Raw genomic sequence first — 56,469 nt, 5'->3', positions numbered from 1 at the left:
TCAAGTTCTCCATCGACCGCGTCCGCGCGATCAACGCCGAGAACGGCCCCGCCTCGCTGCTCTCCACCCTCGACACCGTCGAGGCCAAGGGCGCCGACACCGTCGTCTTCCACCTGAAGACCCCGGACGCGACCTTCCCGCACAAGCTCTCCACCCCGGCCGCCGGCATCGTCAGCGAGAAGTCCTACGACGCCGGGAAGCTCCGCGAGGGCTTCACCGTCGAGGGCTCCGGCCCCTACACGATGAAGGCCGAAGTCAAGGGCAACCGCCTCGTCCGCGCCGTCTTCAGCAAGAACCCGCACTACAAGGGCGACCTGAAGCTGCAGAACGACAAGGTCGAGCTGCGCACCTTCGACGACACCGCAGCCATGGGCAAGGCGCTCACCGACGGGCGGATCCACATGGTCTCCCGCACCCTGTCGCCCACCCAGATCAACGAGTTCTCGGCGAACCCGCCCAAGGGCATCCGCCTCGTCCCGATGCCCGGCCTGGAGATCCGCTACATCGGCTTCAACACCGAGGCCCCGGTCGTCAAGGAGAAGGCCGTCCGCCAGGCCCTCGCCGCCGCCGTCGACCGCAACGCGATCGTCTCCAAGGTGTACGGCAAGTCCGCGCAGCCGCTGTACTCGCTGGTCCCGACCTCGGTCACCGGCCACGTCAACTCCTTCCGCAACAAGTACGGCGAGGCCAACACGGCCAAGGCCGCACAGCTGCTGAAGGACGCCGGCATCAAGACGCCGGTCAGGCTGACGCTCACCTACACCAAGGACCACTACGGCGACGGCACGGCCGCCGAGTTCGAGATCCTGAAGAACCAGCTGAACTCCACCCGGCTGTTCGACATCACCGTCCAGGGCGCCGACTGGACCGAGTTCCGCCCGGCGCAGAAGAAGGGCGACTACGCCGCCTACGGGCTCGGCTGGTTCCCCGACTACCCGGACGCCGACAACTTCCTCGCTCCCTTCCTGGAGCAGGACAACTTCCTGGGCACGCCGTACGCCAACAGCACGGTGCGCACCAAGCTCATCCCCGAGTCGCGCAAGGCCGCCGACCGCAACGTCGCCGCCCCCGCGATCACGGAGATGCAGGACATCGTCGCCGAGGACGTGCCCGTCCTGCCCCTGTGGCAGGGCAAGCAGTACGTCGCCGCGCGCGACGGGATCACCGGAGTGGAGTGGTCGGTCAACGCCATCTCCGACCTCCAGCTGTGGGAACTCGGCCGCGGAGTCAGCGGCTGAGACCGGCAGGACCGGCGGCGGGTGTCCGCGGGCCGGCGCATCGATTCAGCAAGACTGTGAAGGACGTTCGCGTGATGAGACGTAACCAGTGGTTGGCAGCCCCGCTCGGCGCAGCCACCGCCGCAGCGCTGCTCAGCGGTTGCGGTTCGACCGACGGCTCGCCCGCCGAGGGCGGCAAGGGCGTGGTCATGGGCATATCCGACAAGGTGAAGTCCACCGACCCCGCCGCGGGCTACGACCCGGGCTCCTGGCTGCTCTTCAACAACGTCTTCCAGTCGCTGCTGAGCTTCCCCAAGGGCGCCACCACCCCCGAGCCCGACGCCGCGCAGTCCTGCGCCTTCGAGGGCGGCGACAGCAAGGTGTACAAGTGCACCCTGAAGCCGGACCTGAAGTTCAGCAACGGCCACCCCCTCACGTCCGAGGACGTGAAGTTCTCCTTCGAGCGCACGCTCAAGATCAACGACCCGAACGGCCCGGCCGTCCTGCTGTCGTCGATCGCGGGCATCGACACCCCCGACGACAAGACCGTCGTCTTCCGCCTCAAGACGCCCGACGCGACCTTCCCCAGCAAGATCGCCTCGGGTGCCGGCTCCATCGTCGACCACGCCGAGTACCCGGCCGACCGGCTCCGCACCGACGGCAAGGCCGTCGGCTCCGGCGTCTACAAGCTCGACTCGTTCAACGACAAGAGCGCCAACTTCTCGGTCAACGGGGCCTACACCGGCAAGGCCAAGCCGAAGAACACCGGCGTCACGCTGAAGTTCTTCAACCAGGACCAGGCCGCCCTGAAGAAGGTCCTCGAAAGCGGCGACGTCGACTTCGCCTTCCGTGGCCTGGCCGCCAAGGACATCGCCAGCCTCGCCTCGACCAAGACCGGCAACAACAGCATCGAGGTCGTCCAAGGCACCGGCGCCGAGGTCCAGCACCTCGTCTTCAACATGAAGGACGAGGTCGCCGGCAAGCTCCCCGTCCGCAAGGCCATCGCCTACCTCGTGGACCGCGAGGCGCTCGTCAAGGACGTCTACGAGGGCACCGCGACCTCCCTCTACTCGGTCGTCCCTGCCGGCATCGGCTCCCACAACACCGCCTTCTTCGACCGCTACGGCGGCAGCCCGCAGCCGAAGAAGGCCGAGGCCGTCCTCCGCGCGGCCGGCATCAAGGACAAGGTGAAGATCACCCTGTACACGACGCCGAGCCGCTTCGGTCCCGCCACGGACCAGGAGATGGCGCTCATCGCCAAGCAGCTGAACGACAGCGGCCTGTTCGATGCCGACGTCAAGTCCGTCGAGTACGAGCAGTACGAGAAGGACATCGCCGCCGGCAAGTACGGCGTCTACATCCAGGGATGGGTTCCCGACTACCCGGACGCCGACAACTTCACGCAGCCGTTCTTCGGGCCGAACAACGTCCTGAACAACAACTACGACAACAAGGAGATCTCCCAGACGATCATCCCGGCGACCTCCGCCAAGGCCGACCGCTCCGCGGCCACGCCGGACTACACCCGCCTCCAGGACATCGTCGCCGACGAGATCCCCCTCCTGCCCCTGTGGCAGAGCAAGCAGTACGCGGTGACCCGCCAGAACGTCACCGGCCTGCAGTGGTCGCTCGACGCCTCCACCGTCTTCCGCTTCTGGGAGATCAGCAAGGGCTGAGCAGCCCCGCAACGCCGACCGGCCCGTGCCGCCTCCCTTCCGGAGGCGGCACGGGCCGGTCGCATTCCCGGGGAGGGGGACAGACCCTAATGGGCGGCGCCCGGCCGGACCAGGCCGCTCTCGTACGCGTACACCGCCGCCTGCACCCGGTCCCGCAGGCCCAGCTTCGTCAGGACGTGGCCCACGTGCGTCTTGACCGTCGTCTCGCTGACGAACAGGTCCGCCGCGATCTCCGCGTTCGACAGGCCCTTGGCCACCAGCTTCAGCACCTCGACCTCCCGCTCGGTCAGCGTCCCGAGCGAGTGCGGGACGCGCTCCTCGCCCGACGGCAGGTGCACCGCGTACTTGTCCAGCAGCCGCCGCGTGATGCTCGGCGCCAGCATCGCCTCGCCGCCCGCCACCACCCGGATCGCCTGCACCAGCTCGACCGCCGGCGCGTCCTTCAGCAGAAACCCGCTCGCCCCCGCCCGCAGCGCCTCCACCACGTACTCGTCCAGGTCGAACGTCGTCAGCACCAGCACCTTCGCCGGGCCGTCCCGGCCCGGGCCCGTGATCTGCCGGGTCGCCTCGACCCCGTCCATCCGCGGCATCCGGATGTCCATCAGCACCACGTCCGGCTGGAGCGCCCGCACCTGGTCCAGAGCCTGGAGGCCGTCCCCGGCCTCGCCGACCACCGCCAGGTCCGGTTCGGCCTCCAGGATCATCCGGAAACCGGTGCGCAGCAGCGGCTGGTCGTCGACCAGGAGGACGCGGATCGCCACAGGGGACACCTCGGGTTTCGGTTCGGCGGCTTCGGTGGACGCCCCTCATTGTGCCCTGATCGGATGATCAGGAGTCCGCCGGACGCTCCGGGCTCCCCGCCGGGCGCGGAACCGCCGCCCGCGGCACCACCGGCAGCGGGTAGACCGGGGGAGTGCCCCCGAACTCCGGGCACACCGCCCGGTGGTCGCACCAGCCGCACAGCTTCGTCGGCCGCGGCCGCCAGTCGCCCGTCTCCGTCGCCTCCCGGATCGCCTCCCACAGCGCGTGCAGCTTGCGCTCCACCCGCTCCAGGTCGGCCGGCACCGGGTCGTACGTCAGCACGTCCCCGCTGCCCAGGTACACCAGCTGCAGCCGCCGCGGCACCACCTGCCTGAGCCGCCACACCACCAGCGCGTAGAACTTCATCTGGAACAGCGCGCCCTCGGCGTACTCCGGGCGGGGCGCCTTGCCCGTCTTGTAGTCGACGATCCGGACCTCGCCCGTCGCCGCCACGTCCACCCGGTCGATGATCCCGCGCAGCCGGAGCCCCGACTCCAGCTCCGCCTCCACGAAGAACTCCCGCTCCACCGGCTCCAGCCGCGTCGGGTCCTCCAGCGTGAACCACCGCTCGACCAGCGCCTCGGCCTCCGCCAGCCAGCGCGCGAGCGCCTCGCCGCCGTCCCCCTCGGGGAACAGCTCCGCCAGCTCCGGCTTCGCCTCCAGCAGCCGCTCCCACTGCCCGGGAACCAGCGCCTTCGCCCGCGGGGCCGTCCGCTCCGCAGCCGGGTGGTCGAACAGCCGCTCCAGCACCGCGTGCACCAGCGTGCCCCGCGTCGCCGCCGCACTCGGCTTCTCCGGCAGCCGGTCGATCACCCGGAACCGGTACAGCAGCGGGCACTGCATGAAATCGCCCGCCCGCGAGGGCGACAGCGAAACGGGGGCCGCGGCGCCCGGCGCCGCACCGGCACCCGCAGCGCCGGACAGGGGACCGGGGCTCGTCATCATGCACAGAACCCTACGGCCCGCCGCGGACAGCCACACGCATACCATCGACGCCGGGCCCCCTCGCACTGCATGATCGGTGCATCACACCGCGCTACCGCGCGGCCCCGGCCGCACCCACCCGGCCCGTGGACCACACTGGAAAGCACCCCCCGGGGGGCACCCCCGCCCCGGACAGCACCGACCGAAGGACAGCCGTGGCAGACACCGACCACACCGGCGAGCGCCCGGACAAGCGCCCCGGACCGGGCGGCGGCATCCTCATGGGCCGCCCCTTCGGCGTGCCCGTCTACGTCTCCCCCAGCTGGTTCCTCGTCGCCGCCCTCATCACCTGGGTCTTCGGCGACCAGCTCGACCGCGTCCTGCCCGACCTCGGCCCCGCCCGCTACCTCGTCTCCCTCTTCTTCGCGGTCGCCTTCTACGGCTCCGTCCTCGTCCACGAGCTCGCCCACACCGTCGCCGCCCTGCGCTACCGGCTCCCCGTGCGCCGCATCCAGCTCCAGTTCTTCGGCGGCGTCTCCGAGATCGAGAAGGAGTCCGAGACCCCCGGCCGCGAGTTCGTCCTCGCCTTCGTCGGCCCCCTGCTCTCCCTCCTCCTCGCCGGCGCCTTCTACCTCGGCATGACCGCCGTCGAAGCGGGCACCGTCCCCGGCGTCCTCCTCGCCGGCCTGATGGTCTCCAACCTGCTCGTCGCCGCGTTCAACCTCCTGCCCGGCCTCCCCCTCGACGGCGGCCGCATGCTCCGCGCCGTCATCTGGGGCATCACCGGCAAGCCCATGGCCGGCACCGTCGCCGCCGCCTGGGTCGGCCGCGGCCTCGCCGTCGCCGTCCTCCTCGGCCTCCCGATGATCACCCACACGGGCCTCCTCGGCACCCGCGGCGAAGAGGCCGGCGGCATGAGCACCGTCATGGACGCCCTCCTCGCCGCGATCCTCGCCGCGATCATCTGGACCGGCGCCGGAAACAGCCTCCGCATGGCCCGCCTGCGCGAGCACCTGCCCGAGCTCCGCGCCCGCGCCCTCACCCGCCGCGCCGTGCCCGTGGAGCACGCCACCCCGCTCTCCGAGGCACTGCGCCGCGCCAACGCCCACGGCGCCCGCGCCATCGTCGTCGTCGACGGCCAGGGCGAGCCCAACGCCATCGTCCGCGAGAGCGCCATCGCATCCGTCCCCGAGCACCGCCGCCCCTGGGTCGCCGTCAGCTCCCTCGCCCAGGACCTCACCGACGGCATGAAGGTTTCCGCAGAGCTCGCCGGCGAGGAACTCCTCGACCGCCTGCGCGCCACCCCCGCCACCGAGTACCTGGTCGTCGAAGCCGGCGGCGAGGTCTACGGCGTCCTGTCCACCCTCGACGTCGAGAAGGCCTTCGTGAAGGCCATGGCACGGCCCCGCCCCTGAAGCCAATACACTGGTCACATGTCCGAACCGACCGGTGCCGCCCGCCGTCGCGGGCCCTTCAAGGTCGGGGACCAGGTCCAGCTCACCGACCCCAAGGGACGCCACTACACGTTCACGCTCGAAGCCGGGAAGAACTTCCACACCCACAAGGGTTCCTTCCCGCACGACGAGCTGATCGGCGCTCCCGAGGGCAGTGTTGTCCGTACCACGGGGAACGTCGCGTACCTCGCGCTGCGACCCCTGCTCCCCGACTACGTCCTGTCCATGCCCCGCGGCGCCGCCGTGGTCTACCCCAAGGACGCGGGCCAGATCCTGGCCTTCGCCGACATCTTCCCCGGCGCCCGCGTCGTGGAGGCGGGGGTCGGCTCCGGCTCGCTGAGCAGCTTCCTGCTCCGCGCCGTCGGCGACCAGGGCATGCTCCACAGCTACGAGCGCCGGGCGGACTTCGCCCAGATCGCGCAGGAGAACGTCGAGCGCTACTTCGGCGGCCCGCACCCCGCGTGGCAGCTGACCGTCGGCGACCTCCAGGACAACCTGTCCGACACGGACGTCGACCGCGTCATCCTCGACATGCTCGCCCCCTGGGAGTGCCTGGAGGCCGTCTCCAAGGCCCTGGTGCCCGGCGGCATCCTCTGCTGCTACGTGGCCACCACCACCCAGCTCTCCAAGACCGTCGAGTCCATCCGCGAGATCGGCTGCTTCGCCGAACCCCAGCCGTGGGAGTCGATGATCCGCAACTGGCACGTCGAGGGCCTGGCCGTGCGCCCCGACCACCGGATGATCGGACACACCGGCTTCCTGGTCACCGCCCGCCGCCTCGCGGACGGCGTCGAGCCCCCGATGCGCCGCCGCCGCCCCGCCAAGGGCGCCTACGGCGAGGACTACGAGGGACCGGGCAGCGGCTCGGGCGGCTCCGGCGACCGCGGCTGACCGCCGCACGGACCCGCACGCGCACAACGCAAAGGCGCTGCGGCGCAGTTCCCCGGACCGACCGGGAACTGCGCCGCAGCGCCTTTCCGTTGCCCCTACGGGACCGCCCCGCGCACCGCCCGCCGCCTCCGGGAGGCCGCCGTACCGCCTGCACCGGCCGGGCCGGACCCGCCCGTTCCGTCCCGGTGTGAGGTATGGCACGATGCTGGCTCCCCGTCATCCCCCGCTCAGGAGACACCCCGCGTGCCGCACCGCACCGCCGCGCCGGAACCCGCGCACAGCAGCAGGCCCGTCCACTGGCTCGCCACGGCCTGCGCCCTGGCCGCCGTCATCGCCGCGGCGGGGCTCCTCCGGCCCGCCACCGCCGCCGGCCCCGCGGTCGGCGCGGAAACCCGTACCGCCACCGGCGGCGCACAGGCCCCGCAGGCCGCCGCCCCGGACGCCGCGGCCGTCGCGTACCCCCTCGACTGCAAGGGCGCCCCCGTGGCCGTCACCGCCACCGCCCAGGGCGACCTCGACGGCGACGGCCGGCCCGAGACCGTCGCCGCGGTCCGCTGCGACGCCGGCTCCGGCACCCCGCCGCACGCCCTCTACGTCCTGACCGCCGACAAGGCGCCCGGCGCCGCGCCCCGCCTCGTCGCGACCCTGTTGGAGGCCGCCGCCCGCAAGAGCGCCGACGACCTCACCGTCCGGGACGGCACCGTCACCGCCCGGCTCCTCGGCTACTCCTCGCCCGAGGTCCCCCGCTCCAGCCCCGACGTCCGCCAGCTCGCCAAGTGGCGCTGGACCGGCGGGAAATTCCGCCAGGAGCTGACGAACATCTCCACGGGGAGTGTTTGAACCGTCACTCGGCGTCGGGGCCGTACACCTCGACGCCGTCCGAGACGCGCCGCACGTGGATGCAGTCGCCCGGACACTCCTTCGCCGAGTCCACCACGTCCTGGAGCAGCGGCAGCGGAACCGGAGTGGTCGCCCCCGGGTCCACCAGGAGCTCGTCCTCCGAACTCTTCACGTAGGCCAGACCGTCGATGTCCAGCTCGAACACCTCCGGCGCGTACTGCACGCAGATGCCGTCACCGGTGCACAGGTCCTGGTCGATCCAGACCTCGAGCGGCTCGCCCGCCTGCCCGGCGCCGCCTGCGCCACCGGCGGATGCTTCCTGCTGCACGGTCATATCCCCTGCCGTTCCCTGCCCTGAGTGACCCGTTCCCGCCACATGCCGCCGGCAAGTCGCGCCAGCTCTGACGGGTGTTGAACGCTTCGACCTTACAACCGGCCGCTTTCCGATGTTGAAGGGTGGGTATTTCCCTGGCGTGAGGGAGTACGCAAGGGTGAAGATCGGACACACCCCTACCGTCTTTGTGATCTAGGGGTTTCAATCACCACCAGCCCAGGTAGGGTCAGGAAGCGTCCAGCTCCCCTTGGAGGAGGTGAGGACCGTGGCAGCCCACGACGACGACATCAACCGCGGCATCCGGCCGGGGCGGGGGTCCGATGACCCCGCCGGCCAGGTTGCCTATCTCGAGCAGGAAATCGCCGTCCTGCGACGTAAGCTCGCCGACTCTCCGCGGCACACGAGGATTCTCGAAGAGCGGATCGTCGAGCTCCAGACAAACCTGGCCGGCGTCTCCGCACAAAACGAGCGACTGGCAAATACGCTCCGTGAAGCGCGCGACCAGATCGTGGCGCTCAAGGAGGAAGTGGACCGGCTCGCGCAGCCGCCGGCCGGATTCGGTGTCTTCCTCCAGGCGAACGAGGACGGCACCGTCGACATCTTCACGGGGGGCCGCAAGCTCCGCGTGAACGTCAGCCCCAGCGTCGACCCGGAAGAGCTCCGGCGCGGCCAGGAGGTCATGCTCAACGAGGCCCTCAACGTGGTCGAGGCCATGGAGTTCGAGCGGGCCGGGGACATCGTCACCCTCAAGGAGATCCTGGAGGACGGCGAGCGCGCCCTGGTGATCGGGCACACCGACGAGGAGCGGGTGGTCAGGCTCGCCGAGCCGCTGCTGGAGGCCACCATCCGCCCCGGCGACGCCCTCCTGCTCGAACCCCGCTCCGGCTACGTCTACGAGGTCGTCCCGAAGAGCGAGGTCGAGGAACTCGTCCTCGAAGAGGTCCCGGACATCGACTACGACAAGATCGGCGGCCTGGGCGACCAGATCGAGCTGATCCGCGACGCGGTCGAGCTGCCCTACCTCCACCCGGACCTGTTCAAGGAGCACGAACTGCGGCCGCCGAAGGGCATCCTGCTCTACGGCCCGCCCGGATGCGGCAAGACGCTCATCGCCAAGGCCGTCGCCAACTCCCTTGCCAAGAAGGTCGCCGAGGTGACCGGCCAGCCCGCCGGGAAGTCCTACTTCCTGAACATCAAGGGCCCCGAGCTCCTCAACAAGTACGTCGGCGAGACGGAGCGGCACATCCGCCTCGTCTTCCAGCGGGCCCGCGAGAAGGCCAGCGAGGGCACCCCCGTCATCGTCTTCTTCGACGAGATGGAGTCCCTCTTCCGCACCCGCGGCTCCGGCGTCAGCTCGGACGTGGAGAACACCATCGTCCCGCAGCTGCTCGCCGAGATCGACGGCGTGGAGGGCCTGGAGAACGTCATCGTCATCGGCGCCTCCAACCGCGAGGACATGATCGACCCGGCGATCCTGCGGCCCGGCCGCCTCGACGTGAAGATCAAGATCGAGCGCCCGGACGCCGAGGCCGCGAAGGACATCTTCGCGAAGTACCTCAAGGCCTCGCTGCCGCTGCACTCCGACGACCTCGCCGAGAACTCCGGCTCGCCCGAGGTGGCCGTCCACAGCATGATCCAGACGGTCGTCGAGCAGATGTACGCGGAGTCCGAGGAGAACCGCTTCCTCGAGGTCACGTACGCCAACGGCGACAAGGAAGTCCTCTACTTCAAGGACTTCAACTCCGGAGCCATGATCCAGAACATCGTGGACCGGGCCAAGAAGATGGCGATCAAGGCCTTCCTGGAGCACCGCCAGAAGGGCCTGCGGGTCGCCCACCTCCTCCAGGCCTGTGTGGACGAGTTCAAGGAGAACGAGGACCTGCCCAACACGACCAACCCGGACGACTGGGCCCGGATCTCCGGCAAGAAGGGCGAGCGGATCGTGTTCATCCGCACCCTCGTCACCGGAAAGCAGGGCGCCGACACCGGACGCTCCATCGACACGGTGGCGAACACCGGTCAGTACCTCTGACCGGAGGGCGGCTGCGGGTGCCCCCACCGGGCACCCGCAGCCGACTGCGTTACCGGCCGCTTTTCAGCCGTGACAGGGCGGAGCCGATGACGGAAATGATCTCCCGAGCGGCGTGGAGTGGTTCTAGGCTCGTCCGTACCGCCGCATCCGCAACAGCAGTGCGGTGACGGGCACCGCACACGCACCGGACCACCAGCGGTACTTGAGCGCCGCTCCCGAGCGGGAGCGCCGCCGGGCAAGGAGGGCCGCATGACCGTACGGCGAGTAATGGGGATCGAGACGGAGTACGGGATCTCCGTCCCCGGTCACCCGAACGCCAATGCCATGCTCACCTCGTCCCAGATCGTCAACGCCTACGCGGCGGCGATGCACCGGGCGCGACGCGCCCGCTGGGACTTCGAGGAGGAGAACCCGCTGCGGGACGCCCGCGGCTTCGACCTCGCCCGCGAGGCCGCCGACAGCAGCCAGCTGACCGACGAGGACATCGGCCTGGCCAACGTCATCCTGACCAACGGCGCGCGGCTCTACGTCGACCACGCGCACCCCGAGTACAGCTCGCCCGAGATCACCAACCCGCTCGACGCGGTGCTCTGGGACAAGGCCGGCGAGCGGATCATGGCCGAGGCGGCCGTCCGGGCGGCCCAGCTGCCCGGCGCCCAGCCGATCCACCTCTACAAGAACAACACCGACAACAAGGGCGCCTCCTACGGCACGCACGAGAACTACCTGATGAAGCGGGAGACACCCTTCTCGGAGATCGTGCGCCACCTGACACCCTTCTTCGTCTGCCGACAGGTGGTCACCGGCGCCGGCCGCGTCGGCATCGGCCAGGACGGCCGCGAGCACGGCTTCCAGATCAGCCAGCGGGCGGACTACTTCGAGGTCGAGGTCGGCCTGGAGACGACGCTGAAGCGGCCCATCATCAACACGCGCGACGAGCCGCACTCCGACGCGGAGAAGTACCGCCGGCTCCACGTGATCATCGGCGACGCGAACCTCTCCGAGATCTCCACCTACCTCAAGCTGGGCACGACGGCCCTGGTCCTGTCCATGATCGAGGACCAGTTCATCACCGTCGACCTGGCCGTGGACCAGCCGGTGCGCACCCTGCACCAGGTCTCCCACGACCCGGACCTGCGCCACCTGATCACGCTGCGCAGCGGCCGCACGCTGACCGCGGTACAGCTGCAGATGGAGTACTTCGAGCTGGCCCGGAAGTACGTCGAGGAGCGTTTCGGGGCCGACGCGGACGAGCAGACCAAGGACGTGCTGGCCCGCTGGGAGGATGTGCTCGGGCGCCTGGAGCGGGACCCGATGAGCCTTTCGGGGGAGCTGGACTGGATCGCCAAGCGGGAGATCCTGGAGGGCTACCGCAGGCGCGACGGGCTGGACTGGGACGCCGCCCGGCTGCACCTGGTCGACCTCCAGTACGCGGACGTGCGCCCCGAGAAGGGCCTGTACAACCGTCTGGCGGCCCGCGGGAAGATGAAGCGGCTGGTGTCCGAGGAGCAGGTGGAGCGGGCCGTCGGCAAGCCGCCGGAGGACACCCGGGCCTATTTCCGCGGGCGGTGCCTCGAGCAGTACGCGGACGACGTGGCCGCGGCCTCGTGGGACTCGGTGATCTTCGATCTGCCGGGGCGCGACTCCCTCCAGCGCGTCCCGACGCTGGAGCCGCTGCGGGGCACCCGCCAGCACGTCAAGGAGCTCCTGGACCGCTGCCACACGGCGGAGGACCTGGTGCGGGTGCTGAGCGGGAGCTGAACGGCCGGCCCCGGTGATCCCGGGGCCCGGAGGGGGCTGAAACAGCCCGCTCCAGGGAATCATGGAGAGACCCGGACGTTGTGAAAGTACGGGGACGAACGCCGGGCCCGCCTTGTAGGGTCCGACGTAGGGTCTGATCTTGAGGGATCCCGATCCCGGGGTCCCTCGTCACGAGCGCGCGAACCGAGCGGGGTGAGGTAGACATGGCGACCAAGGACACCGGCGGCGGACAGCAGAAGGCCACTCGCTCGACCGAGGAGGTCGAGGAGCAGGCCGCGGAAGCGCAGTCCGACCTCAAGGAGCGGCAGGAGAAGCTCTCCGACGACGTCGACTCCGTACTTGACGAAATCGATGACGTCTTGGAGGAGAACGCCGAGGATTTCGTGAGGTCATTCGTCCAAAAGGGTGGTCAGTGAGGGCCGCTTAGGCTTATTGGCCTTCGAATCGAAGGTGCGGGGGGCTGTGGCCGAGAACGTGCCGGAAGGCATGAAGCGCTGCTCTCGGTGCAAGCGCGTACAACTTCACGAGGCATTTGCGAGCAACCGCTCGATGAGGGACGGCCTCCAGGCGTATTGCCGAGAGTGCCAGGCAGAGCACTACAAGGCGCGCCAGGAGGCCGCGGGACGGACGGTGCGGGTGAAGATTCCCGTGCCGTCCGGCCACAAGCGGTGCCCTGACTGCGGGGAGACCAAGCCGCACTCCGAGTGGGAGCCGAACCGGACGAGCTCCGACGGCTGGTCCAGCTATTGCAAGGAGTGCCGGGCCCAGCGGAATCGGGCGAGCTACTTCAAGCGCAAGTACGGCATCACGGAAGCCGAACGCGACGAGATGATCGCTGCTCAGGGCGGTGTCTGCGTGATCTGCCAGATAGGTCCGGCGGAGCATGTGGATCACGATCATGAGACGGGTAAAGTCCGAGGCGCACTGTGTTTCAGCTGCAACGCAGCCTTGGGGCAGTTCAAGGATCGGCCGGACGTCATGAGGCGTGCAGCCGCTTACGTGGAAGGAAACCTGTGGAACCCAACACTCGTGGCACAGGGCGTCTGCCGGCAGCCTTCCTGACGCCGGGGTCGTCGTCCTTCATGGACTTCCTGGGCGCGCACGCGCCCGAGATGCTGCCGGGCAACCGGCAGCTCCCGGAGGGGATCGTCGAGGCGCCGCACGGCACGACCATCGTCGCCGCCACCTTCCCCGGCGGGGTCGTCCTCGCCGGCGACCGGCGCGCGACCATGGGCAACATGATCGCGCAGCGGGACATCGAGAAGGTGTTCCCGGCGGACGAGTACAGCGCGGTCGGGATCGCCGGCACCGCCGGCCTGGCCGTGGAGATGGTCAAGCTGTTCCAGCTGGAGCTGGAGCACTTCGAGAAGGTGGAGGGGACGACCCTCTCGCTGGAGGGCAAGGCCAACCGGCTCTCCACCATGATCCGCAGCAACCTCGGCATGGCCATGCAGGGCCTGGCCGTGGTCCCGCTCTTCGCCGGCTACGACGAGGGCAAGGAGAAGGGCCGCATCTTCTCGTACGACGTGACCGGCGGCCGCTCCGAGGAGCACGGGTACGCCGCGACCGGCTCCGGTTCGATCTTCGCGCGGGGCTCCATGAAGAAGCTCTACCGCCCCGACCTGACGGAGGAGCAGGCCACCACGCTGGTCGTCCAGGCGCTGTACGACGCCGCGGACGACGACTCGGCCACCGGCGGCCCCGACCTCTACCGCAACATCTACCCGATCGTCACCGTCATCACCGACGAGGGCTTCCGGCGGCTGAGCGAGGACGAGTCCCAGGACGTCGCCCGCCGGGTCACCGACCGCCGCCTCCAGGAGCCGGACGGCCCGCGCGCCGCCCTGCTCTGATCCGCCACAGTCCTCCAGGAGCCCAGAAGAAAGGGACGGTCAGCCGGTGTCGACTCCGTTCTACGTCTCTCCCCAGCAGGCGATGGCCGACCGGGCGGAATACGCCCGCAAGGGCATCGCCCGCGGTCGCAGCCTCGTCGTGCTGCAGTACGCCGACGGCATCGTGTTCGTCGGCGAGAACCCGTCCCGCGCGCTGCACAAGTTCAGCGAGATCTACGACCGGATCGGCTTCGCGGCCGCCGGCAAGTACAACGAGTACGAGAACCTGCGGATCGGCGGCGTCCGCTACGCCGACCTGCGCGGGTACACCTACGACCGCGACGATGTGACGGCCCGTGGGCTCGCGAACGTCTACGCGCAGACGCTGGGCACCATCTTCTCCAGCGCCGGCGAGAAGCCGTACGAGGTGGAGCTGGTCGTCGCCGAGGTCGGAGCGACGGCCGCGGGCGACCAGATCTACCGGCTGCCGCACGACGGCTCGATCGTGGACGAGCACGGCTCGGTCGCGGTCGGCGGCAACGCGGAGCAGATCAGCGGCTTCCTCGACCAGCGGCACCGGGACGGGATGACCCTGTCCGAGGCGCTGAAGCTGGCCGTGCAGGCGCTGTCGAGCCAGGCGAACGGCGCGGAGAAGACCATTCCGGCCGAGCGGCTGGAGGTCGCGGTGCTGGACCGCACCCGCTCGCAGCAGCGCAAGTTCAAGCGGATCCGCGGCCGGCAGCTGGCGCGGCTGCTGGAGGCGGACGTTCCGGCGGCCGCCCAGGCCGATGCCGTCTCCAACGACGAGGCTCCCGAGGACGCCGAGGAGTAGGAGCGGCGGCGCGGCCCCCGGGCCGCGCCGGACGACGGGAGTACGGGCGCGGGCCGTCCGGGTCCGCCTCGCAGGAGGGGCGGGCCCGGGCGGCCCGCTTCCGTTCAGGGGCGGGCGGCGGCCGGCGGCGGGGCCGTGGAGTCCCGTACGACCAGGCGGACGGGGATGTCGGGGGCGGTCCAGCCGCTCCCGTCCAGGACGGCGAGGAGGGCGGACATGCCCTGCTCGCCGACCTGCTCGGCGGGGAGGGCGACGGTGGTCAGCTCCGGTTCCACGGCGGTGGCGAGGGCGAGGTCGTCGAAGCCGGTGACGGAGAGGTCCTCGGGGACGCGCAGGCCGAGGCGGCGGGCGGCCTTGCAGGCGCCGGCGGCCAGGAGGTCGTCGTCGCACACCACGGCGGTGGGCCGCTCCCCGGGGGAGGCCAGGGCGGCCTCCATGGCCGTGCGGGCGGCGGGCACGGAGAGCGGGGCCCGCACCGTGCGCAGCTCGGCGCGGGGGTGCAGGAGGGCGGCGAGGGCCTCGGCGCGGACGTCGAAGGTCCAGCTCTCGACGTCGGCGGCGAAGTGCAGGAAGCGGCGGTGGCCGAGGCCGAGGAGGTGTTCGGCGACCTGGCGCATGCCGTCGGCCAGGGCGAGGTTGACGCGGGCGGCGGCCCGGCCGCCTCCGGGGCCGCTGTCGAGCATGACCAGGGGCAGCTCGGCGCCGCCGATGGCGTCGAGGGCGCCGGCGGCCATGGAGGAGGCGATGACGCCGTCGAGGGCGGCGCTGGCGGAGGGGAAGGGGTCGCGGGCGGGGCCGATGCCCTCGGGGGAGGGGTAGAGGACGACGCCGAAGCCGTGCGCGGAGGCGACGCGGGCCGCGCCGGTGTACACGCGGGCGAAGTACTCGCTCGTCAGGGCGGGGACGACGAGCAGGGCGGTGCGGGTGCTGCCGAGGCGCAGGTTGCGGGCGGCCAGGTTGGGTCGGTAGCCGAGTTCGGCGGCGGCCTCGCGGACGAGTCCCGCGGTGCGCTCGGAGACGCGGCCGCGCCACTTCCCGCCGAGGACGAGGGAGACGGTGGCCTGGGAGACCCCGGCCGCGCTCGCGACGTCCCGGCTGGTGGGTCTCGTCACACGGGGCTCCTGGAGTACGAGGTCGGCGGGGTGCGGCCCGTCGTCCGGGTGGACCCGCGGGCTGCCGCCATGGTACGTATGACCCGTCTAGTTATACGTATTACCCCGGCGGGATCCGGGCAGAAGGGGGCAGAAGATGGCCGCGGGATACGCGGAGCTGCTCAGGACCCGGCACGCCGCGCGGCTGCTGGCGGGCACGCTCGTCGGCCGCCTGCCGAACGCCACCGCCGCGATCGCGATCGTGCTCTTCGTCCGCGCCGAGGGCGGCAGCTACAGCCTCGCGGGCGCCCTCGCCGCCGTCTACGGCGTCGCGAACGCGGTGGGCCAGCCCCTGCTCGGCCGGGCCGTCGACCTCTTCGGACAGCCCCGCGTGCAGTTCCCCGCGGCCGTGGTCTCCGCGCTGGGCACGGCCTGGCTGGCGCTCGCCGGCACCGGCTCGGCCGCGGCCGCCTACACCGCCGTGGTGGTCGCCGGCTTCTTCACCCCGCCGCTGGAGGGCGGCCTGCGCGCCCTGTGGCCCTCCGTGCTCGGCGACCGCGAGGACCGGGTGCACGCCGCGTACGCCCTCGACGCGGTGGCCCAGGAGGTCATGTACACGGTCGGCCCGCTGCTGGTGACCCTGTCCGTGGCCCTGTGGAGCCCGGCCGGGGCGCTGCTGGCGATCAATGCTCTCGGCGTCCTCGGTGCCCTGTCCGTGGTGCTCAGCGAGCCCTCCCGCGCCTGGCGCTCCGAGCCCCGCGAGGCCCACTGGCTGGGCGCCCTGCGCTCCCGGGGCCTGCTGGCGCTGCTCGGCGCCTTCTTCTTCGTCGGCACGGCCCTCGGGTCCATCACGGTGGCCGCCATGGCGTACGCCGACGGCCACGGCGGCCAGGGCGTCTACGGCTGGATGATGGCCGCCCTGGGCCTGGGCGCCCTGGTCGGCGGCGTGGCGTACGGGGCGCGGCAGTGGAGCGGTCCGGCCGAGCGGCGGCTGCTGTGGCTGGTGGCCCTTCTCGCGCTGGGCTACCTGCCGCTGTTGCTGACCCCGGGCGCGGTGGCCATGACGGCGCTCACGGCGCTGGCCGGCGTCTTCCTGGCGCCCGCCATCGCCTGCGCGTTCATCGTCGTCGACCGGCACGCCCCGGCGGGCACGGTGACGGAGGCGTTCTCCTGGCTGGTGACCTTCTTCGGCGTGGGTGCGGCCGCGGGCACGGCGGCGGCCGGCCCGGCCGTGGAACTGGGCGGAGTGACGTCCGGGTTCGCAGTCGCCTGCGCGGCCGGGGCGGCGGCCCTGGCCGTGCTGACGGCCACTCAGCGGATCATGTCCGCCCCCCGCCGGTCCCGGACGGTGACGGGCTCCGCGGGACTGGTCCCGGAGGGTGACGGGACCCTGCTCGTCGACAATTGATCGAAACGGCGTTCCCGAACCCGGTTTCAGGAGAGGCCCAAAGGCGTAATGTTCAGTCATGGACCGCCGCATTTTCGGGCTGGAGAACGAGTACGGCGTCACGTGCACGTTCAGGGGACAGCGCCGACTGTCTCCTGACGAAGTGGCGCGCTACCTCTTCCGCCGTGTCGTGTCATGGGGCCGCAGCAGCAATGTCTTCCTGCGGAACGGCGCCCGCCTGTACCTCGACGTGGGATCGCATCCGGAATATGCAACTCCCGAATGCGACAACGTGACCGAACTGGTCACCCACGACAAGGCCGGCGAGCGCATTCTCGAGGGCCTCCTCGTCGACGCCGAGCGCCGTCTGCACGAGGAGGGAATCGCGGGCGACGTCTACCTCTTCAAGAACAACACGGACTCGGCGGGCAACTCGTACGGCTGCCACGAAAACTATCTGGTGGCGCGGCACGGGGAATTCTCCCGCCTCGCGGACATCCTCATTCCGTTCCTGGTCACGCGGCAGCTGATCTGCGGGGCGGGCAAGGTGCTCCAGACGCCGCGGGGCGCCGTCTACTGCGTGAGCCAGCGCGCCGAGCACATCTGGGAGGGCGTCAGCTCCGCCACGACGCGCTCGCGCCCCATCATCAACACGCGCGACGAGCCGCACGCGGACGCCGAGCGCTACCGCCGCCTGCACGTGATCGTGGGCGACTCGAACATGTCCGAGACGACCATGCTGCTCAAGGTCGGCTCCACCGACCTCGTGCTGCGCATGATCGAGGCGGGCACGGTGATGCGGGACCTGACCCTGGAGAACCCGATCCGGGCGATCCGCGAGGTCAGCCACGACACCACCGGCCAGCGCAAGGTGCGGCTGGCGAGCGGCCGCGAGGCCTCCGCCCTGGAGATCCAGCGCGAGTACTACGACAAGGCGGTGGACTTCGCCGAGCGCCGAGGGATCCGCACCGGCACGGTGGACCGGGTGCTGGAGCTGTGGGGCCGCACGCTGGACGCGATCGAGGAGCAGGACCTCGGCCGGATCGCGACGGAGATCGACTGGGTCATGAAGCACCAGCTGATCGAGCGCTACCGCGCCAAGCACGGCATGACCATGTCGAACCCGCGGGTGGCGCAGATAGACCTCGCCTACCACGACATCCACCGCCGGCGCGGCCTGTACTACCTGCTGGAGCGCAAGGGGCAGGCGGCGCGGATCTGCAACGACCTCAAGATCTTCGAGGGGAAGTCGGTCCCCCCGCAGACCACGAGGGCGCGGCTGCGCGGCGACTTCATCCGCCGGGCGCAGGAGCAGCGGCGCGATTTCACGGTGGACTGGGTGCACCTGAAGCTGAACGACCAGGCGCAGCGGACCGTGCTGTGCAAGGACCCGTTCCGGGCGGTCGACGACCGCGTGGAGAAGCTGATCGCCGGGATGTGACGTACCACCGATCCGCCCCGGGGCCCCGTACGGATCTCGTACGGGGCCCCGCGCACGCCTTAGAGTGGCGACGACCGTTGCCGTCTGAGATCTGAGGAACACGTGCGCCGACTTGCCGGCCTGCTGGTCGTACCCCTTCTGCTGCTGTCGACAGCAGCCTGTGGCGACAGCGGCTCCGACTCCGCCGACACCAAGGCCGAGATGAAGAACGGGGTGCCCGCGATCACCAAGGGCGCCAAGTTCGGGGAGACCCCGACCCTCTCCAAGGGCGAGGGCCAACCGCCCAAGGAACTGAAGGTGGAGACCATCAGCGAGGGCACCGGCCCCGTGCTGAAGAAGGGCGACGTCGCCCAGGTCAACTACCTCGGCCAGGTCTGGGACGGCACCGAGCCGTTCGACCAGAGCTTCGGCAAGGGCAAGCCCTTCGAGGTGACGATCGGTGCGGGCGCCGTCATCAAGGGCTGGGACCAGGGCCTGGAGGGCCGCAAGGTCGGCAGCCGCCTCGAACTGGTCATCCCGCCGGACCTCGGCTACGGCGAGAAGGGCTCCCCGCCCAAGATCAAGGGCGGCGCCACGCTCGTCTTCGTCGTGGACATCGTCAAGGGCACCAGCATCCCGGCCTCCGCCACCGGCAAGGAGGTCCCCCAGGGCGACAAGGCCCTCCCGCAGATCGGCACCAACACGGACGGCAAGGAAGTCTCCGTGGCCGTCCCCAAGGACGCCGAGCCGCCGGCCAAGCTGGTCTCGAACTACGTGCTGGAGGGTGACGGCCCGGCCGTCAAGGACTCCGACAGCGTCGTCGTGAAGTTCCACGGCAAGACGTGGAAGGACGACAAGACCTTCGAGAGCACGTACGCCCTCGACCAGACCGTGACGTGGCCCATCGGCGACATCTCCGTCAAGGGTCTGAAGGAGGGCCTGGTCGGCAAGAAGGTCGGCAGCCGCATCCTCCTCGTCATCCCGCCGGACCAGGGCTTCGGCGACAAGCAGCAGGGCACGATCCCGGCGAACTCGACGCTCGTCTTCAGCCTCGACATCCTCACAGTGATGTAAGACTGTCCCGGTTGTCCCTCCAGCCACCGCTGGAGGGGCCCGTTCACCGTTTTGAGGAGCAGTTCCGTGAGCGACAAGCTCGAGAAGCCCGAGATCGACTTCCCCGAGGGCCCGGCCCCGGCCGACCTCGTGATCGAGGACATCTGGGAGGGCGACGGCGCCGTGGCCACGGCCGGTTCCAAGGTCTCCGTGCACTACGTGGGTGTCGCCTTCTCCACCGGCGAGGAGTTCGACGCCTCCTGGAACCGCGGCGCCCCGCTCCAGTTCATCCTGGGCATCGGCCAGGTCATCAAGGGCTGGGACAAGGGTGTCGAGGGCATGAAGGTCGGCGGCCGCCGCAAGCTGACGATCCCCGCCCACCTCGCCTACGGCGACCACAGCCCGACCCCGGCCATCAAGCCGGGCGAGACGCTGATCTTCGTCTGCGACCTGATGGGCGTCTGACCCGCCACCGGCAGCACCGCAGGGGCCCCCGCCGTGAGGCGGGGGCCCTCGCTTTTGCCCTTGAGCGCCGGGGCGGTACGGTCAACGGTCACGGAACCCGCACCGCGCGGGAGCAGGAGAAGGGCGGAAGGGCGTCGATGGCGATTGCCAAGGCCGAGCGGCTGATGAACCTGGCGCTGTGCCTGTTGGGGACCCGTCGGCCGCTGAGCAAGCGCGAGCTCCGCGGTTCCATCGAGGCGTACATGGAAGCGGGCAACGACGAGTCCTTCAACCGCATGTTCGAGCGGGACAAGGACGACCTGCGCGAACTCGGCCTGGTCATCGAGACGGTGGAGAACCTCGACGGCGAGACCGGCTACCTGGCGCGCCGCGACAGCAACCGCCTTCCGCCGGTGTCCCTGGACGCGGAGGAGGCCGCCGCCCTCGGCCTGGCGGCGAAGGTGTGGCAGCAGGCCCGCCTCGCCGGCGCCGCCAGCGGCGCGCTGCAGAAGCTGCGCGCGGGCGGCATGCCCGAGGCGGACAACCCCTTCGAGGGGCAGCACAGCGCCATCGAGCCGCGCATCCCGGTCCACGAGGCGGCGTTCGAGCCGCTCATGCTGGCCTGCCGCGACCGCCGGCCCGTCGTCTTCGACTACCGCAAGTCGACCGCCGCCCGGCCCGAGACCCGGCAGGTGGAGCCCTGGGCGCTGGAATGCTGGCGCGGCCACTGGTACCTCGCCGGCCACGACCGCGACCGCGGTGCGGAACGCGTCTTCCGGCTCTCCCGCATCACCGGCAAGGTCCGCTCCCGGGCCGGCAAGTACACCGCCGAGGTGCCCGACGTGGTCACCGTGCGCGAGACCGTCGCCGCCTGGGCGGGGGAGAGCGCGGAGCGGTCCGCCCTCATCCGGCTCCGGGCCGGCGCCGGCTACCCGCTGCGCGCCAAGGCCACCGCCGTCCGCGAGGGCGCCGACGGCTGGGACGAGCTGGAGATCCCGTACGGGCACGGGCTCGATGCCTGGCTCGTCGAGTTCGGGCCGGACGTCGTGGTGGTGGAGCCGGCCGACCTGCGGGCCGACGTCGTGGACCGGCTCCGCGCCGTCGCCGCAGGCTGACAACCCGCCCGCCCGGCCGAACCGGACGGCCGCGGCCCGGACCGCCCGCCGGGCCGCCGCACCCACCGCCACCCGCGCCCGCACCGTACGCACACCGCGCCCCGCCTCCTGCGGGGCGCCCTGAGGGGGAGACCTACCAGCATGGCCGCCAACGCCATCGACCAGACCCGCCGGATGCTGTCCCTGGTGACCTACCTGCGCGAGCGCCCCGGAGCGCACGTCGCCGACGTCGCCCGAGCCTTCGGCATCACCGAGGACGAGCTGATCTCGGACCTCGACGTGCTGCCCATGTGCGGGACCAGCTTCCGCGGCGGCGACCTCCTCGACATCGACACCGACGGCGAGCGGATCTGGTGGCACAACGCCGACGCCTCCGGCGAGTCCACCGCCGAGCCGCTGCGCCTCGCCGCCGACGAGGCGACCGCCCTGCTCGTCGCCGCCCGCGCCGTCGCCACCCTGCCCGGCCTGCGCGAGAGCGACCGCGACGCCCTGCTGCGCGCCACCGCCAAGCTGGAGGCCGCGGCCGGCGAGGCCGCCGGGGCCAGCTCCCGGCTCTCGGTGACCTTCGAGGCCGAGGGCGGCGTCTTCGCCGACGTCGACCGGGCGATCTCCGAGCGCCGCAGGCTCTGGCTGCGCTACTACTCGCCCGCCCGCGACGAGCTCACCGAGCGCACCGTCGACCCGATCCGGCTCTTCGCGGTGGGGCACACGTACATGGAGGGCTGGTGCCACCTCTCCGAGGCGCGCCGCACCTTCCGCCTCGACCGGGTGGCCGAGATCCGGCTCCTCGACGAGCGCTCCGAGCCGCCCGCCATCGAGCCGCGGGACCTGTCCGTCGGGCTGGTGCAGCCGGCCGCCGAGGACCCCGAGGTCGTCGTCGAGGTCGGCCCGGCCGGGCGCTGGGTCGCCGAGTACTACCCCCACGACAGCGCCGAGGAGCTGCCCGACGGCGGTCTGCGCATCACCCTGCGCAGCCCCGACCCGGCCTCCCTGCGCCGCCTCGCGCTGCGCCTCGGCCGCGACGGCCGGATCGTCTCGCCCGAGGCCCTCGCCGGCAGCGCGCGTCAGGCGGCCCGCGAGGCGCTCGCCGGCTACGGCGAACAGGCCTGAGCCGCCGCGCCGCCCGCACGGGGCGGCGCGGGCGGCGGGTCGGCAGTGCAGTGAGGACGTACGGGTGAGGGGAGCGCCGAGGATGTCGCCAATGTCTGGGCCGCGGGGCGGGCACGCCGGTGCCGGGTCGCCGGGCCGGTCCGCCGCGGCCGCCGGGCCGGTCGCCTTCAAGGCGGCCTGCACCGAGTGCCGGGCCCGCTTCGAGCTGGACGCGGCCGCCCTGCGGCTGGTCATCGGCGGCAGCAGGCGGACCACGTTCTACTCCTTCACCTGCCCCCGGTGCGGGTCGGCCGTCCGCAAGCCGGCCGGAGAGCGGATCGTCGAGCTGCTGACCGGCGGCGGCGTGAGCACCCTGCGCAGCGTCTGACGCCGCCGGTGGCCTAGGCTCAGACCCATGCTGTGGCCGATGCTCGCAATCGCCCTGGGGTTCCTCGGGCTCACCGTCCTCGCCGTCCTGGCCCTGCGGGTCTTCGCCGAGGTGCGCAGGCTCGCCGGCCAGGTCGACCTGGCCGGCCGCCGCATCGCCGAAGCCTCCGGGGAACTGGAGCAGGCGGCCTCCGACCTGGCCCGGGCGGGCCGGACGGCGGGCCGCTGACCCGGCCGGGCGGCCGCAGGGCCGGGGGCGGCGGGCCCCTGGCATGCACCGATCAGGCCCGTACCGTCCGGGTGAGCGGTGCGCAAGACGGGATACGCCGGGGGATTGCCGGACGTTAACCCCAGGGGGTTACGATCCTTGCAGCGGCCGTGTCGGATCACCCTGCGCGTCCGCCCGACCACACCCAGCCGTCCGGCGAGAAGGAAGACACACATGATCGGCAATCTGAAGCCCCTCGAGATCCTTCTGATCATCGCTGTCATCGTCCTGCTGTTCGGCGCGAAGAAGCTTCCCGAGATGGCCCGCTCCCTCGGCAAGTCGGCCCGCATCCTCAAGAGCGAGGCCAAGGCCATGAAGAACGAGAACGCCGCGGAGGACGCCGCCGCGCGCACCGCCGACCCGGCGCCGCAGCAGGCCGCCCCGCGCACCATCAAGGCCGCGCCCGGCGACGTGACCAGCTCCCGCCCCGTCGGCGAGCCGAACCACACCGCCCAGGGCTGATCCCCCGGAACCGGCCGCGGTCACGACCGGGCCGCGACAGATCAGGGGACAACGGTCATCGATGCGAGACGAGGGACGTGGGTTGCTCAAGTCTGCCCGCAAGCAGGAGAAGCAAGGCAAGCAGCACAAGGACGCCGAAGGGCGCATGCCGCTGGTCGAGCACCTGCGTGAGCTGAGAAACCGCCTGCTGAAGTCGGTCCTGGCGATCCTCGTGATCACCATCGTGGCGGCCTTCTTCTACAAGGGCATCATCGACTTCCTGCTGAAGCCGATGCTGGACTCCGTCGGCTGCACCAACGGCGTGGTCTCGCAGCGCAACGGCCGGCCCTGCGCCGACATGACCGTCAACGGCCTCATCGCCCCCATCTCGATCGCCCTCAAGGTCTCCCTCATGGCCGGCGTGGTCCTCTCCGCCCCGGTCTGGCTCTACCAGCTCTGGGCGTTCGTCGCACCCGGCCTGCACAGCCACGAGAAGAAGTACGCGACGGGCTTCGTCGCCCTCGGCGCGCCGCTCTTCGGCGCCGGCGCCGTCCTCGCCTACCGCCTGCTCCCGCAGACCGCGACGATCCTCCTCGACTTCACGCCCGAGCACGCCCGCAACCTGCTCCCGGTCGACGACTACCTCGACCTCGTCACCCGCATGGTCATCGTCTTCGGCCTCGCCTTCGAGCTGCCGCTGCTGCTGATCCTGCTGAACTTCACCGGCGTCGTCACCGCCAAGCGCCTCGCCGGCTGGTGGCGCGGCATGATCCTCGGCATCACCGTCTTCGCCGCGTTCGCCACCCCCACCGGCGACCCGCTCACCATGCTCTCCCTCGCCGCGCCGATCGTCGCCCTGTACTTCCTCGCGCTCGGCGTCTGCCTGGTCAACGACCGCAGGCGGCGCCGCAACGACCCGGACGCCGGGCTCTCCGACGACGAGGCCGCCGACCTGGACCTGACCCCCGCCCCGATCGGCGCCGTCGAGGCCGTCCCGGCACCGGCCGCCCTGCCCGAGCAGGCCGACGGCGGCACCCGCCGGGCCAACGGCTACGACGACGCGACCTGACAGGTACATTCACCGGGGTGAGCGCCGAGATCACCCTCTTCGTCAACCCGGCCGCGGGCCGCGGCCGGGGCGCGCACGCCGCGCAGCCGGCCGCCGCCGCGCTCCGGGCCGCCGGGTTCCACGTCCGCACGGTCGTGGGCACCGGCGCCGAGGACGCCCTGGCCCGGCTGCGCACCGCCGTCCGCGGGGACACCGGCGCGGTCGTCGCCGTCGGCGGCGACGGCGTGGTCTCCCTCGCGCTCCAGGCCCTCGCCGGGACGCTCGTCCCGCTCGGCGTCGTCGCGGTCGGGACCGGCAACGACTTCGCCCGCTCCCTGGGGCTCCCCGTCCGCGAGCCCGCCCGCGCGGGGCTGCTGGCCGCCGAGGCGCTCAAGGAGAGCCGCTTCCGCGAGATCGACCTGGGCCGGGCCGACGGCACGTGGTTCGCCACCGTGCTGTGCTCCGGCTTCGACTCGCGGGTCAACGACCGCGGCAACCGGATGCGGCTGCCCGCCGGCCGCTTCAGGTACGACCTCGCCATGCTGGCCGAGCTGGCCGCCTTCCGGCCGTTCCCGTACCGGATCACCCTCGACGACGGGCCCGCCCTGGAGACCGAGGCCACCCTGGTCGCCGTCGGCAACGGCCCCTCCTACGGCGGCGGCATGCGGATCTGCGCGGACGCCGCCCCCGACGACGGGCTCTTCGACGTCGTGGTCGTCGGCGACTGCAGCCGCACCACCCTCCTCACCGTCTTCCCGAAGGTCTACCGGGGCACGCACCTCGGCCACCCCGCCGTCACCGTGCACCGCGCGGCCAGGGTCACCCTGGAGTCCCCGGGCTTGACCGCCTGGGCCGACGGCGAGCCCGTCGCCCCGCTCCCCGTGACCGCCGTGTGCGTCCCCGGAGCCGTCCGCGTCCTCACGTGACCGGGCCCGCCGCCGAGGGTGCGGGAGGCCCGGAGCGGGCATAAAGATCGCGACTGTTGTCGGAGGCGACGGGTAGGCTCGACTACAAGATGACCGAGGAACTCTCACCCGCCGAGCGGTACGCCGCCGCCCGGATCCGCGCCGCCGAAGAGGCCACCGCGCTGGCCCCCTTCCGCGAGCTGTACGACTTCGACCTGGACGGCTACCAGGTCGACGCCTGCAAGGCGCTGGAAGCCGGCAAGGGCGTGCTGGTCGCCGCCCCGACCGGGTCCGGCAAGACCATCGTCGGCGAGTTCGCCGTCCACCTGGCCCTCGGGCAGGGCCGCAAGTGCTTCTACACGACGCCGATCAAGGCCCTGTCGAACCAGAAGTACACCGACCTCGTCAAGCGCTACGGCGCCGACAAGGTCGGCCTGCTGACCGGCGACAACAGCGTCAACTCGGAAGCCCCCGTGGTCGTCATGACCACCGAGGTGCTCCGCAACATGCTGTACGCGGGCTCCCAGTCGCTGCTCGGCCTCGGCTACGTCGTCATGGACGAGGTCCACTACCTCTCCGACCGGTTCCGCGGCGCCGTCTGGGAGGAGGTCATCATCCACCTCCCCGAGTCGGTGACCCTCGTCTCCCTCTCCGCCACCGTCTCCAACGCGGAGGAGTTCGGCGACTGGCTCGACACCGTCCGCGGCGACACCGAGGTGATCGTCTCCGAGGAGCGGCCCGTCCCGCTGTGGCAGCACGTCATGGCCGGCCGCCGCATCTACGACCTCTTCGAGGAGGAGACCGACCACGGCGGCCGCGGCTCCGCCCGCCGCGAGGTCAACCCCGACCTGCTCCGCATGGCGCGCGAGGAGAACAGCCGCACCTACAACCCGCGCGAGCGGCGCCGCGGCAAGATGGTCCGCGAGGCCGACCGCGAACGCGAACGCCGCTCCCGCAGCCGCATCTGGACCCCCGGCCGTCCCGAGGTCATCGCCCGCCTCGACGGCGACGGCCTGCTGCCCGCCATCAACTTCATCTTCAGCCGGGCCGGCTGCGAAGCCGCCGTCCAGCAGTGCCTCTTCGCCGGACTGCGCCTGAACGACGAGGCGGCCCGCCTGAAGGTGCGCACCCTCGTCGAGGAGCGGACCGCGTCCATCCCGGCCGAGGACCTCCACGTCCTGGGCTACTACGAGTGGCTCGAAGGGCTGGAGCGCGGCATCGCCGCCCACCACGCCGGCATGCTCCCGACCTTCAAGGAGGTCGTGGAGGAGCTCTTCACGCGCGGCCTGGTCAAGGTCGTCTTCGCCACCGAGACGCTCGCGCTCGGCATCAACATGCCCGCCCGCACGGTCATCCTGGAAAAACTCGTCAAGTGGAACGGCGAGCAGCACGCCGACATCACCCCCGGCGAGTACACCCAGCTGACCGGCCGCGCCGGACGCCGGGGCATCGACGTCGAGGGCCACGCCGTCGTCCTCTGGCAGCGCGGCATGGACCCCGTCCAGCTCGCCGGCCTCGCAGGCACCCGCACGTACCCGCTGCGCTCCAGCTTCAAGCCGTCCTACAACATGGCCGTCAACCTGGTGCAGCAGTTCGGCCGGCACCGCTCGCGGGAGCTCCTGGAGACCTCCTTCGCGCAGTTCCAGGCCGACCGCTCCGTCGTCGGGATCTCCCGCCAGGTCCAGCGCAACGAGGAGGGCCTCGCCGGCTACCGCGAGGGCATGACCTGCCACCTCGGCGACTTCGCGGAGTACGCGCAGCTGCGCCGCGACCTGAAGGACCGCGAGACGGAACTCGCCAAGCAGGGCGCGGCCCAGCGCCGCGCGCAGGCGGCCTCCTCGCTGGAGCGGCTCAAGCCGGGCGACGTCATCCACGTCCCGACCGGCAAGTTCGCCGGGCTCGCCCTCGTCCTCGACCCGGGCGTCCCCGCCGGGCGGGTCCACGGCCACCGCGGCCACGAGTACGCCGAGGGCCCGCGCCCGCTGGTCCTGACCGCCGAGCGGCAGGTCAAGCGGCTCGCCTCGATCGACTTCCCCGTCCCCGTCGAGCCCATCGACCGGATGCGGATCCCGCGGACCTTCAACCCCCGCTCCCCGCAGTCCCGCAGGGATTTGGCGTCCGCGCTGCGGGCCAAGGCCGGGCACGTCACCGTCGAGCGCAGCCGCCGCGGCCGCTCCGCCGCCGCGGACGACCGCGAGATCACACGGCTGCGCGCCGCGCTGCGGGCGCACCCCTGCCACGGATGCGACGAGCGCGAGGACCACGCCCGCTGGGCCGAGCGCTACCTGCGGCTCAAGCGCGACACCATGGCCCTGGAGCGGCGCATCGAGGGACGGACGAACACCATCGCCCGCACCTTCGACCGCATCCACGCCCTCCTGACCGAGCTCGACTACCTGCGCGAGGACGAGGTGACCGAGCACGGCAGGCGCCTGGCCCGGCTCTACGGGGAACTCGACCTGCTCGCCTCCGAGTGCCTGCGCGCCGGCGTGTGGGAGGGCCTGAACCCGGCGGAGCTGGCCGCGTGCGTCTCGGCGCTGGTATTCGAGGCCCGCCAGTCCGACGACGCGGTCGCCCCCAAGGTCCCCGGAGGGGCCGCCAAGGCGGCGCTCGGCGAGATGGTCCGCATCTGGGGCCGCCTCGACGCGCTGGAGGAGGAACACCGCATCAACCAGGCCGAGGGCGTCGGCCAGCGCGAACCCGACCTGGGCTTCGCGTGGGCCGCTTACCAGTGGGCCTCCGACCGGAGCCTGGACGAGGTGCTGCGCGAGGCCGACATGCCGGCCGGCGACTTCGTGCGCTGGTGCAAGCAGGTGATCGACGTCCTCGGTCAGATCGCCGCGGCGGCGCCGTCCGCGGGGCAGGGCGGCAGCACGGTCGCCCGCAACGCCCGCAAGGCCGTCGACGCACTGCTGCGGGGTGTAGTGGCCTACAGCTCGGTCGGCTAGCTCCTCTTGGGGCTTCCTCCGAAGACGCGATGACGGGATCTCACCTCCTGCCGTGATCGTTTCCGGGCGGCCCCGTGCGACGATCGAGCCATGACCAGGGCGATCGGCGAGGGGCCGAGACGGGTGGGCCGGCCGCGCGCCGACCGGCGAAGACCGCAGACGGGACGGCCGCCGCGCGAGGAACTCCTCTGTGCGGCGGCCGAGTTGTTCACCGTCCGCGGGTACGCGGCCACCACCACCCGGACGGTGGCCGAGCGGGCCGGGCTGCGCCAGGCCACGCTCTACCACTACTTCGGCGGCAAGGAGGAACTCCTCGCCGAACTGCTGGAGTCGACGGTCGCCCCCTCGCTGCGGCTGGCCCGGCGGCTCCTCGCGGACCGCGTCCGGCCCGCCGCGCAGCGGCTGTGGGAGCTGTGCCGCTCGGACGTGCTGCTGCTGTGCGGGGGACCGTACCACCTCGGCGCCCTCTACCTGCTGCCCGAGGTGGCCGGATCGCGGTTCGCGCGGTTCCGGCGGATGCGCACCGAACTGCGCGAGGCCTACGGGGCGCTGCTCGCGGCGACCCCGGCCGGGGCCGGACTCGCCGCGGACCGGGCGGCCCTGGCGCTGCGGGGGGACCTCGTCTTCGGCCTGGTCGAGGGTGCCATGCTGATCCGCCGGTCGGATCCGGACCGGCCGGTGGCGGCCTTCGCGGAGGCCGTGGCGGACGCCGCGCTGCGGATCGCCGGGACGGAGCGCGAGGGGGACTGCACGGACGCCGCGGTTTAGGGGGCCTCGTCCGGGGCGGTTCCGGCGGGTCCGGCCTCCCAGGCGGCGCGGTCGTCCCAGGCGGTGAGGCGCAGGCCGCTCTCGAAGCGGTGCGCGGCGCCGGTGACGGGGTCGGTGAACGCCAGGGTGCGGGCGAGGAGTTGCAGCGGGCGGCGGAAGTCGTCCGGCGCCGGGTCGGTGATCCTCGGGTAGACGGGGTCGCCGAGGATCGGCAGCCCCAGGGCGTTCATGTGGACGCGCAGCTGGTGGGTGCGGCCGGTGTGCGGGGTGAGCCGGTAGCGGCCGAGCCCGCCGCGGGTGGCCGTGAGCTCGACGGTGCTCTCGGCGTTGGGCTCGCCGGGGACCTCGCTCGCGCCGATGACCCCGCGGACCTTCTCGATGCGGGAGCGGACCGTGCGGGGCAGGTCCACGGCCGGGTCGTGCACGGCGAGGGCCTCGTACTCCTTGTGCACCCGCCGCTCGGCGAACAGCTGCTGGTAGGCGCCCCGGTCCTGCGGGCGGATGCTGAACATCACCAGTCCCGCGGTGAGCCGGTCCAGCCGGTGCGCCGGGCTCAGCTCGGGCAGGTCCAGCTCGGTGCGGAGCCGGGCCAGGGCGGTCTGCACGATGTGGCTGCCCCGCGGGGTGGTCGCGAGGAAGTGAGGCTTGTCGACGACCAGCAGGTGCGCGTCGCGGTGGACGACGCCGATCGGGAACGGCACCACCGGCTCGGGGTCCATGTCGCGGTGGAACCACAGGTAGGCGTGCGGCTCGTACGGGTCGCCGGCGCGCAGGACGCGCCCGCCCGCGCCGAGTATCCGGCCGGCGGCCAGCAGCCGGGCCACGGATCCGGCGCCGCGGGTGCCGGCGTACCGCTCGGCGAGGTAGCTGCCCAGGTCGGGCCAGCGGCCCTCGCGGTCGGCGGGCAGCCGCAGCCGCACGGGGTCGATGCCGTCGACCTGGGGGAGCGGGGAGGGCGGTATGCGGGTTCTGCTTCTCATCGCGTCCAGGCTAAGGCCGGGCGGCTACCGCCGGGTGAAGGTGCCCATGCCGCCCTCGTCGAGGTACTCGATGCGGACGGTGCCGTCGCCGAAGACGACCCCGGTGCGGCCGACCGCGTTCTCCCCGGCGGTCTCGTAGCTGAAGGTGTCGCCGTCGTAGTGGGCCAGAGGGAACCGCAGCGGCTTCGGGCCGAGGGAGAGGACCAGGCCGCCGCCGGGGGCCTCGGTGACGGTGAGCCGGCCGTAGTACGGGTTGTCGTACGTGCCGGTGTACGCGCCGGAGGCCTTGGCGGGCTTCGCGTCCGCCGGGGGGCGGGTGTAGTCGGTCCGGGGCCGGTCGGCGCCGTCGGCCTGCGCGTACAGCTCCGCGAAGAGCGGCAGCCAGTCGGTGGTGGGCCGCCCGTGCTCGGCAGTGTCGAAGAAGTCGAGGGCGATGGCGTCGGCGACGCCGACGGGGGCGCCGTTGGTGAGGACGACGATGCCGAGCCGCTCCAGCGGCAGCATCGTGACGTTGGTGTTGGCGCCGAGGTCGAAGGCGCCGCTGTGGCTCAGGCGGAGCCTGCCGCGGTCGTCGTAGGAGACGTTCCAGCCGAGGCCGTAGAAGGATGTCCCGCCGGCGGCGTTCTCGGCCTGCGAGACGATGTGCGGCAGGTGGGTGCGGCGCAGCGGGGCGGCGGGGACGATCCGCTTGCCGTCGAGGACGCCGTCGCCGAGCTGGAGGCGCATCCAGCGGGCCATGTCGCTCGCGGTGGAGCTGACCCCGCCGGCCGGCGCCTGGGCGTCGGGGTCGCGGACGTAGCGCGCGGACCAGGTGCCGTCGGGGTTCTTCACGTGGGTGGCGGCCCGGTCGGGCTCGGCGGCGAAGGCGGCGAAGGCGGTGTTCGTGCGGGTCATGCCCGCCGGCTTGAAGAGGACGTCCTCGCTGAGCTTCTGCCAGGTGGTGCCGCGGGCACGGGCGACGGCCTCGGCGGCCGCGGTCAGCCCGAAGTTGGTGTACGCGTAGCTCGCCCGGAAGGCGGTCAGCGGCTCCAGCCGCATGCGGTCCAGGATGTACCGCTGGTCGTAGCCGAGGTCCTCCAGGAGGTCGCCCGCGTGGTCGGGCAGCCCGCTGCGGTGGGAGAACAGGTCGGCGGTGGTGACGTGCCCGGTGACCCAGGGGTCCTTCAGCGCGAAGCCGGGCAGCTCGGTGCGGCGGTCCCACTCGCCGGGATCCTTCAGGGTGCCGGCCACGACGGTCGAGGAGACGGGCTTGGAGACGGAGGCGATCTGGAAGACGGTGTCGGGGCCGACGGCGCCGCTCTCGCCGACCCGGCGCACCCCGAAGCCCTTCGCGTAGAGGACCTTGTCGTCGTGGACGACGGCCACCGACACCCCGGGGACGCCGGTGGTGCGCATCGCGTCCTCGACGAACCGGGGGAGCCGGGCCACGGCCCGTTCGACGGCCCGGTCGCTCAGTTGCGGCTCGGGCGGGGGAGGGGGGCTGGGCGCCGCCGCCACCGGTCCGGCCGCGGCGAGCGCGAGCACCGTCACCGCCGTGCCGAGCGCGAGGCGCGTGCGCATGAGCCCATTGTGGGCCCGGGCGGGCCGGCCCGCCCGTTCGGCGGCCGGCCCCGGCGGTCAGGCCGCCGCCTCCTGCTCGGCGATGATGCGGGCGTTCCACTCGCGCTTGATCGCGCGCCAGCCCTCGTCGGTCTCGCCGAGCCGCCAGTAGCCGGAGATCGACAGCCGCTCCTTGGGGATGCCGCGCTCCAGGCGCAGGTGGCGCCGCAGCTCCTTGACGAAGCCGGCCTCGCCGTGGACGAAGGCGTGCACGTCGCGGGAGGGGAAGTCCATCGAGGTCACCGCCTCGACCAGGGCCTCGCCGACCGGGCGTGCGCCGCGGTGCAGCCACACCGGGACGACGCCGTCGGGGGTGGCGAACTTCTGCTCGTCGTCGGGGCCCTCGACCTCCACCAGCGCGTGGACGCGGGCGCCCGCCGGCATCCGCTCCATCGCCGCGGCGATCGCGGGCAGGGCGCTGTCGTCGCCGACCAGCAGGTGCCAGTCGGCGGCCGGGTCGGGGGCGTACGCGCCGCCGGGGCCGAGGAAGCGGACCAGCTCGCCCGGCCGGGCCTGCGCGGCCCACGGGCCGGCGAGCCCCTGGTCGCCGTGGACGACGAAGTCGATCGTCAGTTCCAGGTGGGCCGGGTCCCATCTGCGGACCGTGTACGCGCGCTGCCGCGGCCACGCGGCCGGCGGGAACTGCGCACGGATCCGCTCCAGGTCCCACGGCGCCGGGTAGATGACCCCTTCCGGCGCGAACAGCAGCTTGATGTAGTGGTCCGTGAACTCGCCCGCGCTGAATCGGGCCAGTCCGGCGCCACCCAGAACCACCCGCACCATGTGCGGCGTGAGCCGCTCGGTACGCACGACGACTGCAGTGCCTACCTCGCGGGCGCGTCCTTCTGCCACGGCGTCTCCCCTGACTCACCTGAAACTTAGGATTACCTAAGTTAGCATCTCAGGCAAGCAGGGACGTGCGCAGGCGCGCCACCGCGCCGCCCAGACCCCACCTCCGCGCCAGCGCGTCCAGCAGCTCCGGCTCCGCAGGCTCGGCCGGCAGCGCCGGGTCGAAGTCGGGCAGCGGCACGTCGGTGGCGACCCGCACGACCTTGGGAGCCACCGCCAGGTACGGGCGGGCCTCCTCCAGCCGCCTGCGCTGGGTCGGCGTCAGCTTCGACTTCGGGTCGGCTGCCGCCGTGAGGATCCCCGCCAGGTCCCCGTATGCCTCGAGCAGCTTCGCCGCCGTCTTCTCCCCGATCCCCGGCACCCCGGGCAGCCCGTCGCTCGGGTCGCCGCGCAGCAGCGCCAGGTCCGCGTATCCGGGGCCGTCCACCCCGTACTTCGCCCGCAGCCACTCCCCGTCGGCCACCTGGAGGGTGCCGACGCCCTTCAGCGGGTACAGCACCCGGCGCTGCCGGCCGTCGTCCACCAGCTGGTACAGGTCCCGGTCGCCGGTGACGATGTCCACCGGCCCGGTGGCGCGCGCCGTGAGCGTGCCGATCACGTCGTCCGCCTCGTACCCGGGAACGCCGACCCGGGCGATCCCGAAGGCGTCCAGGGCCGCCTCGATGATCGGGACCTGCGGCGCCAGCGTGTCCGGGGTCTCCTCCACATCCGGTCCGGCCGCCGTCTCCTCCGCCACCCGGTGCGCCTTGTACGAGGGGATCAGCTCCACCCGCCAGTGCGGCCGCCAGTCGGCGTCCATGCAGGCCACCAGGTCGTCGGGCCGGTGGTCCTGCACCAGGCGCCCGATGAAGTCCAGCAGTCCGCGCACCGCGTTCACCGGGGTGCCGTCCGGGGCCTTCACCGATTCCGGTACGCCGAAGTACGCGCGGAAGTAGAGGGAGGCGGTGTCCAGCAGCATCAGCCGTCGTGTGCTCGTCATGACGGCGATCATGCCGCACCCCGCCGGCGGGGCGCGGTTGCGGCGGGAAAGACCGGAAAGCGACGCACGCATGACCGGGAGGGGAACACGGGTTTCACGCGAGGCGTAGCCCGGTCCGCTCCTGCACGCGAAACCGGGGGCGGTTGCTGCGTAAGGTGCTTACAGCACACTCCCGTGCGACGGACGCCGACGTACGCCGACAGACCTGACAAAGGGGAGGGCAGCCCCGCCATGGACGACAGGGACGGCTCGGAGGACAAGGAACGGGACAAGGACGCCAAGGAACCGCTCCGGGTGGGCGTGGCCGTGCGCAAGCGGCGCCGGGCCCTCCACCTCACCCTCGCCGCCGTATCGGCGCGCAGCGGCCTGTCCGTGCCCTTCCTCAGCCAGATAGAGAACGAACGCGCCCGGCCCAGCATGCGCTCCCTCGAACGGGTCGCGGACGCGCTGGAGACCACGGCCGTCGAACTGCTGGCGGCCTCCGACACGGCGCGCACGGTCGACCTCGTACGGGCCGGAGACGAGTCCGGGCTGAGCCCGGTCCCCGGAGTGCGCCCGCTCGTGCGCGGGCACCACCAGCTGCACGCGATGGAGTTCACCGGCGACCAGGACGCCGGCCGCGAATACCAGCACCGCAACGACGAGCTGATGTACGTCGTCTCCGGCGCCTGCCAGGTGGAGGCCGAGGGCCGCGCCTACCGCCTGGAGAGCGGCGACGCCCTCTTCCTGTCCGGCGGGGTCCGCCACCGCTGGAGGGCCGTCACCGAGGACACCCGGATACTCGTCGTCGCCGTCGGGGAGCACATCCACGCCGCCTCCGAGCCGCCCTCGCCGGAGCACTGACCGGCCGTGCGCGTCGTCTCGCTCGTCCCCTCACTGACCGAGGCCGTCGCGGCCACCGCGCCCGGCCTGCTCGTCGGCGTCACCGACTGGTGCACCCACCCCGCCGGCCTCGACCGGCGGGGTGCGGTCCGCATCGGCGGCACCAAGAACCCCGACGTACCCGCGATCACCGCGCTCCGCCCCGACCTGGTGATCGCCAACGAGGAGGAGAACCGGGCCCCCGACCTCCAGGCCCTGCGCGCGGCGGGCCTCGACGTCCTGGTCACCGAGGTCCGCACCCTGCCGCAGGCACTGGACGAGCTGGACCGCGTCCTCACGGGCGCGCTCGGGCTGCCCCGGCCGCGCTGGCTCGGCGAGGCGGCCCGGGCGTGGGCGGACCCGCCCCGTCCGGCCGCGCCGCTGCGCGCCGTCGTACCGGTGTGGCGGCGGCCCTGGATGGTGCTCGGCCGGGACACCTTCGCGGGGGACCTGCTGGCCCGGCTCGGAGTGGAGAACGTCTACGCGGGGCACACCGAACGCTACCCGCGCGTGGACCCGGCGGATCCCGCCGGCGCCTCGTGCGACCTGGTGGTGCTCCCGGACGAGCCGTACGCCTTCACCCGCCAGGACGGCCCCGAGGCGTTCCCCGGCCGCCCCGCCGCGCTGGTCAGCGGCCGCCACCTCACCTGGTACGGGCCCTCGCTCGCCGAGGCGCCCCGGGTCCTCGCGGCGGAGCTGGCCGCGGCCCGCTGAGCCGCGGGCGCGCGCCCGTCACCGGGGGAGGAGCCGGCCCGCCGCCAGGCCGCGCACCGTGCGGACGGCCGCCGCAAGCCACGCGGCCGCCAGGCAGACGTACAGCGCCCAGGCCAGCCACCCGTACGCGGCGAGCCCGGTGTGCCGGGCCAGCCCGGCAGCGCCGGTGACGCAGGTGCCGACGGGGAAGGTCAGCGCCCACCACGTCATCGCGAACCCCATCCCGCCGCGGGCCGCGCGCACCAGCAGCGCCCCTGCCAGCGCCAGCCACAGCAGCGCGAAACCGAGCACGGGGACCCCGTACAGCACGGCGAAACCGCCCAGCGCCCCGGCGTACGGGGCGCCGATCGCCCGCGGGGCCGCGTCGGCGAGCTGCCCGGCCGCGGTGGTGGACTGCCCGAGCGGCCCCAGCACCAGGAACAGGGTCGGCGCCAGCACCGCCGGCAGCGGCCCGCCGACCAGCAGCCGCCCGAACAGCAGCGGCAGCACCAGCAGCGTCGCCAGCAGGCTCACCCCGAACAGGGCCAGGCAGGCCAGCAGCAGCGCCTCCCGGGCCTGCCCCGCGGGCAGGTGCGGCACCAGCAGCGGGCCGACCGCCGCGGACACCATGGGGGAGACCAGCGGCAGCAGCCACACGGGCGAGGCCTGCGAGGCCCGCACCTCGTGCCGCACCACCATCAGGTACGGCACCGCCACGGCCGTGACCAGGCCAAGCACCGTCCCCGCGGTGAACAGCACCGCGTCCGCGGCGAGCGCAGCCCGCTCCCCGAGCACGTCCCGGCCGACGGTGAGCGTGCCGGCGCCGACGGCGAGCAGTGCCATCGGCAGGCAGCCGTGGAAGGGTGCGACGGCCGGGTCGAGGAGGTGGGCGCGCGCCTGGTCGCGGTGGTGCAGCCAGTGGCCCGCCCGGCCGGCCAGGACCAGCGCCAGCACCGCGACGGACAGCGCCCACAGGGCGACGCAGGCCGTACGCTGCCCCGGCAGCTGGTGCGGGAGCGCCGCGCCGGCGGTGGCGGTGATCGCCGTGCCCATCACGCAGGCGTACCAGTTGGGGCCGAAGTGCCGCAGGGCGGGGAGGGGCCGGCGCGCGGCGGGGGCCTGGTGGGCCGCGGGGGCGGCGGGCGCGGTCCGGGTGGCGGACGCGCGGGGAGGGGCGGTGGTGCTTGCCATGGGCCCAGCCTGGTCCGGCGGCACCACGGGCGGCAGGGGCCGCACACCTATGAGGCCATAAACTGACTTTATGGGTAACGAGGAGTGGGTTCCGCTGGTGCACCGGGTGCCGGACCTGGGCGCGCTGGAGCTGCTGCTCGCCGTCGCGCGCGTGGGCAGCCTGAGCGGAGCCGCCAAGCACATGGGCATCACGCAGCCCGCGGCCAGCAGCCGGATCCGCGCGATGGAGGCCCGCCTGGGCGTCGCCCTCGTCGACCGCTCGCCCCGCGGCTCCACCCTGACCGCGGAGGGCGCGCTCGTCACCGACTGGGCGCGCCGCGTGGTGGAGGCCGCCGAGGCCTTCGACGCCGGCGCGCAGGCCCTGCGCGGGCGCCGCGACTCGCGGCTGCGCGTCGCCGCCAGCATGACCATTGCCGAGTACCTGCTGCCCGGCTGGCTGATCGCCCTGCGCGGGCAGTGGCCCGGCACCGCAGTCTCCCTCCAGGCCGGGAACTCGGCGCTGGTCGCACGGCGGGTCCTCGCGCACGACGCGGACCTCGGCTTCGTCGAGGGGCTGACCGTCCCCGACGGCTTGGACTCGGCCGTGATCGCCCAGGACCGGCTCGTGGTCGCCGTGGCGCCGCAGCACCCGTGGGCGCGCCGCACCGGGGGAGTGGCCGCGGCCGAACTGGCCGACACCCCGCTGATCCTGCGCGAGCGGGGCTCGGGCACCCGGCAGGTGCTCGACGGGGCACTGGCCGGCTGCGGCGGACTCGCCGAGCCGCTGCTGGAACTCGCCTCCACCACCGCCGTCAAGGCCGCGGCCGTCAGCGGCGCCGGACCGTGCGTCCTGTCCGAACTCGCCCTCGGCGACGAACTCGCCGCCCGCCGCCTGGTCCAGGTCCCCGTCACGGGCGCGGCGCTCGGGCGGGCCCTGCGCGCGGTGTGGCCCGCCGGCTCCCGCCCCGCGGGCCCGGCCCGGGACCTGCTGTCGCTCACCCGCAGCCGGTCCTGACCGGCCCGCCGGGCCCATACCGGATCGGAGGGCGGCGTCAGCGGCCGCGCCGGGTCGGGTCGTCCGCGTCCTGCGGCCACCCGTAGCCGGTGCGCGGCGGCTCCGGTACGGCGCCCATCGCCGCCAGGTCCCGGTCGGCGGCCCGCATCAGCTGCCCCGCCAGGTCCCGCATGGCCCGGCTCGCGGCGAGCTCGTCGCCGATCGCCGGGACCTCGACGTCCTCCGGGTTGCAGCGCGCCGAGCCGCGGCCGACCAGCCGCGCCGTCCCCGTGTCCAGTACGGCGCGGGCGCGGGTCGTCCCGCCCTCCTCGGTGAGCGAGACCCCGACCGTCCATTCCGCGGTGTGTGTCATGGCGCGCCCCGTCACTCTGCGATCTCGGTCCGTTCCCACCACTCGAACACGGGCAGGCTGCCCTCCGGGCCGTCCTGCCGGCGTGCCGTGGCCCGGAAGTGCTCGTACCCGCCGCGGTGCGGGACCTTCACGTCGTCGCCGGGGGCGGGGGCGTCGACGACCCGCTCGGACAGGTCCGCCGGCCCGCCTTCCAGCACAGCCTTGTTCGTCATGCCTCCAGTCTTCCGACCCGCGGGGCGGCCCGCACGTCGGCGCGGGCGGGCGGGACCGGCGGCCCGCTCAGCGCACGGCGACGGGTGCGCGGGCGGCCGCCGCCCCGACGAGCGCGCCCACCACGCGGGTGTCCTTGTCGCGCTCCGGGTGCCACTGCACGCCGAGCACCCACCGGTCGGCGTCGGGCAGTTCGACCGCCTCGACGGTGCCGTCGACCGCGTGTGCCGAGGCGACCAGGCCCCGGCCCAGCCGGTCGACGGCCTGGTGGTGGTAGGTGGGCACCTCCGCCTCCTCCGGGACGAGCGCCGCGTAGCGCGTACCGGGGACCGGGCGGACGGGGTGCCAGTCCATGACGCCCGGCCGGTGCAGGTGCCCGTCGATGTGCTGGACCAGGGTGCCGCCGAGGGCGACGTTCAGCGCCTGCATGCCGCGGCAGATGCCGAGCAGCGGCAGACCCGCGTCGAGGGCCGCCCCGATCAGGGCCAGCTCCCACTCGTCCCGCACGGTCTCGGCCGGACCCGTGCGCGGGTCGCGCACCGCCCCGTACCGGGCCGGGTCCAGGTCCGGGCCGCCCGCCACGACCAGGCCGTCCAGCCGGTCCAGCACCTCCGCCGCGGCCCCGGGCGCGCCGTCCGGGGGGAGCAGCACCGCAGCGCCGCCCGCCGCCTGGACGAGCTCGTAGTACCCGGCGGGCACGAGGGACGCGGCGACGTCCCAGACGCGGTAGCGGGCGGATACCTCGACGTAGGTCGTGATGCCGATGAGCGGCCTGGGCACGGGGGCAACCTCCGGGGGCGGGTCGGTCGACGGGGCGGGCGGGCGGGGGCGGCGGGACCGGCGGTCAGTCGCGGGTGAGTTCGGCCTCGGCGCGCGCCAGGGCGGCGAACTCCTCCTCCGGCGCGGAGGCCACCAGGTGGTGCCGACTGTAGAACGCGAAGTAGCCGAGGGCGACCGCGTACACACCCAGGGCGATGAAGGCGGCGTCCCTGTCCACGAGGAAGGTGGCCGTGAGGGCGGCCAGCGCGAGGACGAACGCCGTGGCCGAGGTGGCGGTGCCGCCGGGCGTCCGGTACGGGCGCTCCAGGTGCGGCTCGCGCCGGCGCAGCACGATGTGCGACAGGGCCATCAGCGCGTAGGAGATCGTCGCGCCGAACACCGCGATGTTCAGCATCCGCGGCCCGTCGCCCGTCGCCGCGGCCAGCGCGAAGCCGATCGCGCCGGGGATGAGCAGCCCCAGGTAGGGGGCCTTGCGCCGGGAGGTCAGCGACAGGAAGCGCGGCAGGTAGCCCGCCCGGGAGAGCGCGAACAGCTGGCGCGAGCCGGCGTAGATGAGGGAGAAGAACGAGGCGACCAGGCCGGCGAGGCCCGCGTAGTTGACGAACGTCTTCAGCCACGACAGGCCCGGATCGCCCTCCAGGGCCACCACCAGCGGGTTCCCGGCGTCCTTGATCGCGTCGGCGCCGCGCGCCCCGGTCGAGGCGAGGAAGGTGAGCAGAGCCAGCAGCACCAGCACGCCCATGGAGATCGACAGCGCCCTCGGCATCGAGCGGACCGGGTCCTTGGCCTCCTCGGCCGCCAGCGGCACCCCCTCGACGCCGAGGAAGAACCACATGCCGAACGGGAACGCCGCCCAGATCCCCAACAGCCCCAGCGGCAGCCACGAGTTGGCGCCGAACGCGGTGGTGTCCACGGCGATGTCGTCCAGCCGCGCGGCGTCGAACTCGGTGAACGCGCCGGCGGCGAACACCACCAGCGCGACCACGGCCACCCCGGTGACCACGAGGGAGAAGCGCAGCGCCTCGCCGACGCCCCACAGGTGGATGCCGATGAACACCGCGAAGCAGGCCAGGTACACGGGCCAGCCTGAGGTCAGGCCGAAGAGGTGCAGGGATTCGACGTAGTCGCCGATGAAGATGGAGATCGCGGCGGGCGCGAGCACGTACTCGATGAGGATCGCGGTGCCGGTCAGGAAGCCGCCCCACGGGCCGAGGGCGCGCCGGGCGAAGCCGTAGCCGCCGCCCGCCGTCGGGAGGATGGCCGACAGCTCGGCCAGGGAGAAGACCAGGCAGGCGTACATGGCGCCCATGAGGACCATGGCGGCGGCCAGGCCGCCGAAGCCGCCCTGGGCGAGGCCGACGTTCCAGCCGGAGAAGTCGCCGGAGACGACGTACGCGACGCCGAGGCCGGTCAGGAGCAGCCAGCCGGCGCTGCCGCGGCGCAGGGTGCGGCGCTCCAGGTAGGCGTCACCGCCTCCGGCGGCGGATGGGGCGGTCTGCGGCACGGCGGTGTCCAGCCGTGCCCCGGTGTCTTCGGCCATATGCGCTCCCGCTGCTGCCCAGGACAATGGTTGTGCCGCGTACCTTTGCCGTAGGAGTGCGGGATGCGCAAGACCCCTGCGCAAAACGAGCGGGCCGGGCCGGGCCGGCGGGGCCGGGCCGGGTGCGCTCAGGCGAGGAAGCCGCGCAGCAGCGCGGCCGTGCCGCAGCAGTGCTCCCGCATCACCTCGCGGGCCGCGTCCGCGTCCCGCTCCAGGACCGCCTCCACCAGCGCGGCGTGCTGCTGCTGAGAGTGCTCCAGGTTCCGCACCAGCAGGGGTATGCAGTCCAGCAGGTCGTTGACGGCGGCCCGGACGGCCGCGTACTGCGCCGTCAGCGTCGGCGAGCCCGCCAGCTCGCACAGCGCCAGGTGGAAGAGCGTGTCCCGGCGGCGGTAGTCCGCCAGCGGCGCGTCCTGCGTGGCCGCCAGCGCCGCCAGCAGCCGCTCCGCCTCCTCCTCCGACAGCCCCTGCGCGGCGCAGAGCCCGGCCGCCCCCACCTCCAGGACCTCGCGGAACCGCAGCACGTCCTCCAGGTCCACCCCCGCCACGCGCCGGCGCAGCTCGTCCTCGCTCCCGCCCGCCGGGGCGTCCGGGCGCGGCAGCACGAACGTTCCGCCGTAGCGGCCCCGCCGCGCCTCCAGCAGCCCCTGCTCCTGGAGCACCTTGAGCACCTCGCGCAGCGTGACCCGGCTGATGCCCATCCGCTCCGCCAGCTCCCGCTCCGGCGGCAGCCGCTCCCCGGCCGGCACCAGGCCCAGCCGGACCACCTGCAGGATCTGCTCCAGCGCCTCCTCGAAACCGCTGCCCGCGCGCACCTGCCTCAGGACCGGGTTCAGCCGCGCCATCGCGCCGCCCCCGCCCGCCGTGTCGGCCATCTCGGCTCCTCCCCTTCCCAATCAATGGTTCTGTTCAATACCTTAGGCCCCCTCGGCTCACCGAAGGAGAGATCCCCGTGGTAGACCGCACGCCGCCGCTCGCCCCCGAGGAGCTCCGCGCCCTCGTCGCGAGCGGTGAGATCGACACCGTCGTCCTCGCCTTCCCCGACATGCAGGGACGCCTCCAGGGCAAGCGGTTCGCCGCACAGTTCTTCCTCGACGAGGTCCTCGAACACGGCACCGAGGGCTGCAACTACCTCCTAGCCGTCGACACCGACATGAACACCGTCGACGGCTACGAGATGTCCTCCTGGGAGCGCGGCTACGGCGACTTCGCCATGCGCCCCGACCCCGCCACCCTGCGCCGCATCCCCTGGCACCCCGGCAGCGCCCTCCTCCTCGCCGACCTCGCCTGGAACGACGGCACCCCGGTCGCCGCCGCCCCCCGCCAGATCCTCCGCCGCCAACTCGACCGCCTCGCCGCACACGGCCACACCGCCATGGTCGGCACCGAGCTGGAGTTCATGGTCTTCAAGGACACCTACGAACAGGCCTGGAACGCCGACTACCGCTCGCTGACCCCCGCCAACCAGTACAACATCGACTACTCGGTCCTCGGCACAGGCCGCATCGAGCCCCTGCTCCGCCGCATCCGCAACGACATGCAGGGAGCCGGACTCACCGTCGAATCCGCGAAGGGCGAGTGCAACCTCGGCCAGCACGAGATCGCCTTCCGCTACGACGAGGCGCTCACCACCTGCGACCAGCACGCCGTCTACAAGACCGGCGCCAAGGAGATCGCCGCCCAGGAAGGCGTCTCGCTGACCTTCATGGCCAAGTACGACGAGCGCGAAGGCAACTCCTGCCACATCCACCTCTCCCTCACCGACGCCGACGGACGCAACGCCATGGCCGGCGACGGCCCCGACGGCATGTCCCCCCTCATGCGCCACTTCCTCGCCGGCCAGCTCGCCGCACTCCGCGACTTCTCCCTCCTCTACGCCCCCAACATCAACTCCTACAAGCGCTTCCGCCCCGGCTCCTTCGCCCCCACCGCCGTCGCCTGGGGCCACGACAACCGCACCTGCGCCCTCCGCGTCGTCGGCCACGGCCGCTCCACCCGCTTCGAGAACCGCCTCCCCGGCGGCGACGTCAACCCCTACCTCGCCGTCGCCGGACTCGTCGCCGCCGGCATCCACGGCATCGAGAACGGCCTCGAACTCCCCGACGCCTGCCACGGCAACGCCTACACCGGCGACTACGCGCACGTCCCCACGACCCTGCGCGAGGCCGCCGAACTCTGGGACAACAGCGAGATCGCCAAGGCCGCCTTCGGCCCCGAAGTCGTCGCCCACTACCGCAACATGGCCCGCGTCGAACTCGACGCCTACGACTCCGCCGTCACCGACTGGGAGCGCCGCCGCTCCTTCGAACGCCTCTGACCGCCCCGGCCACCCATCCCGGCAACCCCTCCGAAAGGCACCACGTGTCCGACGCGCTGGAAGTCCTGAACCCGGCCACCGGGGAAACCGTCGCCACCGTCCCGGCCGCCACACGGGACGACGTCGACGCCGCCGTCACCCGGGCCGCCGCAGCCCAGCGCACCTGGGCCGCCGCCGCCCCCGCCGACCGGGCCCGCCTGCTGCGCCGCTTCGCCGCCGCCGTCGACGCCCACAGCGAGGAACTCGCCCGACTCGAAGTCCTCGAAGCCGGCCACACCATCGGCAACGCCCGCTGGGAAGCCGGAAACGTCCGCGACCTCCTCGACTACGCCGCCGGCGGCGTCGAACGGCTCACCGGCCGCCAGATCCCCGTCCCCGGCGGCATCGACGTCACCTTCCTCGAACCGCTCGGCGTCATCGGCGTCATCGCCCCCTGGAACTTCCCCCTGCCGATCGCCGCCTGGGGACTCGCACCCGCCCTCGCCGCCGGCAACGCCGTCATCGTCAAGCCCGCCGAGACCACCCCCCTCACCGCACTGCGCCTCGCCGAACTCGCCCTCGAAGCCGGGCTCCCCGAACACCTCCTCCAGGTGCTCCCCGGCCGCGGCGACACCGCCGGCGACGCCCTCGTCGAACACCCCGGCGTCGCGAAGATCGTCTTCACCGGCTCCACCCGCACCGGCAAGCAGATCATGGCCAAATGCGCCGACCGGGTAAAGCGCGTCACCCTCGAACTCGGCGGCAAGAGCCCCAACATCGTCTTCGCCGACGCCGACCTCGAAGCCGCCGCCGCGGCCGCCCCCATGTCCTTCCTCGACAACACCGGCCAGGACTGCTGCGCCCGCACCCGCATCCTCGTCCAGCGCACCGTCCACGACCACTTCCTCGACCTCCTCGCCCCCCTCGTCGAAGGCGTCGTCGTCGGCGACCCCGCCGACGAGAAGACCCAGATGGGCCCCCTCATCTCCCAGGCCCAGCTCGACCGCGTGCGGTCCTACGTCCCCGACGGCCTCACCGCCGTCCGAGGCACCGCACCCGACGGGCCCGGATTCTGGTACCCGCCCACCCTCGTCACCGGCGCCGACCCCACCGCGCCCGTCGCCGTCGACGAGGTCTTCGGGCCCGTCGCCGTCGTGCTCCCCTTCGACGACGAGGACGACGCCGTCCGCCTCGCCAACGCCACCGAGTACGGCCTCTCCGGCTCCCTGTGGACCCGCGACGTCGGCCGCGCCCTGCGCGTCTCCCGCGCCGTCGCCGCCGGGAACCTCTCCGTCAACTCCCACAGCAGCGTCCGCTACTGGACCCCCTTCGGCGGCTACAAGCAGTCCGGCCTCGGCCGGGAGCTCGGCCCCGACGCCCTCACCGCATTCACCGAGACCAAGAACGTCTTCATCAGCACGGAGGCCTGAACCCCATGTCCAACGAAGAGATCGTCTGCCGCCGCCTCGTCGGCCGCACCGCCGTCATCACCGGAGCCGGCAGCGGCATCGGCCTCGCCACCGCCCGCCGCCTCGCCTCCGAAGGCGCCAACGTCGTCTGCGGCGACATCGACGAAACCGCCGGAAAGGCCGCCGCCGAGGAAGTCGGCGGCACCTTCGCGAAGGTCGACGTCACCAGCCCCGAAGACGTCGAAGCCCTCTTCAGGACCGCCTACGACACCTACGGGTCCGTCGACATCGCCTTCAACAACGCCGGCATCTCGCCTCCCGACGACGACTCCATCCTCACCACCGGCCTCGACGCCTGGAAGCGCGTCCAGGACGTCAACCTCACCTCCGTCTACCTGTGCTGCAAGGCCGCCCTGCCCTACATGCAGCGCCAGGGCCGCGGCTCCATCATCAACACCGCCTCCTTCGTCGCCGTCATGGGCGCCGCCACCTCCCAGATCTCCTACACCGCCTCCAAGGGCGGCGTCCTCGCCATGTCCCGCGAACTCGGCGTCCAGTTCGCCCGCGAAGGCATCCGCGTCAACGCCCTCTGCCCGGGCCCCGTCAACACCCCGCTGCTGCAGGAGCTGTTCGCCAAGGACCCCGAGCGCGCCGCCCGCCGCCTCGTCCACATCCCGCTCGGCCGGTTCGCCGAAGCCGAGGAGATCGCCGCCGCCGTCGCCTTCCTCGCCAGCGACGACTCCTCCTTCGTCAACGCCACCGACTTCCTCGTCGACGGCGGCATCTCCGGGGCGTACGTCACGCCGCTGTAGGGGATGCGCACGGGGCGGGGGCCGGCCGCTACAGGAAGGTCCGGCCCTCGCCCCGGTACGTGGGCACCGCCGCCACGGCCCGGTCCCCCTCCACCAGGTGCAGCACGTCGAACCGCTCGCACAGCTCACCCGCCTTCGCATGCCGGAACCACACCCGGTCCCCGATCAGCAGGTCGTCCGCCGCCGCGCCCAGCAGCGGCGTCTGCACCTCGCCCGCACCCTCCAGCGGGTCGTACCGCAGCCCCCGCGGCAGATACGGCTCGGGCAGCCGGTCCGCGCCCGCCGCCCCCGACGCCGGATACCCGCCGCCCAGCACCGTCACCACCCCCACCCCGGGCCGCCGCACCACCGGCTGCGCGAACAGCGCCGCCGGACGGCCGCGGAACGACGTGTAGTTGTCGAACAGCCGCGGCACGTACAGCCCCGACCCCGCGGCGACCTCGGTCACCGCATCCTCCGCCGCCGTCTGCTGCACACTCCCCGTCCCACCGCCGTTGACGAACTCCAGGCCCGGCACGACCGCACGCACGGCGCGCACCGCCTCCGCCCGCCGCACGGCCAGCTCCCGGCGCGCCGCCGCCTGCATGAACCGGATCGCCCGCGACCGCAGCGGCCGCCCCGCCACGGCGTCACCGACCCCGGCGACATGCCCCTCGTACCCCATCACCCCCACGACCCGGAACCCGGGGCGCGCGGCCACCGCCCGCGCCAGCTCCGCCAGCTCCGCCGGCTCCCGCAGCGGCGACCGCCGCGCCCCGACCCGCACCCGCCCGCCCAGCAGCCGCAGCCCCGTGTCCAGCTCCAGACAGACCCGCACCTCCTGCGAGCCACCCGCACGGGCGGCGTCGATCAGCTCCAGCTGCGCCACGTCGTCCACCATGACCGTCACCGCCGCAGCCAGCTTCGGATCGCCCGCCAGCTCGGCGAAGCCGGCCCGGTCCGCCGACGGGTAGGCCAGCAGCACGTCCTCGAACCCTGACCGGGCCAGCCACAGCGACTCCGCCAGCGCGTACGACATCACCCCGGCGAAACCGGGCCGCGCCAGCACCCGCTCCAACAGCGCCCGGCACCGCACCGACTTGCTCGCCACCCGCACCGGTTTGCCACCGGCCCGGCGCACGAGATCGTCGGCGTTGGCGTCGAACGCGTCGAGATCGACGATGGCCAAGGGCGCTTCGAGATGCGCGGTGGCCCGGTCGTACCGAGCCCGGTCCAGACCGGCGGAAGGTGTCATGGGCGGCAGCTTGCCACGGGGGGATACCGGGGGGTAGGGGGCGGCGGGGCGGCACCGGGACGCGGGGGCGGGAGGCGCGGGGACCTCGTCGACCGGGACTCCCCCGCGATCCGCGACAACGCGGCCGTGGTGCGGGAGGCCGCCACCAAGCTCGCCGAGAAGTACGGCTGCGAGGCGTGGGGCCGGCGTCAGGGGGGAAGCCGTCTCCATCGCCCCGCTTGCGGATCAGGCAGCGGACGGTGCCCTCGTCCGCCGGGATCAGGCAGGCTGCGACCGGCACCGTGCTGCCGCGGGCCGAGGCCCGGCAGCATCGTCGCCCGCCGGCAGAGCACCGAGCCCTCCTGCCTTGCCGGACGATGCGCCGGATCTTCTCCCGTTCCTGCTCCCCACACCGGCCGGAGAGGTATCACGCCTGCGATGCGGCCAAGGCGGGATCCGACTGGCGGGTGGGCGATGACCTGAGGCCGCGTAAAGTGGTGGCGGCAGCCGTAGGGAACGGGGGGCGGAGTCGTCGGATGAGTGCGTCGACGCCGTATGGGGCGGTTTTGGCCGAGCCTGGTTCGCTTTCGCCCCGGGGCGCCGGGCGTCCGCGGCCGCGCCAGAGGCTTGGCGCCGTGCTGTGTGCCGTCGTCGGGACCGGGCTGCTTGCCGGGACCGCCCTGACGGGGTGGGCCGAGCAGAGTGCCGCCGGCCGGGTGCAGTCCGCCGATGCCGCCTACCGCCGGGCGGGGTCGCTGTGGCGGGACGCTCCCGTCGACGCCCTCTTTCCGCCCGTGCTGGCCGGACCCGGGACGGGGCCCGGTGGGGCGGACCGGACCTGGACGCGGGTGGCCGTCGCGCCCGACGCCGACTGTGCGGCCGCGCTGGCCGCCGAGTGGCGGGCGGCGCTGGCCGGTACCGGGTGTACCCGGGTGCTGCGGGCCTCGTACACCGATGCCACCCGCAGCTCCCTCGTCGCCGTCGGCATGGTGTTCACCCCCGCCGAGGCGTCCGCGATGGCCGGCGTGCAGGGGCGGCTCGGCGCGCCGCCCGGGTTCGGGTTCGGCGACGAGCGGCGCGCCGCCTGGACCGCGTCCGTCCTGCCGGAGGGGCCCGTCGTCGTCTACACGGTCGCCGCGTTCGCCGACGGCCGGGTCCTCGACGCGCCCGTCCCCGCCGAGGAGGCCGTGCGCGCCGATGCCGCCGGAGCCGTCGCGCAGGCCGGGCTCGGCCACGAGGCCAAGGCCGTGGGGGAGTTGCTGCGGGCGGGGCTCCGCTCGCTCGCCGTCCCCGCCGGGTCCGCGCGGTGAGCCGCGCCAAGGCCGGTGCTGCCCTGGTCCTCGGCGCCGTCCTCGCCGTCGGGGTGCCCGTGGCGCCGGCCGCCGCGGACACCGATGCCGTACGGGACCGGCAGTGGGGGCTGACGGCGCTGCGCGCCGAGGAGGCGTGGGGGATCACGCAGGGCGGCGGGGTCACCGTCGCCGTCCTCGACACGGGGGTCGACGCCGGCCACCCGGACCTCGCCGGCCAGGTCCTCGAAGGCGCCGACCTCGTCGGCATGGGCGCGGGCCCCGGGGACCGGGCGTGGGCCCGGCACGGCACCGCGATGGCGGGGATCATCGCCGGGCACGGCCACGGCCGGCACCGCCGGGCCGGTGTCCTCGGGGTGGCCCCGCAGGCGCGGATCCTGCCGGTGCGGGTGATCCTCGAAGAGGGCGACCCGGGCCGGGCCGAGGCGCGCGAGAGCAAGGGCGGCGCGCTCGCCGAGGGGATCCGGTGGGCGGCCGACCACGGGGCGGACGTGATCAACCTGTCGCTCGGCGACGACAGCGACTCCGCGCACCACGAGGCCGCCGAGGACGAGGCGGTGCAGTACGCGCTGGCGAAGGGCGTCGTCGTGGTCGCCTCCGCGGGCAACGGCGGACGCGAGGGCGACCACGCCTCCTACCCGGCCGCCTACCCGGGGGTGATCGCCGTCGCCGCGGTCGACCGGCGCGGCCGGAAGGCGCCGTTCTCGACGCGCAGCTGGTACGCCAGCGTCTGCGCGCCCGGAGTCGACATCGTCATCGCCGACCCCGACCGGGCGTACTACGAGGGCTGGGGGACGAGCGCGGCCGCCGCGTTCGTCTCCGGGGCGGTGGCGCTCGTCCGGGCCGCGCACCCCGAGCTGTCCCCGGCGCAGATCAAGAAGCTGCTGCAGGACACCGCCGCGGACGCCCCCGCGGGGGGCCGGGACGACGCGCGCGGGTACGGCCTGGTCGACCCAGTCGCCGCCCTCCAGGCCGCGGAGGCGCTGCGGCCCGAGCCGGCCGTGCCCCGGCCGGCCGCGGCGGGCACCGCGTACTTCGGGCCCGGACCGGAGCCGGCCCCGGCGCCCGCCGCCGGGCCCGTGCTGCCCGCGGCGGCCGGCGCGGGCCTGGTGCTGCTGGTGCTCGCGGCCGTGCTGGCCCGGCGCCCCGACCGGGCCGGCCGGCCGCCGCGCGGGAGCGCAGGCGCGGGGGATAGGGTCGGGTAACTGTGGCGAACAAGAACATCCCCGACCCCGGCTACTCCGACGACGACGGCTCCGCCGACCCCAGGCTGAGCGCGGCCCTGGCCGCCTGGTCCGAGGACCGGTCGAAGGAGCCGGAGCTGCTGGCCGCGCTCAAGGGCGCCCGGCTCCTGGTCCCGGTGGTCGCGGTCCTCGGCGAGGTCGAGACCGACCCGGAGACCGGGCTCAAGCGGGAGAAGACCAGCGACATGGCCGTCCCGACCCTCCAGGCGGGGAACCGGCGGGCGCTGCCCGCCTTCACCTCCACCGCCTCGCTCGCGCTGTGGGACCCGGCGGCCCGCCCGGTCGCGGTCCCGCTCCACCAGGCGCTCGCGGCAGCCGCGCACGAGAAGGCCGACACGGTGGTCCTCGACATGGCCGGCCCGGTCGCGTACGAGCTCACCGGCCGGGCGCTGCTCGCGCTCGCCGAGGGCCGCACCGACACCGATCCGCTGACCGACCCGGCCGTGCACGAGGCCGTACGGGCCGCGGTGGCAGCAGAGCCCGCCGTACTGCGCGCGCACCTCGTGCCCGGCGGGCCCGACGCGGACGGCACCCTGGCGATCGTGCTGGCCTCCGGCGCCCAGCCCGCGGCCGCGGCCAGGACCGTGGCCGGGGCGCTCGCCGCGGACGAGACGCTGCGGGCCCGCCTGGTGCGGGGGCTGGACCTGGCGCTGCTGCCGGAGTCGGCGCCCGCCCCGCCGGGCGAGCCGCTCTTCACCCGCTGACCCGGCGGGCGCCCGTACGCGCGTACGCGGAAGGGCCGGGGCGCTGCCGCCCCGGCCCTTCGCCGTCGGTCCCGTACGCCCGGCCGGTCAGCCGAAGACGGGGCCCGTGAACTTCTCGCCCGGACCCTGGCCCGGCTCGTCCGGGACGACGGACGCCTCGCGGAAGGCGAGCTGCAGGGACTTCAGGCCGTCGCGCAGCGGGGCGGCGTGGAAGGAGCTGATCTCGGTGGCGCTGGCGGTGACCAGGCCGGCGAGGGCGGTGATCAGCTTGCGGGCCTCGTCGAGGTCCTTGTGCTCGGAGTCCGGCTTGTCGAGGCCCAGGTTGACCGCCGCGGCGCTCAGCAGGTGCACGGCCACCGTGGTGATCACCTCGACGGCGGGCACGTCCGCGATGTCGCGCGTCATGGCGTCGTAGTCGGGGGCCGGGTCGGCCGCGGTGGCGGGGGTGGGGGTCGCGTCAGTCATGCCCCCACGATAAGCCGGGGCCGGGAGGCGCCCGCCCCGGCTCCTGGCGAGCGGGTCCGGCGGGGACTGCTATATTGGTGTGACGACCGGCCGGAGACGTATGTCCCCGGCCCGCAAGTGGAGGCTCCGTTCTCCCACCCGACCGCCCTCCGGGGCGGCGGGTCACCGGTCAGGCGGCATCCATCGTTCCGTACGGACGATGGAAAGCCGCCCGATGCTGCGCCCCGCGGTTCTCGCGGCGGTGCTCCGGTTGTTTTGGAGCCCCCGCCTGTGAACGGTGGGGCATTTTTCGTGCCCGGCCGCGGTTGGTCCCCATGACACAAGACGTCAGCGGCTGTCTGAACCTGACAGCCGTGTGGTGCTACCGAGGAGGATCCATCAGCACCGAGCCCCGCATCAACGATCGGATTCGTGTCCCTGAGGTGCGACTCGTCGGTCCCAGCGGCGAGCAGGTGGGCATCGTCCCGCTTGCGAAGGCGCTTGAACTCGCGCAGGAGTACGACCTCGACCTGGTCGAGGTCGCGGCGTCTGCACGCCCGCCGGTCTGCAAGCTCATGGACTACGGCAAGTTCAAGTACGAGTCGGCGATGAAGGCCCGTGAGGCGCGCAAGAACCAGGCGCACACGGTCATCAAGGAGATGAAGCTCCGGCCGAAGATCGACCCGCACGACTATGACACCAAGAAGGGTCACGTCGTTCGGTTCCTCAAGCAGGGCGACAAGGTCAAGATCACGATCATGTTCCGCGGTCGCGAGCAGTCCCGGCCGGAGCTCGGCTACCGGCTGCTGCAGCGTCTGGCGGAGGACGTCCAGGACCTCGGTTTCGTCGAGTCGAACCCGAAGCAGGACGGCCGAAACATGATCATGGTTCTCGGTCCGCACAAGAAGAAGACCGAGGCGATGGCCGAAGCCCGCGAGGCCCAGGCCGCCCGCAAGGCCGAGCGCCTGGGTGCCGCCGCGGACGCTTCCGCCAAGGAAGCGCCCGAAGGGGACACCGGGGCCGCCGCCGGCGACGCCTCCGCCGAAGCCGGCGACGCCTCTCCCGAGGCGCAGGCCTAGGCCTGATCCCGGGGCATCCTGTCCCGGATCACCGACACCACATGACGTTCCCGCAAGCCGGTCCGGTACCGGACCGGTGGGGAACGCCACCGACGAGGAGATAACGGCGCCATGCCGAAGAACAAGACGCACAGCGGTACCAAGAAGCGCTTCAAGGTCACCGGCTCCGGCAAGGTGCTCCGCGAGCGCGCCGGCAAGCGCCACCTGCTCGAGCACAAGTCGTCCAAGCTGACGCGTCGCCTCACCGGCAACGCCGAGATGGCCCCGGGCGACGCCGCGAAGATCAAGAAGCTTCTCGGCATCTGACGTCGCCGCTCCCCCACCGGGAGCGGGACGCCAAGACCGGGATCCCATCGAACTTTCGGGCCGTGTGAAGACACCCGCGGCCCCGCTACAAGGAGTCAAGAAGTGGCACGCGTCAAGCGGGCAGTAAACGCCCACAAGAAGCGCCGGGCGATCCTCGAGGCGGCCTCCGGCTACCGCGGTCAGCGTTCGCGCCTGTACCGCAAGGCCAAGGAGCAGGTCACCCACTCGCTGGTCTACAACTACAACGACCGCAAGAAGCGCAAGGGCGACTTCCGTCAGCTGTGGATCCAGCGCATCAACGCCGCTGCCCGCCAGAACGGCATGACGTACAACCGCCTCATCCAGGGTCTGAAGGCCGCCAACATCGAGGTGGACCGCAAGATCCTCGCGGAGCTGGCCGTCAACGACGCCAACGCGTTCGCCGCGCTGGTCGAGGTCGCCCAGAAGGCGCTCCCGGCCGACGTGAACGCCCCGAAGGCCGCCGCTGCCGCCTAAGCGACACGCTTCGCGCAGCAAGCCCTCGACAGGCTTCAGCCCGGACCCGCAGGCCCCGTGCCTGCGGGTCCGTGCGTTGTGGCCGCCGCCCCGCCCAGTCAGACCCGCAGTACGCACGGAAGCGAGCCGACCGCCCATGGGTACCCCCGCCCCCGCCGAGCCGATCTCCCCCCGATCCCCGCGGGTGGCCGCCGCCAAGCGCCTCGCGCGGCGCAACTTCCGCACCAAGGAGCGCCGCTTCCTCGCCGAGGGCCCGCAGGCCGTCCGCGAGGCCGTCAGGCACCGCGGCCCCGGCGGCCCGACCCTGACCGAGCTGTTCGCCACCGCCGAGGCCGCCGAGCGCCACCCCGAGATCGTCGCCGAGGCCCGGGCCTCCGGAGCGCGCGTCCACCACGCCTCCGACGAGGTCCTGGCCGAGGTCTCGCAGACCGTCACCCCGCAGGGGCTCGTCGGCGTCTGCCGCTTCCTCGACTCGCCGTTCGAGGAGATCCTGCGCGCCCGGCCCCGGCTCGTCGCCGTCCTGGCGCACGTCCGCGACCCCGGCAACGCCGGCACCGTCCTGCGCTGCGCCGACGCCGCCGGGGCGGACGCCGTCGTCCTGACCGACGCCTCCGTCGACCTGTACAACCCCAAGTCCGTACGGGCCTCCGTCGGCTCCCTCTTCCACCTCCCGGTCGCCGTCGGCGTCCCCGTGGAGCAGGCCGTCTCCGGGCTGCGGGCGGCCGGCGTGCGGATCCTCGCCGCCGACGGGGCGGGCGAGCACGACCTCGACGCCGAGCTCGACGCCGGCACCATGGGGGGCCCGTCCGCCTGGGTCTTCGGCAACGAGGCGTGGGGCCTGCCCGAGGAGACCCGCGCCCTCGCCGACGCGGTCGTGCGCGTTCCGATCCACGGCAAGGCCGAGAGCCTGAACCTCGCCACGGCCGCCGCCGTGTGCCTCTACGCCTCCGCCCGTGCACAGCGGGCGTCCGGAGGGTGCCGCTCCGTGACCCCCAGCTAGTAATGTGGCGGCCCGGGGGGCCCACTGCGCTACTCGGAGATGTGGGGTACGGGGACATGACCGTCGGTACGAACAGCTCGCCAGGGGCCGCGGACGCGGCGGGGGCGCCGTCCCTGGCGACCGTTCCCGCACAGCCCCCGGGCCCGCCCGGCCCGGAGGCCGCCGCACCCGGCCCGTCCGGCCCCGCCGACCCGGCGGGCCTCGACGCCCTCGGCATCGACCCGGACGACCTGCCCGACGGCCTCGTCGTCGCCGACGCCGCCGGCCGCGTGATCTGCTTCAACTCCGCGGCCGCCCGCATCACGGCCCTCGCCCCCGCCGAGGCGCTGGGCGCCCGCATCGAGCGGGCCCTGCCGCTGGAGGACCTCGACGGCCGCCGCTGGTGGGCCCTGACCGACCCCTACGGCGGGCTCGCCACCCGCCGCGGCCAGCCCGAGCGGAACCTCCTCCTGCCCGGCGGCCGCGAGGTCCTCGTCTCCGCCCGCTACGTCCGCTCCCAGCCCGCCGGCCCGCTCCGCCGCCTCGTCGTCACCCTGCGCGGCACCGAGGCCCGCCGCCGCACCGAGCGCAGCCACGCCGAGCTGATCGCCACCGTCGCCCACGAGCTGCGCTCCCCGCTGACCTCCGTCAAGGGCTTCACCGCGACCCTCCTCGCCAAGTGGGAGCGGTTCACCGACGACCAGAAGCGCCTCATGCTGGAGACCGTCGACGCCGACGCCAACCGCGTCACCCGCCTGATCGCCGAGCTCCTCGACATCTCCCGCATCGACTCCGGCCGCCTCGAAGTGCGCCGCCAGCCCGTCGACATCGCGACCGCCGTCGGCCGCCACGTCCAGGCGCTCACCGCGAACGGCCAGGCGCCCGAGCGGTTCCTCGTCCGCGTCAGCCGCTCCCTGCCCGACCTGTGGGCCGACCCCGACAAGATCGACCAGATCCTCGGCAACCTGCTGGAAAATGCGGTGCGCCACGGCGAGGGAACCGTCACCATCGACGTGTCGCCGACCAGCCTGGCGAACGCAGCGGGCAAGACCGAGAAGGGAACCGCCGTCACCGTGACCGATGAGGGCCCCGGCATCCCCGAGGAGTCGATGGGCCGCGTCTTCACCCGCTTCTGGCGGGGCAGCAAGCGCGGCGGCACCGGCCTTGGCCTGTACATCGTCAAGGGCATCGTCGAGGCGCACGGCGGCACGATCACCGTCGGCCGCGGACCCGGCGGCGGCGCGGAATTCCGATTTATCCTGCCCGTCGGCGCGCCGGCGTACCTCACGCAGTAATCCTGCGGAGCGTCTCGCCAGGCGGCCCACGGGCTCCTCCGCCCCCCGCGGCCCGTAGACTCGTCCTTTGGCACCTTTGCGTCCTTGTGTCGAGCTCGTCGTCGAGCGGGGACCTCCAGCCAGCCCATCGGAAGCACGGGAAGAGATGTCGGCACCGAACAAGTCGTACGACCCTGTCGAGGTCGAGGCACTGAAACCGGAAGAGATCGAGCGCATGCGGGACGAGGCGCTCGCCGCCTTCGCGGCCGCCGGCGACCTCGACGAACTCGCGCACGCGAAGACCGCCCACACCGGCGGCACCTCGCCGCTCGCCCTCGCCAACCGCGAGATCGGCGCGCTGCCCCCGCAGGCCAAGGCCGAGGCGGGCAAGCGCGTGGGCCAGGCCCGCGGCGCGGTGAACAAGGCGTTCGCGGAGCGCCTCGCCCAGCTGGAGGCCGAGCGCGACGAGCGCGTACTGGTCGAGGAGGCGGTCGACGTCACCCTGCCGTACGACCGCGTCCCGGCCGGCGCCCGCCACCCCCTGACCACGCTGATGGACCGCATCGCGGACATCTTCACGGCCATGGGCTACGAGGTCGCCGAGGGCCCCGAGGTCGAGGCGGAGTGGTTCAACTTCGACGCCCTCAACTTCACGCCCGACCACCCCGCGCGGCAGATGCAGGACACCTTCTTCGTCCGCGGCCCCGAGGGCGTCGAGGGCGACGAGTCCGGTGTCGTCCTGCGCACCCACACCTCGCCGGTGCAGGCCCGCTCGCTCCTGGAGCGCCGCGAGCCGCCCGTCTACATCGTCTGCCCGGGCCGCGTCTACCGCACCGACGAGCTGGACGCGACGCACACCCCGGTCTTCCACCAGGTCGAGCTGCTCGCCGTCGACGAGGGCCTGACCATGGCCGACCTCAAGGGCACCATCGACCACATGGTCAAGTCCCTCTTCGGGGACGACGTCACCACGCGCCTGCGCCCGAACTTCTTCCCGTTCACCGAGCCGTCCGCCGAGATGGACATGCAGTGCTACGTGTGCCGCGGCGCGTCGGTGGGCAACCCCGACCGCCCCTGCCGCACCTGCTCCAGCGAGGGCTGGATCGAGCTCGGCGGCTGCGGCATGGTCAACCCCAAGGTGCTCACCGCCTGCGGCGTCGACCCGGAGAAGTACAGCGGCTTCGCCTTCGGCTTCGGCATCGAGCGGATGCTGATGTTCCGGCACAACGTGGAAGACATGCGAGACATGGTCGAGGGTGACGTCCGGTTCACCCGGCCGTTCGGGATGGAGATCTGATGCGGGTCCCGCTTTCGTGGCTGCGGGAGTACGTCGACCTGCCTGCGGGCGAAACCGGTCGTGACGTGCAGGCCAAGCTCATCGACGCCGGTCTGGAGGTCGAGACCGTCGAGCAGCTCGGCGCCGACCTCACCGGCCCCCTCGTCGTCGGCCAGGTGCTGACGATCGAGGAGCTGACCGAGTTCAAGAAGCCGATCCGCTTCTGCACCGTCGACGTCGGCACCGCCAACGGCACCGGCGAGCCCCAGGAGATCGTCTGCGGCGCCCGGAACTTCGCCGTCGGCGACAAGGTCGTCGTGGCCCTGCCCGGCGCCGTCCTGCCCGGCGACTTCGCGATCGCCTCGCGCAAGACGTACGGCAGGACCTCCAGCGGCATGATCTGCTCCGGCGACGAGCTCGGCATGGGCGACGACGGCACGCACGGCATCATCGTGCTGCCGCCGGAGCACGAGGCCGGCACCGACGCGATCGAGCTGCTGGAGCTGCGCGACGAGGTCCTCGACATCGCCGTCACCCCCGACCGCGGCTACTGCCTGTCGATGCGCGGCGTCGCCCGCGAGACCGCCACCGCGTACGGCCTGCCGCTGCGCGACCCGGCGCTCCTCGACGTGCCCGCCCCGAACTCCTACGGCTACCTCGTCAAGGTCTCCGACCCGGCCGGCTGCGACCGCTTCACCGCGCGCACCGTCACCGGCCTGGACCCCGAGGCGAAGTCCCCGATCTGGCTCAAGCGCCGCCTGCAGAAGGCCGGCATGCGCCCGATCTCCCTCGCCGTGGACGTCACCAACTACGTGATGCTGGAACTCGGCCAGCCCCTGCACGCCTACGACCGCTCCCGCCTCGACGGCGCCATCGGCGTCCGCCGCGCCGAGCAGGGCGAGGTCCTCACCACCCTCGACGGCGTCAAGCGCACCCTCGACGCCGAGGACCTGGTCATCACCGACGACAGCGGGCCGATCGGCCTCGCCGGCGTCATGGGCGGCGCGAACACGGAGATCGCCGACGCCGTCGCCGACCCGGAGACCGGCCAGGTCGCCGGCACCACCGACGTCGTCATCGAGGCCGCGCACTTCGACCCGATCGCGATCTCGCGCACCGCCCGCCGGCACCGGCTGTCCTCGGAGGCCTCCAAGCGCTTCGAGCGCGGCGTGGACCCGCAGGCCGCCTCGGCCGCCGCGCAGCGCACCGTCGACCTGCTGGTGCTGCTCGCCGGCGGCACCGCCGAGGCGGGCGTCACCGAGCTGGCCGCGCCCGGCGCCCCGCGGACCGTCGCGATGCGCGCCGACCACCCGGACCGGGTCGCGGGCGTCGCGTACGGCCGGGAGACGGTCGTCCGCCGCCTCCAGGAGGTCGGCTGCGACGTCTACGGCCAGGACGAGCTCGTCGTCACCGTCCCCTCGTGGCGGCCCGACCTCGCCGAGCCGAACGACCTCGCCGAGGAGGTCATCCGGCTGGAGGGCTACGCCAACCTGCCCTCCACGCTGCCCCAGGTGCCCTCCGGCCGCGGCCTGACCGCCCGGCAGCAGCTGCACCGCAGGGTCGGCCGCGCCCTGGCCGGCGCCGGCTACGTCGAGGCGCTGAACTACCCGTTCATCGGCGAGCAGGTCTTCGACCAGCTCCA

At 73.0% G+C, this 56,469-nt stretch carries 54 protein-coding genes and 2 pseudogenes (2 of these 56 only partly in view); 40 read left to right on the top strand and 16 right to left on the bottom strand.

The annotated features are described in order from the left end of the window. Together ACZ462_RS13500 and ACZ462_RS13495 are read left to right on the top strand one after the other, a co-directional pair. A protein-coding gene (locus ACZ462_RS13500; RefSeq protein WP_467806121.1) for an ABC transporter substrate-binding protein crosses the window boundary here: on the top strand, positions 1-1,238 show its 3' portion. Its footprint begins 367 nt before the window's first position; the window shows 1,238 of its 1,605 coding nt (coding positions 368-1,605); its start codon lies off the left edge, out of view; its stop codon occupies positions 1,236-1,238. A 71-nt stretch (positions 1,239-1,309) separates the two neighbouring features. Then, a complete protein-coding gene (locus ACZ462_RS13495; RefSeq protein WP_467806123.1) occupies positions 1,310-2,893 on the top strand; it encodes an ABC transporter substrate-binding protein in 1,584 nt (527 codons plus the stop codon). Positions 2,894-2,979: 86 nt separating this feature from the next. Here the strand turns inward: ACZ462_RS13495 and ACZ462_RS13490 are convergent, their stop codons facing one another. Both ACZ462_RS13490 and ACZ462_RS13485 read right to left on the bottom strand, forming a co-directional pair. Then, entirely contained in the window at positions 2,980-3,654 is a 675-nt protein-coding gene (locus ACZ462_RS13490; RefSeq protein ID WP_467806125.1) for a response regulator, read from the bottom strand. A gap of 67 nt (positions 3,655-3,721) precedes the next feature. Beyond that, positions 3,722-4,639 carry a RecB family exonuclease gene (locus tag ACZ462_RS13485; RefSeq protein WP_467806127.1) on the bottom strand — a complete coding sequence of 306 codons (918 nt, stop codon included), beginning with the start codon at positions 4,637-4,639 and terminating at the stop codon, positions 3,722-3,724. A 233-nt stretch (positions 4,640-4,872) separates the two neighbouring features. Here ACZ462_RS13485 and ACZ462_RS13480 point away from each other — a divergent pair. The 3 genes and pseudogenes from ACZ462_RS13480 to ACZ462_RS13470 form a co-directional block, all read left to right on the top strand. Further along, positions 4,873-6,033: pseudogene (locus ACZ462_RS13480) on the top strand (site-2 protease family protein); the annotation flags it as partial. Between the two features lie 18 nt (positions 6,034-6,051). Continuing rightward, entirely contained in the window at positions 6,052-6,963 is a 912-nt protein-coding gene (locus ACZ462_RS13475; protein WP_467806129.1) for a tRNA (adenine-N1)-methyltransferase, read from the top strand. 243 nt (positions 6,964-7,206) lie between these two features. Further along, complete coding sequence (locus tag ACZ462_RS13470; protein WP_467803626.1) at positions 7,207-7,803, top strand: hypothetical protein; 597 nt, start codon at positions 7,207-7,209, stop codon at positions 7,801-7,803. Between the two features lie 4 nt (positions 7,804-7,807). Here the strand turns inward: ACZ462_RS13470 and ACZ462_RS13465 are convergent, their stop codons facing one another. Then, the gene (locus ACZ462_RS13465; RefSeq protein ID WP_467803628.1) at positions 7,808-8,137 is read right to left on the bottom strand and encodes a ferredoxin; all 330 of its coding nucleotides are present in this window, start codon (positions 8,135-8,137) and stop codon (positions 7,808-7,810) included. Between the two features lie 265 nt (positions 8,138-8,402). Between ACZ462_RS13465 and arc the strand changes: the two genes are divergently transcribed. The 6 genes from arc (at position 8,403) to prcA (ending at position 14,594) form a co-directional block, all read left to right on the top strand. Further along, entirely contained in the window at positions 8,403-10,169 is a 1,767-nt protein-coding gene (gene arc, locus ACZ462_RS13460; protein ID WP_467803629.1) for a proteasome ATPase, read from the top strand. 249 nt (positions 10,170-10,418) lie between these two features. Next, positions 10,419-11,930, top strand: a complete 1,512-nt coding sequence (dop, locus tag ACZ462_RS13455; protein WP_467803631.1) for a depupylase/deamidase Dop — start codon at positions 10,419-10,421, stop codon at positions 11,928-11,930. Between the two features lie 203 nt (positions 11,931-12,133). Beyond that, entirely contained in the window at positions 12,134-12,346 is a 213-nt protein-coding gene (locus tag ACZ462_RS13450; RefSeq protein ID WP_042803062.1) for a ubiquitin-like protein Pup, read from the top strand. Between the two features lie 46 nt (positions 12,347-12,392). Continuing rightward, complete coding sequence (locus tag ACZ462_RS13445; RefSeq protein WP_467803633.1) at positions 12,393-12,992, top strand: endonuclease VII domain-containing protein; 600 nt, start codon at positions 12,393-12,395, stop codon at positions 12,990-12,992. Continuing rightward, positions 12,944-13,783: a proteasome subunit beta gene (gene prcB, locus ACZ462_RS13440; RefSeq protein ID WP_467803634.1), complete on the top strand. Its 840-nt coding sequence runs from the start codon at positions 12,944-12,946 to the stop codon at positions 13,781-13,783. The genes ACZ462_RS13445 and prcB overlap by 49 nt, the downstream gene beginning before the upstream one ends. A gap of 46 nt (positions 13,784-13,829) precedes the next feature. After that, entirely contained in the window at positions 13,830-14,594 is a 765-nt protein-coding gene (gene prcA, locus ACZ462_RS13435; RefSeq protein ID WP_467803636.1) for a proteasome subunit alpha, read from the top strand. A gap of 104 nt (positions 14,595-14,698) precedes the next feature. Here the strand turns inward: prcA and ACZ462_RS13430 are convergent, their stop codons facing one another. Beyond that, positions 14,699-15,706, bottom strand: coding sequence for a LacI family DNA-binding transcriptional regulator (locus ACZ462_RS13430; RefSeq protein ID WP_467803637.1), 1,008 nt, complete (start codon positions 15,704-15,706; stop codon positions 14,699-14,701). Between the two features lie 136 nt (positions 15,707-15,842). On the opposite strand from ACZ462_RS13430, the pseudogene ACZ462_RS13425 reads away from it, so the two are divergent. From ACZ462_RS13425 to ACZ462_RS13365, 13 genes and pseudogenes are all read left to right on the top strand, one after another. Then, positions 15,843-17,142: pseudogene (locus tag ACZ462_RS13425) on the top strand (MFS transporter). 9 nt (positions 17,143-17,151) lie between these two features. Beyond that, the gene (pafA, locus tag ACZ462_RS13420) at positions 17,152-18,513 is read left to right on the top strand and encodes a Pup--protein ligase (RefSeq protein ID WP_467803638.1); all 1,362 of its coding nucleotides are present in this window, start codon (positions 17,152-17,154) and stop codon (positions 18,511-18,513) included. Positions 18,514-18,615: 102 nt separating this feature from the next. Further along, entirely contained in the window at positions 18,616-19,566 is a 951-nt protein-coding gene (locus tag ACZ462_RS13415) for an FKBP-type peptidyl-prolyl cis-trans isomerase (RefSeq protein WP_467803639.1), read from the top strand. Positions 19,567-19,632: 66 nt separating this feature from the next. Beyond that, the gene (locus ACZ462_RS13410) at positions 19,633-20,010 is read left to right on the top strand and encodes an FKBP-type peptidyl-prolyl cis-trans isomerase (protein ID WP_114056878.1); all 378 of its coding nucleotides are present in this window, start codon (positions 19,633-19,635) and stop codon (positions 20,008-20,010) included. 137 nt (positions 20,011-20,147) lie between these two features. Continuing rightward, complete coding sequence (locus tag ACZ462_RS13405; RefSeq protein WP_467803641.1) at positions 20,148-21,104, top strand: helix-turn-helix transcriptional regulator; 957 nt, start codon at positions 20,148-20,150, stop codon at positions 21,102-21,104. Positions 21,105-21,245: 141 nt separating this feature from the next. Further along, positions 21,246-22,214 (top strand): helix-turn-helix transcriptional regulator, encoded by a 969-nt coding sequence (locus ACZ462_RS13400; protein ID WP_467803643.1) that lies wholly within the window; start codon positions 21,246-21,248, stop codon positions 22,212-22,214. A 91-nt stretch (positions 22,215-22,305) separates the two neighbouring features. Continuing rightward, the gene (locus ACZ462_RS13395; RefSeq protein ID WP_344331329.1) at positions 22,306-22,581 is read left to right on the top strand and encodes a hypothetical protein; all 276 of its coding nucleotides are present in this window, start codon (positions 22,306-22,308) and stop codon (positions 22,579-22,581) included. Positions 22,582-22,608: 27 nt separating this feature from the next. Further along, the gene (locus tag ACZ462_RS13390) at positions 22,609-22,809 is read left to right on the top strand and encodes a hypothetical protein (protein ID WP_467803645.1); all 201 of its coding nucleotides are present in this window, start codon (positions 22,609-22,611) and stop codon (positions 22,807-22,809) included. A 213-nt stretch (positions 22,810-23,022) separates the two neighbouring features. Beyond that, on the top strand, positions 23,023-23,310 hold the full coding sequence (tatA, locus tag ACZ462_RS13385; protein WP_467803646.1) for a Sec-independent protein translocase subunit TatA: 288 nt from the start codon (positions 23,023-23,025) through the stop codon (positions 23,308-23,310). Between the two features lie 82 nt (positions 23,311-23,392). Continuing rightward, a complete protein-coding gene (tatC, locus tag ACZ462_RS13380) occupies positions 23,393-24,358 on the top strand; it encodes a twin-arginine translocase subunit TatC (RefSeq protein WP_467803647.1) in 966 nt (321 codons plus the stop codon). A gap of 17 nt (positions 24,359-24,375) precedes the next feature. Beyond that, positions 24,376-25,263, top strand: coding sequence for a diacylglycerol kinase (locus ACZ462_RS13375; protein ID WP_467803649.1), 888 nt, complete (start codon positions 24,376-24,378; stop codon positions 25,261-25,263). Positions 25,264-25,352: 89 nt separating this feature from the next. Beyond that, complete coding sequence (locus tag ACZ462_RS13370) at positions 25,353-28,190, top strand: DEAD/DEAH box helicase (RefSeq protein WP_467803650.1); 2,838 nt, start codon at positions 25,353-25,355, stop codon at positions 28,188-28,190. A gap of 90 nt (positions 28,191-28,280) precedes the next feature. After that, the gene (locus tag ACZ462_RS13365) at positions 28,281-28,958 is read left to right on the top strand and encodes a TetR/AcrR family transcriptional regulator (protein ID WP_467803652.1); all 678 of its coding nucleotides are present in this window, start codon (positions 28,281-28,283) and stop codon (positions 28,956-28,958) included. Here the strand turns inward: ACZ462_RS13365 and ACZ462_RS13360 are convergent. Genes ACZ462_RS13360 through ACZ462_RS13345 form a run of 4 tightly spaced genes read right to left on the bottom strand, consistent with a single transcriptional unit; the run spans position 28,955 to position 33,344 of the window. Then, a complete protein-coding gene (locus ACZ462_RS13360) occupies positions 28,955-29,938 on the bottom strand; it encodes an RluA family pseudouridine synthase (protein ID WP_467803653.1) in 984 nt (327 codons plus the stop codon). The genes ACZ462_RS13365 and ACZ462_RS13360 overlap by 4 nt on opposite strands. Before the next feature lie 24 nt (positions 29,939-29,962). After that, positions 29,963-31,498 carry a serine hydrolase gene (locus ACZ462_RS13355; RefSeq protein WP_467803655.1) on the bottom strand — a complete coding sequence of 512 codons (1,536 nt, stop codon included), beginning with the start codon at positions 31,496-31,498 and terminating at the stop codon, positions 29,963-29,965. 57 nt (positions 31,499-31,555) lie between these two features. After that, positions 31,556-32,389 carry a siderophore-interacting protein gene (locus tag ACZ462_RS13350; protein WP_467803657.1) on the bottom strand — a complete coding sequence of 278 codons (834 nt, stop codon included), beginning with the start codon at positions 32,387-32,389 and terminating at the stop codon, positions 31,556-31,558. A gap of 49 nt (positions 32,390-32,438) precedes the next feature. After that, positions 32,439-33,344 carry a 5'-3' exonuclease gene (locus ACZ462_RS13345; protein ID WP_467803933.1) on the bottom strand — a complete coding sequence of 302 codons (906 nt, stop codon included), beginning with the start codon at positions 33,342-33,344 and terminating at the stop codon, positions 32,439-32,441. Positions 33,345-33,596: 252 nt separating this feature from the next. On the opposite strand from ACZ462_RS13345, the gene ACZ462_RS13340 reads away from it, so the two are divergent. Further along, on the top strand, positions 33,597-34,208 hold the full coding sequence (locus tag ACZ462_RS13340) for a helix-turn-helix domain-containing protein (protein ID WP_467803659.1): 612 nt from the start codon (positions 33,597-33,599) through the stop codon (positions 34,206-34,208). Positions 34,209-34,214: 6 nt separating this feature from the next. Continuing rightward, positions 34,215-34,940: a helical backbone metal receptor gene (locus ACZ462_RS13335; protein ID WP_467803660.1), complete on the top strand. Its 726-nt coding sequence runs from the start codon at positions 34,215-34,217 to the stop codon at positions 34,938-34,940. Between the two features lie 18 nt (positions 34,941-34,958). Here the strand turns inward: ACZ462_RS13335 and ACZ462_RS13330 are convergent, their stop codons facing one another. Further along, on the bottom strand, positions 34,959-36,110 hold the full coding sequence (locus ACZ462_RS13330; protein ID WP_467803661.1) for a TDT family transporter: 1,152 nt from the start codon (positions 36,108-36,110) through the stop codon (positions 34,959-34,961). Between the two features lie 70 nt (positions 36,111-36,180). Between ACZ462_RS13330 and ACZ462_RS13325 the strand changes: the two genes are divergently transcribed. Further along, entirely contained in the window at positions 36,181-37,104 is a 924-nt protein-coding gene (locus ACZ462_RS13325; protein ID WP_467803663.1) for a LysR family transcriptional regulator, read from the top strand. A 37-nt stretch (positions 37,105-37,141) separates the two neighbouring features. Here ACZ462_RS13325 and ACZ462_RS13320 read toward each other — a convergent pair whose 3' ends face one another. The 5 genes from ACZ462_RS13320 to ACZ462_RS13300 all read right to left on the bottom strand — a co-directional run bounded on the left by ACZ462_RS13320 (position 37,142) and on the right by ACZ462_RS13300 (position 40,861). Then, on the bottom strand, positions 37,142-37,456 hold the full coding sequence (locus ACZ462_RS13320) for a DUF1876 domain-containing protein (RefSeq protein WP_467803665.1): 315 nt from the start codon (positions 37,454-37,456) through the stop codon (positions 37,142-37,144). An 11-nt stretch (positions 37,457-37,467) separates the two neighbouring features. Continuing rightward, positions 37,468-37,668, bottom strand: a complete 201-nt coding sequence (locus ACZ462_RS13315; RefSeq protein ID WP_467803666.1) for a DUF5988 family protein — start codon at positions 37,666-37,668, stop codon at positions 37,468-37,470. Between the two features lie 67 nt (positions 37,669-37,735). After that, on the bottom strand, positions 37,736-38,446 hold the full coding sequence (locus tag ACZ462_RS13310; protein ID WP_467803667.1) for a gamma-glutamyl-gamma-aminobutyrate hydrolase family protein: 711 nt from the start codon (positions 38,444-38,446) through the stop codon (positions 37,736-37,738). Between the two features lie 64 nt (positions 38,447-38,510). Further along, on the bottom strand, positions 38,511-39,986 hold the full coding sequence (eat, locus tag ACZ462_RS13305) for an ethanolamine permease (protein ID WP_467803669.1): 1,476 nt from the start codon (positions 39,984-39,986) through the stop codon (positions 38,511-38,513). Between the two features lie 128 nt (positions 39,987-40,114). Next, a complete protein-coding gene (locus ACZ462_RS13300; RefSeq protein ID WP_467803671.1) occupies positions 40,115-40,861 on the bottom strand; it encodes a FadR/GntR family transcriptional regulator in 747 nt (248 codons plus the stop codon). 77 nt (positions 40,862-40,938) lie between these two features. Here ACZ462_RS13300 and ACZ462_RS13295 point away from each other — a divergent pair, with 77 nt between their 5' ends. Genes ACZ462_RS13295 through ACZ462_RS13285 form a run of 3 tightly spaced genes read left to right on the top strand, consistent with a single transcriptional unit; the run spans position 40,939 to position 44,503 of the window. Next, positions 40,939-42,303 carry a glutamine synthetase family protein gene (locus tag ACZ462_RS13295; RefSeq protein WP_467803672.1) on the top strand — a complete coding sequence of 455 codons (1,365 nt, stop codon included), beginning with the start codon at positions 40,939-40,941 and terminating at the stop codon, positions 42,301-42,303. A gap of 44 nt (positions 42,304-42,347) precedes the next feature. Continuing rightward, complete coding sequence (locus ACZ462_RS13290) at positions 42,348-43,712, top strand: aldehyde dehydrogenase family protein (protein WP_467803673.1); 1,365 nt, start codon at positions 42,348-42,350, stop codon at positions 43,710-43,712. 5 nt (positions 43,713-43,717) lie between these two features. Then, positions 43,718-44,503: a 3-oxoacyl-ACP reductase gene (locus ACZ462_RS13285; RefSeq protein WP_467803675.1), complete on the top strand. Its 786-nt coding sequence runs from the start codon at positions 43,718-43,720 to the stop codon at positions 44,501-44,503. 28 nt (positions 44,504-44,531) lie between these two features. Here the strand turns inward: ACZ462_RS13285 and ACZ462_RS13280 are convergent, their stop codons facing one another. Continuing rightward, on the bottom strand, positions 44,532-45,737 hold the full coding sequence (locus tag ACZ462_RS13280) for an amino acid deaminase/aldolase (RefSeq protein ID WP_467803677.1): 1,206 nt from the start codon (positions 45,735-45,737) through the stop codon (positions 44,532-44,534). Positions 45,738-46,351: 614 nt separating this feature from the next. On the opposite strand from ACZ462_RS13280, the gene ACZ462_RS13275 reads away from it, so the two are divergent. From ACZ462_RS13275 to ACZ462_RS13265, 3 genes are read left to right on the top strand one after another with little or no spacing between them, the layout of a single operon-like run. Continuing rightward, positions 46,352-47,026, top strand: coding sequence for a hypothetical protein (locus ACZ462_RS13275; protein ID WP_467803678.1), 675 nt, complete (start codon positions 46,352-46,354; stop codon positions 47,024-47,026). Further along, complete coding sequence (mycP, locus tag ACZ462_RS13270) at positions 47,023-48,231, top strand: type VII secretion-associated serine protease mycosin (protein WP_467803679.1); 1,209 nt, start codon at positions 47,023-47,025, stop codon at positions 48,229-48,231. Before ACZ462_RS13275 ends, mycP begins: the two co-directional genes overlap by 4 nt. A gap of 2 nt (positions 48,232-48,233) precedes the next feature. Next, positions 48,234-48,974, top strand: coding sequence for an SseB family protein (locus ACZ462_RS13265; protein WP_467803681.1), 741 nt, complete (start codon positions 48,234-48,236; stop codon positions 48,972-48,974). A gap of 87 nt (positions 48,975-49,061) precedes the next feature. On the opposite strand, the gene ACZ462_RS13260 is transcribed toward ACZ462_RS13265, so the two are convergent. Then, positions 49,062-49,439, bottom strand: a complete 378-nt coding sequence (locus ACZ462_RS13260) for a DUF1844 domain-containing protein (protein WP_114056851.1) — start codon at positions 49,437-49,439, stop codon at positions 49,062-49,064. Positions 49,440-49,792: 353 nt separating this feature from the next. On the opposite strand from ACZ462_RS13260, the gene infC reads away from it, so the two are divergent. The 7 genes from infC to pheT form a co-directional block, all read left to right on the top strand. Then, a complete protein-coding gene (gene infC, locus ACZ462_RS13255) occupies positions 49,793-50,497 on the top strand; it encodes a translation initiation factor IF-3 (RefSeq protein WP_467803935.1) in 705 nt (234 codons plus the stop codon). A gap of 111 nt (positions 50,498-50,608) precedes the next feature. Further along, positions 50,609-50,803: a 50S ribosomal protein L35 gene (rpmI, locus tag ACZ462_RS13250; protein WP_114056849.1), complete on the top strand. Its 195-nt coding sequence runs from the start codon at positions 50,609-50,611 to the stop codon at positions 50,801-50,803. A gap of 102 nt (positions 50,804-50,905) precedes the next feature. Then, positions 50,906-51,298: a 50S ribosomal protein L20 gene (gene rplT / locus ACZ462_RS13245; protein WP_114056848.1), complete on the top strand. Its 393-nt coding sequence runs from the start codon at positions 50,906-50,908 to the stop codon at positions 51,296-51,298. Between the two features lie 136 nt (positions 51,299-51,434). Beyond that, complete coding sequence (locus ACZ462_RS13240; RefSeq protein WP_467803683.1) at positions 51,435-52,298, top strand: TrmH family RNA methyltransferase; 864 nt, start codon at positions 51,435-51,437, stop codon at positions 52,296-52,298. A gap of 56 nt (positions 52,299-52,354) precedes the next feature. Then, the gene (locus tag ACZ462_RS13235) at positions 52,355-53,572 is read left to right on the top strand and encodes a sensor histidine kinase (RefSeq protein WP_467803684.1); all 1,218 of its coding nucleotides are present in this window, start codon (positions 52,355-52,357) and stop codon (positions 53,570-53,572) included. 145 nt (positions 53,573-53,717) lie between these two features. After that, entirely contained in the window at positions 53,718-54,848 is a 1,131-nt protein-coding gene (pheS, locus tag ACZ462_RS13230; protein WP_467803686.1) for a phenylalanine--tRNA ligase subunit alpha, read from the top strand. After that, on the top strand, positions 54,848-56,469 hold the 5' portion of the coding sequence (gene pheT / locus ACZ462_RS13225; RefSeq protein WP_467803688.1) for a phenylalanine--tRNA ligase subunit beta. The gene runs 907 nt beyond the window's last position; the window shows 1,622 of its 2,529 coding nt (coding positions 1-1,622); the start codon lies at positions 54,848-54,850; its stop codon lies off the right edge, out of view. Before pheS ends, pheT begins: the two co-directional genes overlap by 1 nt.

Source organism: Streptomyces sp. NPDC031121 (genome assembly GCF_055570615.1).
Note: the sequence above shows the minus strand (reverse complement) of the source record. Positions and strands in the feature narration are given on the sequence as shown.

What these genes read in the sequence shown, in the direction of transcription:
- ACZ462_RS13485 (WP_467806127.1), bottom strand. Translation starts at nt 4,639, where the DNA reads ATGATGACGAGCCCCGGTCCCCTGTCCGGCGCTGCGGGTGCCGGTGCG.
- ACZ462_RS13475 (WP_467806129.1), top strand. Translation starts at nt 6,052, where the DNA reads ATGTCCGAACCGACCGGTGCCGCCCGCCGTCGCGGGCCCTTCAAGGTC.
- ACZ462_RS13465 (WP_467803628.1), bottom strand. Translation starts at nt 8,137, where the DNA reads ATGACCGTGCAGCAGGAAGCATCCGCCGGTGGCGCAGGCGGCGCCGGG.
- dop (WP_467803631.1), top strand. Translation starts at nt 10,419, where the DNA reads ATGACCGTACGGCGAGTAATGGGGATCGAGACGGAGTACGGGATCTCC.
- ACZ462_RS13450 (WP_042803062.1), top strand. Translation starts at nt 12,134, where the DNA reads ATGGCGACCAAGGACACCGGCGGCGGACAGCAGAAGGCCACTCGCTCG.
- pafA (WP_467803638.1), top strand. Translation starts at nt 17,152, where the DNA reads ATGGACCGCCGCATTTTCGGGCTGGAGAACGAGTACGGCGTCACGTGC.
- ACZ462_RS13405 (WP_467803641.1), top strand. Translation starts at nt 20,148, where the DNA reads ATGGCGATTGCCAAGGCCGAGCGGCTGATGAACCTGGCGCTGTGCCTG.
- ACZ462_RS13400 (WP_467803643.1), top strand. Translation starts at nt 21,246, where the DNA reads ATGGCCGCCAACGCCATCGACCAGACCCGCCGGATGCTGTCCCTGGTG.
- ACZ462_RS13395 (WP_344331329.1), top strand. Translation starts at nt 22,306, where the DNA reads ATGTCTGGGCCGCGGGGCGGGCACGCCGGTGCCGGGTCGCCGGGCCGG.
- ACZ462_RS13390 (WP_467803645.1), top strand. Translation starts at nt 22,609, where the DNA reads ATGCTGTGGCCGATGCTCGCAATCGCCCTGGGGTTCCTCGGGCTCACC.
- tatA (WP_467803646.1), top strand. Translation starts at nt 23,023, where the DNA reads ATGATCGGCAATCTGAAGCCCCTCGAGATCCTTCTGATCATCGCTGTC.
- ACZ462_RS13370 (WP_467803650.1), top strand. Translation starts at nt 25,353, where the DNA reads ATGACCGAGGAACTCTCACCCGCCGAGCGGTACGCCGCCGCCCGGATC.
- ACZ462_RS13365 (WP_467803652.1), top strand. Translation starts at nt 28,281, where the DNA reads ATGACCAGGGCGATCGGCGAGGGGCCGAGACGGGTGGGCCGGCCGCGC.
- ACZ462_RS13360 (WP_467803653.1), bottom strand. Translation starts at nt 29,938, where the DNA reads ATGAGAAGCAGAACCCGCATACCGCCCTCCCCGCTCCCCCAGGTCGAC.
- ACZ462_RS13355 (WP_467803655.1), bottom strand. Translation starts at nt 31,498, where the DNA reads ATGCGCACGCGCCTCGCGCTCGGCACGGCGGTGACGGTGCTCGCGCTC.
- ACZ462_RS13345 (WP_467803933.1), bottom strand. Translation starts at nt 33,344, where the DNA reads ATGCTGCTGGACACCGCCTCCCTCTACTTCCGCGCGTACTTCGGCGTA.
- ACZ462_RS13340 (WP_467803659.1), top strand. Translation starts at nt 33,597, where the DNA reads ATGGACGACAGGGACGGCTCGGAGGACAAGGAACGGGACAAGGACGCC.
- ACZ462_RS13330 (WP_467803661.1), bottom strand. Translation starts at nt 36,110, where the DNA reads ATGGCAAGCACCACCGCCCCTCCCCGCGCGTCCGCCACCCGGACCGCG.
- ACZ462_RS13325 (WP_467803663.1), top strand. Translation starts at nt 36,181, where the DNA reads ATGGGTAACGAGGAGTGGGTTCCGCTGGTGCACCGGGTGCCGGACCTG.
- ACZ462_RS13320 (WP_467803665.1), bottom strand. Translation starts at nt 37,456, where the DNA reads ATGACACACACCGCGGAATGGACGGTCGGGGTCTCGCTCACCGAGGAG.
- ACZ462_RS13315 (WP_467803666.1), bottom strand. Translation starts at nt 37,668, where the DNA reads ATGACGAACAAGGCTGTGCTGGAAGGCGGGCCGGCGGACCTGTCCGAG.
- eat (WP_467803669.1), bottom strand. Translation starts at nt 39,986, where the DNA reads ATGGCCGAAGACACCGGGGCACGGCTGGACACCGCCGTGCCGCAGACC.
- ACZ462_RS13300 (WP_467803671.1), bottom strand. Translation starts at nt 40,861, where the DNA reads ATGGCCGACACGGCGGGCGGGGGCGGCGCGATGGCGCGGCTGAACCCG.
- ACZ462_RS13285 (WP_467803675.1), top strand. Translation starts at nt 43,718, where the DNA reads ATGTCCAACGAAGAGATCGTCTGCCGCCGCCTCGTCGGCCGCACCGCC.
- ACZ462_RS13280 (WP_467803677.1), bottom strand. Translation starts at nt 45,737, where the DNA reads ATGACACCTTCCGCCGGTCTGGACCGGGCTCGGTACGACCGGGCCACC.
- ACZ462_RS13260 (WP_114056851.1), bottom strand. Translation starts at nt 49,439, where the DNA reads ATGACTGACGCGACCCCCACCCCCGCCACCGCGGCCGACCCGGCCCCC.
- rpmI (WP_114056849.1), top strand. Translation starts at nt 50,609, where the DNA reads ATGCCGAAGAACAAGACGCACAGCGGTACCAAGAAGCGCTTCAAGGTC.
- ACZ462_RS13240 (WP_467803683.1), top strand. Translation starts at nt 51,435, where the DNA reads ATGGGTACCCCCGCCCCCGCCGAGCCGATCTCCCCCCGATCCCCGCGG.
- ACZ462_RS13235 (WP_467803684.1), top strand. Translation starts at nt 52,355, where the DNA reads ATGACCGTCGGTACGAACAGCTCGCCAGGGGCCGCGGACGCGGCGGGG.
- pheS (WP_467803686.1), top strand. Translation starts at nt 53,718, where the DNA reads ATGTCGGCACCGAACAAGTCGTACGACCCTGTCGAGGTCGAGGCACTG.